This window comes from Dactylosporangium maewongense, from assembly GCF_039531485.1.
Lineage (GTDB): Bacteria > Actinomycetota > Actinomycetes > Mycobacteriales > Micromonosporaceae > Dactylosporangium > Dactylosporangium maewongense.
This window is the reverse complement of sequence record NZ_BAAAQD010000031.1, coordinates 1-55,457: the sequence shown is the minus strand read 5'-3', so window position 1 is coordinate 55,457 and position 55,457 is coordinate 1. Positions and strand designations below refer to the sequence as shown.

The 55,457-nt window shown below is 71.8% G+C and carries 57 protein-coding genes and 2 pseudogenes (1 of these 59 running past the window's edge); 26 read left to right on the top strand and 33 right to left on the bottom strand.

Annotated elements, in window-relative coordinates; genetic code table 11:
- The 9 genes from ABD332_RS49350 to ABD332_RS49310 all read right to left on the bottom strand — a co-directional run.
- Positions 1-229 carry the beginning of a PHP domain-containing protein gene (locus ABD332_RS49350; protein ID WP_344512180.1) on the bottom strand. Its footprint begins 620 nt before the window's first position, so the window shows 229 of its 849 coding nt (coding positions 1-229); the start codon lies at positions 227-229; its stop codon lies beyond the left edge, outside the window.
- Between the two features lie 9 nt (positions 230-238).
- On the bottom strand, positions 239-1,429 hold the full coding sequence (locus ABD332_RS49345; protein WP_344512178.1) for a hypothetical protein: 1,191 nt from the start codon (positions 1,427-1,429) through the stop codon (positions 239-241).
- A 2-nt stretch (positions 1,430-1,431) separates the two neighbouring features.
- Positions 1,432-2,199, bottom strand: coding sequence for a SigE family RNA polymerase sigma factor (locus tag ABD332_RS49340; RefSeq protein ID WP_344512176.1), 768 nt, complete (start codon positions 2,197-2,199; stop codon positions 1,432-1,434).
- An 81-nt stretch (positions 2,200-2,280) separates the two neighbouring features.
- Positions 2,281-3,123 carry a PH domain-containing protein gene (locus tag ABD332_RS49335; RefSeq protein WP_344512174.1) on the bottom strand — a complete coding sequence of 281 codons (843 nt, stop codon included), beginning with the start codon at positions 3,121-3,123 and terminating at the stop codon, positions 2,281-2,283.
- Positions 3,124-3,128: 5 nt separating this feature from the next.
- The gene (locus ABD332_RS49330) at positions 3,129-3,326 is read right to left on the bottom strand and encodes a hypothetical protein (RefSeq protein ID WP_344512265.1); all 198 of its coding nucleotides are present in this window, start codon (positions 3,324-3,326) and stop codon (positions 3,129-3,131) included.
- 98 nt (positions 3,327-3,424) lie between these two features.
- Positions 3,425-4,105: a DUF6758 family protein gene (locus tag ABD332_RS49325; protein WP_344512172.1), complete on the bottom strand. Its 681-nt coding sequence runs from the start codon at positions 4,103-4,105 to the stop codon at positions 3,425-3,427.
- Between the two features lie 19 nt (positions 4,106-4,124).
- Positions 4,125-4,742 (bottom strand): TrmH family RNA methyltransferase, encoded by a 618-nt coding sequence (locus ABD332_RS49320; protein WP_344512171.1) that lies wholly within the window; start codon positions 4,740-4,742, stop codon positions 4,125-4,127.
- 166 nt (positions 4,743-4,908) lie between these two features.
- Positions 4,909-5,859 carry an MFS transporter permease gene (locus ABD332_RS49315; protein WP_344512170.1) on the bottom strand — a complete coding sequence of 317 codons (951 nt, stop codon included), beginning with the start codon at positions 5,857-5,859 and terminating at the stop codon, positions 4,909-4,911.
- The gene (locus tag ABD332_RS49310; RefSeq protein WP_344512168.1) at positions 5,856-6,290 is read right to left on the bottom strand and encodes a hypothetical protein; all 435 of its coding nucleotides are present in this window, start codon (positions 6,288-6,290) and stop codon (positions 5,856-5,858) included. Before ABD332_RS49310 ends, ABD332_RS49315 begins: the two co-directional genes overlap by 4 nt.
- Before the next feature lie 292 nt (positions 6,291-6,582).
- On the opposite strand from ABD332_RS49310, the gene ABD332_RS49305 reads away from it, so the two are divergent.
- Positions 6,583-7,077, top strand: a complete 495-nt coding sequence (locus ABD332_RS49305; RefSeq protein WP_344512166.1) for a MaoC family dehydratase — start codon at positions 6,583-6,585, stop codon at positions 7,075-7,077.
- 21 nt (positions 7,078-7,098) lie between these two features.
- A complete protein-coding gene (locus tag ABD332_RS49300; protein WP_344512164.1) occupies positions 7,099-7,857 on the top strand; it encodes a DUF695 domain-containing protein in 759 nt (252 codons plus the stop codon).
- Positions 7,858-7,997: 140 nt separating this feature from the next.
- Here ABD332_RS49300 and ABD332_RS49295 read toward each other — a convergent pair whose 3' ends face one another.
- Positions 7,998-8,486, bottom strand: a complete 489-nt coding sequence (locus ABD332_RS49295) for a hypothetical protein (RefSeq protein WP_344512162.1) — start codon at positions 8,484-8,486, stop codon at positions 7,998-8,000.
- Between the two features lie 113 nt (positions 8,487-8,599).
- The gene (locus ABD332_RS49290) at positions 8,600-9,007 is read right to left on the bottom strand and encodes a thiol-disulfide oxidoreductase DCC family protein (RefSeq protein WP_344512160.1); all 408 of its coding nucleotides are present in this window, start codon (positions 9,005-9,007) and stop codon (positions 8,600-8,602) included.
- Between the two features lie 124 nt (positions 9,008-9,131).
- Between ABD332_RS49290 and trxA the strand changes: the two are divergent.
- The 6 genes and pseudogenes from trxA to ABD332_RS49260 all read left to right on the top strand — a co-directional run.
- Positions 9,132-9,485 (top strand): annotated as a pseudogene (gene trxA / locus ABD332_RS49285) (thioredoxin); the annotation flags it as partial.
- A 270-nt stretch (positions 9,486-9,755) separates the two neighbouring features.
- Positions 9,756-12,236 carry an intein-containing Rv2578c family radical SAM protein gene (locus ABD332_RS49280; protein WP_344512158.1) on the top strand — a complete coding sequence of 827 codons (2,481 nt, stop codon included), beginning with the start codon at positions 9,756-9,758 and terminating at the stop codon, positions 12,234-12,236.
- A 45-nt stretch (positions 12,237-12,281) separates the two neighbouring features.
- Complete coding sequence (locus tag ABD332_RS49275) at positions 12,282-12,992, top strand: hypothetical protein (RefSeq protein ID WP_344512156.1); 711 nt, start codon at positions 12,282-12,284, stop codon at positions 12,990-12,992.
- A gap of 31 nt (positions 12,993-13,023) precedes the next feature.
- A complete protein-coding gene (locus ABD332_RS49270) occupies positions 13,024-13,566 on the top strand; it encodes a potassium channel family protein (RefSeq protein ID WP_344512154.1) in 543 nt (180 codons plus the stop codon).
- Between the two features lie 10 nt (positions 13,567-13,576).
- The gene (locus tag ABD332_RS49265) at positions 13,577-14,311 is read left to right on the top strand and encodes a hypothetical protein (protein WP_344512152.1); all 735 of its coding nucleotides are present in this window, start codon (positions 13,577-13,579) and stop codon (positions 14,309-14,311) included.
- Between the two features lie 115 nt (positions 14,312-14,426).
- Entirely contained in the window at positions 14,427-14,840 is a 414-nt protein-coding gene (locus ABD332_RS49260) for a CoA-binding protein (RefSeq protein ID WP_344512150.1), read from the top strand.
- Here the strand turns inward: ABD332_RS49260 and ABD332_RS49255 are convergent.
- Entirely contained in the window at positions 14,818-16,023 is a 1,206-nt protein-coding gene (locus tag ABD332_RS49255; protein WP_344512149.1) for an acyl-CoA dehydrogenase family protein, read from the bottom strand. The two genes, ABD332_RS49260 and ABD332_RS49255, sit on opposite strands and share 23 nt — an antisense overlap.
- Positions 16,024-16,143: 120 nt before the next feature.
- Here ABD332_RS49255 and ABD332_RS49250 point away from each other — a divergent pair, with 120 nt between their 5' ends.
- Positions 16,144-16,347 (top strand): DUF4190 domain-containing protein, encoded by a 204-nt coding sequence (locus tag ABD332_RS49250; protein ID WP_344512147.1) that lies wholly within the window; start codon positions 16,144-16,146, stop codon positions 16,345-16,347.
- Positions 16,348-16,375: 28 nt separating this feature from the next.
- On the opposite strand, the gene ABD332_RS49245 is transcribed toward ABD332_RS49250, so the two are convergent.
- Positions 16,376-17,287 (bottom strand): SDR family NAD(P)-dependent oxidoreductase, encoded by a 912-nt coding sequence (locus tag ABD332_RS49245; RefSeq protein WP_344512145.1) that lies wholly within the window; start codon positions 17,285-17,287, stop codon positions 16,376-16,378.
- A 105-nt stretch (positions 17,288-17,392) separates the two neighbouring features.
- Positions 17,393-18,334 (bottom strand): HpcH/HpaI aldolase/citrate lyase family protein, encoded by a 942-nt coding sequence (locus tag ABD332_RS49240; protein ID WP_344512143.1) that lies wholly within the window; start codon positions 18,332-18,334, stop codon positions 17,393-17,395.
- Between the two features lie 75 nt (positions 18,335-18,409).
- On the opposite strand from ABD332_RS49240, the gene ABD332_RS49235 reads away from it, so the two are divergent.
- Positions 18,410-19,228, top strand: a complete 819-nt coding sequence (locus ABD332_RS49235) for an SDR family NAD(P)-dependent oxidoreductase (RefSeq protein WP_344512141.1) — start codon at positions 18,410-18,412, stop codon at positions 19,226-19,228.
- A 14-nt stretch (positions 19,229-19,242) separates the two neighbouring features.
- Here the strand turns inward: ABD332_RS49235 and ABD332_RS49230 are convergent, their stop codons facing one another.
- From ABD332_RS49230 to ABD332_RS49220, 3 genes are read right to left on the bottom strand one after another with little or no spacing between them, the layout of a single operon-like run.
- Positions 19,243-19,731: a hypothetical protein gene (locus tag ABD332_RS49230; protein WP_344512139.1), complete on the bottom strand. Its 489-nt coding sequence runs from the start codon at positions 19,729-19,731 to the stop codon at positions 19,243-19,245.
- A gap of 20 nt (positions 19,732-19,751) precedes the next feature.
- Complete coding sequence (gene amrA, locus ABD332_RS49225) at positions 19,752-20,357, bottom strand: AmmeMemoRadiSam system protein A (protein ID WP_344512137.1); 606 nt, start codon at positions 20,355-20,357, stop codon at positions 19,752-19,754.
- The gene (locus ABD332_RS49220; RefSeq protein WP_344512135.1) at positions 20,354-21,076 is read right to left on the bottom strand and encodes an HAD family hydrolase; all 723 of its coding nucleotides are present in this window, start codon (positions 21,074-21,076) and stop codon (positions 20,354-20,356) included. Before ABD332_RS49220 ends, amrA begins: the two co-directional genes overlap by 4 nt.
- A 118-nt stretch (positions 21,077-21,194) precedes the next feature.
- Between ABD332_RS49220 and ABD332_RS49215 the strand changes: the two are divergent.
- Positions 21,195-22,085, top strand: a pseudogene (locus tag ABD332_RS49215) (DMT family transporter); the annotation flags it as partial.
- A 23-nt stretch (positions 22,086-22,108) separates the two neighbouring features.
- Here the strand turns inward: ABD332_RS49215 and ABD332_RS49210 are convergent.
- Entirely contained in the window at positions 22,109-22,966 is an 858-nt protein-coding gene (locus tag ABD332_RS49210; RefSeq protein WP_344512133.1) for a PhzF family phenazine biosynthesis protein, read from the bottom strand.
- Positions 22,967-23,048: 82 nt separating this feature from the next.
- Here ABD332_RS49210 and ABD332_RS49205 point away from each other — a divergent pair, with 82 nt between their 5' ends.
- Both ABD332_RS49205 and ABD332_RS49200 read left to right on the top strand, forming a co-directional pair.
- Positions 23,049-24,344, top strand: coding sequence for a magnesium transporter MgtE N-terminal domain-containing protein (locus ABD332_RS49205; protein WP_344512131.1), 1,296 nt, complete (start codon positions 23,049-23,051; stop codon positions 24,342-24,344).
- Positions 24,337-24,924 (top strand): DUF1003 domain-containing protein, encoded by a 588-nt coding sequence (locus tag ABD332_RS49200; RefSeq protein WP_344512129.1) that lies wholly within the window; start codon positions 24,337-24,339, stop codon positions 24,922-24,924. The genes ABD332_RS49205 and ABD332_RS49200 overlap by 8 nt, the downstream gene beginning before the upstream one ends.
- A gap of 43 nt (positions 24,925-24,967) precedes the next feature.
- Here the strand turns inward: ABD332_RS49200 and ABD332_RS49195 are convergent, their stop codons facing one another.
- On the bottom strand, positions 24,968-25,558 hold the full coding sequence (locus tag ABD332_RS49195; RefSeq protein ID WP_344512128.1) for an O-methyltransferase: 591 nt from the start codon (positions 25,556-25,558) through the stop codon (positions 24,968-24,970).
- 163 nt (positions 25,559-25,721) lie between these two features.
- On the opposite strand from ABD332_RS49195, the gene ABD332_RS49190 reads away from it, so the two are divergent.
- Positions 25,722-27,023, top strand: coding sequence for a S1C family serine protease (locus tag ABD332_RS49190; protein WP_344512127.1), 1,302 nt, complete (start codon positions 25,722-25,724; stop codon positions 27,021-27,023).
- Positions 27,024-27,089: 66 nt separating this feature from the next.
- Positions 27,090-27,536: a twin-arginine translocase TatA/TatE family subunit gene (locus ABD332_RS49185; protein ID WP_344512126.1), complete on the top strand. Its 447-nt coding sequence runs from the start codon at positions 27,090-27,092 to the stop codon at positions 27,534-27,536.
- Positions 27,537-27,650: 114 nt separating this feature from the next.
- Here the strand turns inward: ABD332_RS49185 and ABD332_RS49180 are convergent, their stop codons facing one another.
- A complete protein-coding gene (locus ABD332_RS49180) occupies positions 27,651-28,793 on the bottom strand; it encodes an Mrp/NBP35 family ATP-binding protein (protein ID WP_344512125.1) in 1,143 nt (380 codons plus the stop codon).
- Between the two features lie 200 nt (positions 28,794-28,993).
- On the opposite strand from ABD332_RS49180, the gene ABD332_RS49175 reads away from it, so the two are divergent.
- Positions 28,994-30,097, top strand: a complete 1,104-nt coding sequence (locus tag ABD332_RS49175; protein ID WP_344512124.1) for a DNA glycosylase family protein — start codon at positions 28,994-28,996, stop codon at positions 30,095-30,097.
- Positions 30,098-31,200: 1,103 nt separating this feature from the next.
- On the opposite strand, the gene ABD332_RS49170 is transcribed toward ABD332_RS49175, so the two are convergent.
- The 3 genes from ABD332_RS49170 to ABD332_RS49160 form a co-directional block, all read right to left on the bottom strand.
- Complete coding sequence (locus ABD332_RS49170; protein ID WP_344512123.1) at positions 31,201-31,380, bottom strand: hypothetical protein; 180 nt, start codon at positions 31,378-31,380, stop codon at positions 31,201-31,203.
- Positions 31,381-31,894: 514 nt separating this feature from the next.
- Complete coding sequence (locus ABD332_RS49165; RefSeq protein ID WP_344512121.1) at positions 31,895-33,379, bottom strand: leucyl aminopeptidase family protein; 1,485 nt, start codon at positions 33,377-33,379, stop codon at positions 31,895-31,897.
- Positions 33,380-33,485: 106 nt separating this feature from the next.
- Entirely contained in the window at positions 33,486-33,653 is a 168-nt protein-coding gene (locus ABD332_RS49160) for a DUF3117 domain-containing protein (RefSeq protein WP_081971220.1), read from the bottom strand.
- Positions 33,654-33,886: 233 nt separating this feature from the next.
- On the opposite strand from ABD332_RS49160, the gene ABD332_RS49155 reads away from it, so the two are divergent.
- Genes ABD332_RS49155 through ABD332_RS49140 form a run of 4 tightly spaced genes read left to right on the top strand, consistent with a single transcriptional unit; the run spans position 33,887 to position 38,011 of the window.
- Complete coding sequence (locus ABD332_RS49155; RefSeq protein ID WP_344512119.1) at positions 33,887-34,672, top strand: PaaX family transcriptional regulator; 786 nt, start codon at positions 33,887-33,889, stop codon at positions 34,670-34,672.
- A gap of 14 nt (positions 34,673-34,686) precedes the next feature.
- The gene (locus ABD332_RS49150; RefSeq protein WP_344512117.1) at positions 34,687-35,472 is read left to right on the top strand and encodes an enoyl-CoA hydratase-related protein; all 786 of its coding nucleotides are present in this window, start codon (positions 34,687-34,689) and stop codon (positions 35,470-35,472) included.
- Between the two features lie 46 nt (positions 35,473-35,518).
- Complete coding sequence (locus ABD332_RS49145) at positions 35,519-36,775, top strand: DUF1800 domain-containing protein (RefSeq protein WP_344512115.1); 1,257 nt, start codon at positions 35,519-35,521, stop codon at positions 36,773-36,775.
- Positions 36,776-36,784: 9 nt separating this feature from the next.
- Positions 36,785-38,011, top strand: a complete 1,227-nt coding sequence (locus ABD332_RS49140) for a DUF1501 domain-containing protein (protein ID WP_344512114.1) — start codon at positions 36,785-36,787, stop codon at positions 38,009-38,011.
- Here ABD332_RS49140 and ABD332_RS49135 read toward each other — a convergent pair.
- From ABD332_RS49135 to ABD332_RS49115, 5 genes are all read right to left on the bottom strand, one after another.
- Entirely contained in the window at positions 38,008-38,514 is a 507-nt protein-coding gene (locus ABD332_RS49135; RefSeq protein WP_344512112.1) for a hypothetical protein, read from the bottom strand. The two genes, ABD332_RS49140 and ABD332_RS49135, sit on opposite strands and share 4 nt — an antisense overlap.
- An 89-nt stretch (positions 38,515-38,603) precedes the next feature.
- The gene (locus ABD332_RS49130; protein ID WP_344512110.1) at positions 38,604-39,167 is read right to left on the bottom strand and encodes a GrpB family protein; all 564 of its coding nucleotides are present in this window, start codon (positions 39,165-39,167) and stop codon (positions 38,604-38,606) included.
- Positions 39,168-39,210: 43 nt separating this feature from the next.
- Positions 39,211-39,789, bottom strand: coding sequence for a DNA-3-methyladenine glycosylase I (locus tag ABD332_RS49125; protein ID WP_344512108.1), 579 nt, complete (start codon positions 39,787-39,789; stop codon positions 39,211-39,213).
- 21 nt (positions 39,790-39,810) lie between these two features.
- Positions 39,811-40,299, bottom strand: a complete 489-nt coding sequence (locus tag ABD332_RS49120; RefSeq protein ID WP_344512106.1) for an SRPBCC family protein — start codon at positions 40,297-40,299, stop codon at positions 39,811-39,813.
- Entirely contained in the window at positions 40,296-40,826 is a 531-nt protein-coding gene (locus tag ABD332_RS49115) for a DivIVA domain-containing protein (RefSeq protein ID WP_344512104.1), read from the bottom strand. The genes ABD332_RS49120 and ABD332_RS49115 overlap by 4 nt, the downstream gene beginning before the upstream one ends.
- A 73-nt stretch (positions 40,827-40,899) precedes the next feature.
- On the opposite strand from ABD332_RS49115, the gene folP reads away from it, so the two are divergent.
- Complete coding sequence (gene folP / locus ABD332_RS49110) at positions 40,900-41,763, top strand: dihydropteroate synthase (protein WP_344512102.1); 864 nt, start codon at positions 40,900-40,902, stop codon at positions 41,761-41,763.
- Positions 41,764-41,804: 41 nt separating this feature from the next.
- Here folP and ABD332_RS49105 read toward each other — a convergent pair whose 3' ends face one another.
- Positions 41,805-42,191, bottom strand: coding sequence for an NADH-quinone oxidoreductase subunit A (locus ABD332_RS49105; RefSeq protein ID WP_344512101.1), 387 nt, complete (start codon positions 42,189-42,191; stop codon positions 41,805-41,807).
- A 130-nt stretch (positions 42,192-42,321) separates the two neighbouring features.
- On the opposite strand from ABD332_RS49105, the gene ABD332_RS49100 reads away from it, so the two are divergent.
- From ABD332_RS49100 to ABD332_RS49090, 3 genes are all read left to right on the top strand, one after another.
- A complete protein-coding gene (locus tag ABD332_RS49100) occupies positions 42,322-43,701 on the top strand; it encodes a hypothetical protein (protein WP_344512100.1) in 1,380 nt (459 codons plus the stop codon).
- Between the two features lie 195 nt (positions 43,702-43,896).
- Entirely contained in the window at positions 43,897-45,744 is a 1,848-nt protein-coding gene (locus ABD332_RS49095; RefSeq protein WP_344512098.1) for a 2-oxoacid:acceptor oxidoreductase subunit alpha, read from the top strand.
- Positions 45,737-46,765 (top strand): 2-oxoacid:ferredoxin oxidoreductase subunit beta, encoded by a 1,029-nt coding sequence (locus ABD332_RS49090; protein WP_344512097.1) that lies wholly within the window; start codon positions 45,737-45,739, stop codon positions 46,763-46,765. The genes ABD332_RS49095 and ABD332_RS49090 overlap by 8 nt, the downstream gene beginning before the upstream one ends.
- A 135-nt stretch (positions 46,766-46,900) precedes the next feature.
- Here the strand turns inward: ABD332_RS49090 and ABD332_RS49085 are convergent, their stop codons facing one another.
- Together ABD332_RS49085 and ABD332_RS49080 are read right to left on the bottom strand one after the other, a co-directional pair.
- Positions 46,901-49,597: a winged helix-turn-helix domain-containing protein gene (locus ABD332_RS49085; RefSeq protein ID WP_344512096.1), complete on the bottom strand. Its 2,697-nt coding sequence runs from the start codon at positions 49,595-49,597 to the stop codon at positions 46,901-46,903.
- Between the two features lie 269 nt (positions 49,598-49,866).
- Positions 49,867-50,079, bottom strand: coding sequence for an FmdB family zinc ribbon protein (locus ABD332_RS49080; protein ID WP_344512094.1), 213 nt, complete (start codon positions 50,077-50,079; stop codon positions 49,867-49,869).
- 247 nt (positions 50,080-50,326) lie between these two features.
- On the opposite strand from ABD332_RS49080, the gene ABD332_RS49075 reads away from it, so the two are divergent.
- The gene (locus ABD332_RS49075) at positions 50,327-51,289 is read left to right on the top strand and encodes a lytic transglycosylase domain-containing protein (protein WP_344512092.1); all 963 of its coding nucleotides are present in this window, start codon (positions 50,327-50,329) and stop codon (positions 51,287-51,289) included.
- A gap of 78 nt (positions 51,290-51,367) precedes the next feature.
- Complete coding sequence (locus ABD332_RS49070; protein ID WP_344512261.1) at positions 51,368-52,363, top strand: GNAT family N-acetyltransferase; 996 nt, start codon at positions 51,368-51,370, stop codon at positions 52,361-52,363.
- Between the two features lie 153 nt (positions 52,364-52,516).
- Here ABD332_RS49070 and ABD332_RS49065 read toward each other — a convergent pair whose 3' ends face one another.
- Positions 52,517-54,613, bottom strand: a complete 2,097-nt coding sequence (locus ABD332_RS49065) for a ThuA domain-containing protein (protein ID WP_425552412.1) — start codon at positions 54,611-54,613, stop codon at positions 52,517-52,519.
- 69 nt (positions 54,614-54,682) lie between these two features.
- On the bottom strand, positions 54,683-55,457 hold a 775-nt coding region (locus tag ABD332_RS49060; protein WP_344512088.1), incomplete at its 5' end, for a carbohydrate-binding protein.

Below are 55,457 nucleotides of genomic sequence, written 5' to 3'. Positions count from 1 at the left end.
GCAGCGAGATCGGCCACGGCCCGCCGTGCCACCGGCACGACAGCTCGGCGCCCGGCACGAGCGTGAGCCCTGGCGGACGGGCGGCGATCGCGGCGGCCCACCCGGAGGTCGTGTCGTGGTCGGTCAGCGCGACGACGTCGAGCCCGGCGGCGGCCGCCTCGGCGACCAGCCCGGCCGGGCTCGACGTGCCGTCACTGGCGGTCGAGTGACAGTGAAGATCGATCCGCACCCAACAAGGTTAGAGCAGTTCGATCAGGACGACGCCGTCGCTTTCGACGTTGAGCGGCTCGGAGAAGCCGGCCGCCCCGGTCGGGGTGATCACGCGGAACTTGCCCCCGCTGTCGACCACGAACGTCGTGGCGTTCATCCACACCGTCTTCGTGGTGACGGTCAGGGGCCAGGTCTTCACCGCTGCCGCCACCGTCGCCGCGTCGAAGACCTTCGTCAGGTCCAGCATCGCGACCTGCTTGAGGCCGTCGACCGGGTACGCGAGCCAGTGCCCGTCCGGGGAGACCCGGCCGCCGGCCTTCGCCGCCACCGGCAGCCCGCACCGCCGCTGCGCGACCGTGAACGGCTGGTCCAGGGTCAGCATCGCCAGGCACATGCGCTCGTCCTTGTCGCCGGTCTTCACTTCGGCGTAGACGCTCTTCGTCCCGGGGTCGACGCCGAAGATCCGCACGACGTTGTCGTCCCACGACTGGGTGTAGGCGCGGCCCGAGAACCAGACGTCGTAGCCGGCGCCCTCCTCGCGGCCGAGGAGCAGGTCGGAGCCGACGAACCCGACCGCGACCGCGGTCTCCGGCACGTCCGCCGTCACCTGCTCGGTCAGCTGCTGCTTCTTGGTCTTGTCGTCGGTGGTGGTACGCGTGGCGACGGTGACCTTGCCCTCCTGCGCCCACGCGACCTTGTCGCCGCCCTTCGCGACGGCGATGTTCGACGCCTTCTTCACCAGGACCTGCTGCTTGTCGTGGTCGTCCTGGAGCACCAACTGCTTGTCGCCGTCGGCCTCGGTGTTGACGACCAGGTAGCCGTCCTTCGCCTTGTACGCGGCGGCGACGGTGCCGTTGTCGGGCAGCTTGAGCCGCACCGTGGTGGACGGCTGCGCGTCCCCGTCGATCGCGGGGACCTCCTTGCCCACGGCCGGCGGCGCCGTCTGCGTGGTGAGGGTGGCCTGCGGCTGCGAGCTCTGCGGGTCGTGGTCGCCCTGCGCGACCGGCGCCGAGGGCGAGCCCTGGCCGACGATGTGGAACGTGGCGATGGCGGCGACCGCCATGACGACGAACGCGGCGAACCCGGACGCGGCGACGCGCCGGCGCCGGCGGACCCGCCCGGCGTTGCGGATGGCGACGTCGGCGATGCCGTTCAGCGGCGTCGGCGGCGCGGTGCCCGCCTTCGCCTTGAACGCCTCGCGGAGCGCATCTTCGATCATGGTCACGTCACCAGTCCCACTTCCACCGGCCCGGAGGTCTCCACCAGGACGGCCTCGCGTCCGGACATGTCGCACTCGTCTTCGGGTGCGGGCTGCTCCTTCGGCACGTCTTTCTCTGCCTGTGCGGTTTTCGCCACGTTCGCCGTCAGGGCGGACATCTTGGCGTTCGCCGTGGATCTTGCCGTCGCGGACACCGCCGCGTTCGCCGTGGCGGGCGTCGCCGGCCTGAGCCGCACCGTCGGCGGTCTCGCCGGCCTTGCGGCGGGCTCGATGCCCTCCGCGCTGAGCCGCTGGCGCAGCGTGGCGAGCGCCCGGGACGCCTGGCTCTTCACCGTGCCGACCGACACGCCGAGCAGACGGGCCGTCTCGGCCTCCGACTGGTCCTCGTAGAAGCGCAGGACCAGCACGGCGCGCTGCCGGTTCGGCAGCTCCCGGACGTGCCGCCACAGGGCGTCACGCTCGAGGCTCTCCTCGACCCGGTCCGCGGCGACGGACTCCGGCAGGATCTCGGTGGGGCGTTCGCCGTGCCACCGGCGCCGCCACCAGCTCGTGGAGGTGTTGACCAGGACCCGGCGGGCGTAGGGCTCGACGGCCTCGATGTGGCCGAGCCGCTTCCACGCCAGGTAGGTCTTGGTCAATGCGATCTGCAGCAGGTCCTCGGCGGTCGCCCAGTCCCCGGCGAGCAGGTACGCGGTGCGCAGCAGCGCACTGGACCTGGTCTCGACGAAATCACGGAAGTCTTCCTCACGGAACCCCGCCTCGTCCGGCACCGCCGCTCCCTCCCCCGCTCCGCCCACCAGGCAAGACGCGATGGAGGGGCGGCACGGTTGCAAACCCCGGAGAAAAAGTTTCTAGGTTCCGTCGTCCTCGACGCCGGCGGCACGGCCCAGGCGGGCCTCGACGGCCTCCGGCTCGTACATCTCCTCGACGATGCGCAGGTAGAGCTCATTCGGGTTGGGCAGGTTGCGGATGTTTCGCAGCGCCTGGTCCTGACCGGCGGACTCCAGCTCGAAGTGCCCGTAGCCGAACATGCGGCCGGTCAGCGACTGCACGTATTTCATGTCGGTGACCCGCAGCAACGGCATCATGGCGACATTGCGGGTGAAGATCCCGGAGACCACCATCACCCGCTTGTTGGTGAGGATGAATCGGTCATACCACCAGTCGGCGACCCGCCAAGCGCAGTAGAGGATCACGACGGCCCAGATGACCAGGACGACGGTGCGCAGCTGCGTCTGGTTGTGCTTGGTCAGCCAGCCCGCGATGTAGCCCATCGCGATAGTGGCGGCCACGGCGATCCCGCCCTCTTTGGCGAGCTGGATCCAGTGCCGCTTCCACTCGCCGCGGAACTTCTCGGTCGGGAAGAGATAGCGGGCCGCGTGCCGGCTGGCCTCCTCGTCGAGGGGCGCCATGCGGCTGCCGGGCGGCACGGAAGGGCCGGCGTCGCCACCGCCGCCGCGCAGACCGGAGAACTCGTCCTCGGTGAAGGTCGGCGGGCCTTCCTCGACGTAGTAGTCGCCGCGGTCGTAACCGCCGAGGGTGGCCGACTGGGCGCCGTCGCTGTAGGGGTCGTGGTCGGCATAGTCGGCGGGGCCGGGATTCGCGGGACGGGCCCGCGGGATCGGCTCGGTGTCGCGATCTTCCCAGCGACGTGCACCCGGTTCTTCGGCGGAAGGCTCAGGCCCGGTGGACATCGCAGTCAGGCAACCAAACTGGAGAAGAAGTCCCCGAAACCGGTGGCGATGTCCATGATGCCGCCGCCGATGGACTTGAAGACCTCGGCCGCGGACTGCGGCCGATATGCCACAAAGAAGATGAGGAAAGCAATGCTTCCCCAGGTGAGGACCTTTTTGACCATTGCCGTCAATCCCCTCCCCACGGCGTCGTGCACGTGCACCGCGGCGAACTCAGCGTATCAGTTGCGCGGCACACGGTGAATGTATGGCGCGCCGACATCGACCCCATCGACTAAGGGTCGATCCTAGTCGTGAACTTCTACGCCTTGCCGTGAAGATACGGCGACGGCGCGCCGTAGACGAGATGGGTTGGCACATCGTCGGCGAGATCGTGCAGGTCGAGCTCCTCCTCCAGGAGGTAGCCCGCGGCGGCCGGCCACGTGACGACGTAGAGCCACACGCCCATCGCCTCACCGACGTAGGCGCAACGGTCCTCGGGTGACTTCGCCATCCACAGCGGCGTCGGCCAGCCGGCGGCGCGGACCTTGGCGTGCGCGGTGGTGGTGGCGATGTCGCCGTCGAAGAAGGTGCCGGGGTCGGTGCCGGGGATGCCGGCGAAGCGGGTGCCCAGGCCGATGCCGGGCTCCTCCGCGATGATCACGCAGTCGGCGGGCCCGTGCTCGACCGGGCCGGGGCCGCTGCACGCGACGGCGGTGGCGCGCACGCCGGAGCGCTCGTCGCCGACCCAGCCGACGCCGGTCACGGTCCAGCCGGTCGGCAGCGGCCACGGGCACCACATCGGGGTGGGCCGCCGCTCACCGGCGCGCTGCGCCGCGGCGATCAGCCTGGCCTTCGCCGCCTCGACGATCTCCGGTCCGATGTGCTGCGCGACGTGCAGCGGGAGCACTTCGCCGTCCTCATCGCACCTCCACTCGGAGTGCATGAGGTCCGGTGACCGCACCGGGCCGCCACAACGGGGACAGCTGACTGCGACGCCCATGTACCCACGGTAATGGGTCCTATGGGCTGTTGTCGCCGTACGCCCGGATCCAGGTGTGCATCGCGATCCCGCTGGCGACTCCGGCGTTGATCGACCGGGTCGAGCCGTACTGCGCGATGGAGTACACGGCGGCACATGCCTTCCGGGCAGGTTCCGAGAGGCCAGGGCCCTCCTGGCCGAACAGCAGCACGCACCGGCGGGGCAGCTCGGCCCGCTCCAGCGGCAGCGCGCCCGGCAGGTTGTCGATCCCGATCACCGGCAGGTCCTGCGCGACCGCCCAGTCGAGGAACTCCTCGACCGTCGGATGGTGCCGGACATGTTGATAGCGGTCAGTGACCATCGCGCCGCGCTTGTTCCACCGGCGGCGGCCCACGATGTGCACCTCGGCGGCGAGGAACGCGTTGGCGTTGCGCACGACCGTGCCGATGTTGAGGTCGTGCTGCCAGTTCTCGATGGCGACGTGGAATGTGTGCCGGCGGCGGTCGAGGTCGGCGACGATCGCGTCGAGCCGCCAGTACCGGTAACGGTCCACGACATTGCGCCGGTCACCGGCCGCGAGCAGCTCAGGGTCGTAGTGGGGACCGGCCGGCCAGTCGCCGTCCCACGGCCCCACGCCGATGTCGTCGTCGTTGTGCATCTACCGTGAATCCCCGGGCCGACACTCATTCACCCTGTGGCGCTCACCCGATACGCTACGTTCCTTGCAATCGCAGACCCGGAGGGGATTGCCGAAAATGGTCAAGAAGGTCCTCACCTGGGGAGGCATTGCCTTCCTCATCTTCTTCGTCGCGTATCGGCCGCAGTCAGCGGCCGAGGTGGTCAAGTCCATCGGCGGCGCCCTGATGGACATCGCCGGCGGCTTCGGTGACTTCTTCGCGAGCCTGTTCGGCTGAGCCGTCCGGCTTCGGCCGCCGCAGCAGCCGGCGGGTCCAGCGCACCGGCGTGACCTTCTCCAGGGGCAGGAAGCACGCCATCGCCACCTGGTGCGGGACGAACGAGATCGTGATCAGGCAGAAGGTCACGAGGTGGAAGGCGTAGAAGCCGGCGACGACCGCGGCGCGCACCTTCGGCTTCACCACGAACACCAGTGGGCTGAGCAGCTCGAAGCCCACGATGCCGATCTGGCTGACCGTGGTGAAGCCGGGGATGCCGAGCAGCCAGTGCGCGAGCACGGTGCCGCGGCGGATGAACGCCCTGGTCAGGGTGGCGCCGGTCAACCATTCCAGCCCGCCGAAGCGCAGCTTGGCGAGCGAGGACAGGAAGTACGTGCACACGACGCCGATCTGGGTGAGCCGCAGCGCCCAGCCGCCGGCCTCGGTGAGCTCCTTGTCGCCGTGCCTGGCGCGGCCCGCGGCCGGCAGCACGGCGAGCGCGACCAGCAGGCCGAACCTGTCGTGGTCGATCTTGCCGTAGCTCATCGCGACGATCATGTACTCGAGGTACAGGACGAACACGCTCCAGCCGAGGAGCCGGTGCGCGCGGCCGGTCGCGGCGGCGAGGCTCAACGGGATCAGCGCCCAGTAGATCGTGCCGACCACCAACGGGGTGGGCGTGGGCAGCGGCAGCACCTCGCCGACGACGAGCGGCTGGTACAGGTTGCCGGGCAGGTCGCCGTGGCTCTTGATCCAGGCGCTGAAGAAGACCACGTCGAGGGCGACGAAGACGTAGACCAGGGTGCGGAAGGCGGCGATGCGCCCCTTCGGCACCGGCTCGAAGAGCCAGTCGCGCAGCTTGGTCACGGCCTTGTGGCTCATGATTTCCACCTGGCGAGCACGACCTCGGTGATCACGCCGGTCGGCTGCGCGTTGCGCAGGTGGTGCTGGACCTCGACGATGTCGACCTCCACGAGGGGCGGCTTGCCCGGGTTGCGGGCGGCGTAGGCGTCCTGGACCGAGCGCAGCAGGCTGGGGTCCGCCTTGAACCGGTCGATCTGCGCCTCGATCTCGGCCCGGCGCACCCCGGCGTTGCGCTCGTCGAGCACGATCCGCTTGCCGGTGGTGTCGACCCCGTCGGTGCGCAGCACCAGGACCGGCTCATTGGGCTTGTCGGCGATCGCGAACATCTGGAACGGCGCGAACGGGAACCAGAAGTCGTTGCCGACGAGCGTGCCGGCGAAGGTCAGCACGACGACCACCAGCGTGACCGCCACCCGCGTCACGCGCCCCCGCGTGCTCAACCGTTCCATCGGCGCCAGACTTTACCGTCCGCCGTCTCGTACCCCAGACGCCCACTACGCTGTGTAGTGAGACCATCGGCACACTCCGTAGTGCTTGCGCTCAATTTTCGTCTCATTTCTATAACTGTGATCTGCGTCTCTATACGGAGCGTGGCCTTCGCGACCAAGATACTGATCACACAGCGTGGGCGGCGGGCGCCAGGGAGGGCCCCGCCGCTCACTGCGTTTTTGTCACACTCGGCTGAATTTCCCGTCCGTACCCGGCATGCTTGCAGACCCCACAACGACGAGGGAGTCGCTGATGCAGTTCGGCCGGTATTTCGAGGAGTTCGAGGTCGGCGCCGTCTACCGGCACTGGCCCGGCAAGACGGTCACCGAGTCGGACGACCACCTGTTCTGCCTGCTGACGATGAACCATCATCCGCTGCACCTCGACGTCCACTACGCGGAGACGTCGACGCATTTCCAGCGCAACGTGGTCGTCGGCAACTACGTCTATTCGATTCTGCTCGGCATGTCGGTGCCCGACGTGTCCGGTAAGGCGATCGCCAATCTCGAGGTCGAGTCCCTGCGGCATACCGCGCCGACCTTCCACGGTGACACCATCTACGGCGAGACCACGGTGCTCGACAAGCGCGAGTCGGAGTCCAAGGACGACCGCGGCGTGGTCACGGTGCAGACCAAGGGCTACAAGCAGGACGGCACGCTGATCTGCGTCTTCCGGCGCAAGGTCATGGTGCCGAAGAAGTCCCACGCGGGGCCGGAGATGCCGAGCTTCCCGGAGCCGCGCGAATGACGCTCGTTTAGGAGGACGGCAGTGGGGTTGCTGCGCAGGCTGCTGGGGCGCGAGCCGGCATGGGTCGAGCGCTGGGCCGTGTATCCCGGCGAGATCGGCGCCGGGCTGGCGATGTACAACATCGACCTCGGCGCCGTCGAGGCGGCTCCCGTGGCGCGGCTGCCGCAGCGCTTCGACGTCGAGTTCACCTACACCGGTGACGGCGCCAGCGGCATGCCCGCCGATTCCGAGCTGGGCGCCATCCACGCGCTCGACGAGGCCGTGCGGCAGGCGCTGCGCGGCGTCCGCGGGGCGATGGTCGGCCGGGTGGTGACCGCCAACACCGGGCGCATCACCGGCTACCTGCCCGAGGGCGCGGCCGCACCGGCGCTGCCGGACATCCCCGAGCTGTCCGCCACCGGCAGGCTCGAGCCGGACCCGGGCTGGAGCAGGGTCCGCGAGGAGCTCACCCCCAACGGCTGGCAGCGCAACATCATGGAGGACAACCAGGTCGTCCAGGAGCTGGAGGGCCACGGCGACCGGCTCAGCCAGCCGCGGCCGGTCGAGTTCCTCGCGTACTTCCCCGACACCGACCGCGCCGAGGCGGCCGCGCAGGAGCTGCGCGACCTCGGGTTCGCGGTGACCGTCGAGCGCGGCGACGAGGCCGATTTCGTGCTGCAGGCGATCCGGCGGGACGCGGTCGAGCCGCCGGCGCTGCACGAGGTCACCTGGGAGGTGCGCGGCGTCGTCGAGCGCCACGACGGCGCCTATGACGGCTGGGGCTGCATGGTGCAGGCCTGACCTGCCGGCGTTTGCGGCTCTTGTACTGATTTGCAGCTCTTCGCGCATTCGCGGCTTTGTACGGCGGCCGGGTGTGTTGGAGGCCAGCCGGATGAGAAGGTTTGCCCAGCCCACCCGACCGGCGACCGCCGGCGCGTCCTCTACTGGCGGTGCAGAGCCAGCGCCAATTCCCTGCCGATCTCGTTGACGAACTCCCGCTCGGCGAGCAGGATCTCCACCCCGCCGAGCCGGATCACGCCGGGCCGCCACGCGGTGCGGCCGACGCTGGCCGCGACGTCCATCAGCCACTCGCCGTAGGCGAGCGCGACGTCCGCGCCCAGCCGGGCGGCCAGCATCCGCACGGCCGCGCCACACTCCGCGAGGACACCCTCGCGGTCCAGCGGCTCGGTGCCCGTGACCTGCTCGTGCTCGGCGAAGATCGCCGCGACGACGCCCCGGACGAGCAGCGCCCGGGAGCGCTGGCCCGCCGCGATGGCCTCGACCCCGGCGACGGCGTCGACATTGGCGTCCCCGGCGCTGGCGACGACGAGGACGTGGCGGGGCAGCCGGACGAGCCGGTCCCACTCGTGCCTGTGCAGCGGCAGATCGACCCCGGCGCTGGGCTGGCTCGGTGTGGGCTGGCTCGACATGGCGTACCTCCCACTCGCGAGCGTATGCCGAAAAGCCCGGCTCAGCCGCAAATCTCCGGGTTTGCCCCCTTACTTGCCGCGCTCCCGGCTCAGCCGTCAGGCGGGCTTCTGGGTCAGCGTCCCGCTCGGGCGGGGTGGTTCGGCGGCAGCGCGCAGGCGGCGGTCCCGCCGGGCATGCGGTGCCGGTTGCGGGCGACCCACCGGTACACCGGCCACGCCGACGCCGAAACGAGTCGCAACCCCAACAGTGCGCCCAGCGGGCGCCACAGGAACCGCCCGGCCGCTCCGGGCACCGAGCGCAGCATGTCGGCGATCGCGACCGGGCCCGCGGTGGGCGCGCGGCCGGCGGTCACCCACTGCACGGCGGCGCCCGCCTCGTCCTCGGTGACGCCGAGCTCGTCGAGGTCGGCGAACTGCCACGCCACGACATGCGCGGCCGGCCTGATGCGCCGCTCGATGAACCGGGCGCATGATGAGCAGAACGCGCAGTCACCGTCGAAGACGAACGTCGGCCGATCCATGTCCTCCATCATGGATCACGCGCCGGCCCACGCCATCGTGAGCCCTGCCACCGGTTGGGAATGCCCGTAAGGGGTACGTGGTTATGACGGTGCGTACCCGACCGCCCGAAAGGATCGGACAGACATGGCAACCGTTGAACTGACCGCCGAAAACTTCGCCGAGAAGGTCGGCGGCGAGGGCATCACCCTCGTCGACTTCTGGGCCGAGTGGTGCGGGCCGTGTCGTGCCTTCGCCCCCACGTTCGAGAAGGTCTCGGAGAACAACCCGGACCTGATCTTCGGCAAGGTGGACACGGAGGCACAGCAGGAGCTCGCGATGGAGTTCCAGATCCGCTCCATCCCCACGCTGATGATCGTGCGTGACGGCGTCGCGGTGTTCTCCCAGCCGGGCATGCTGCGCGAGCAGCAGCTCGAGTCGCTGATCCAGCAGGTCCGCGACCTCGACATGGACGAGGTGCGGGCGCAGATCGCCGAGCACGCCACCAAGCACGACGCACCCGCCAAGGCGGCGCCGGCGGCCAAGGCCGAGAGCAGCAAGGCCGAGGCGGCCAAGGCGGAGACCAGCGAGCCCGAGACGAGCAAGACCGAGGCGGCGAAGGCCGACACGAGCAAGACCGAGACCGCCGAGGCGGAGACCGCGAAGGACCCTGAGGCCAAGCCTGCGGGCGTCACGGAGCGCGAGAACGCTGTGGGCGAAACCGTCGAGGCGTAGCTTGCGATTCGTTCGTACACGTGTTCGAATTGGCGTGTGCGATGGGACAACCTGAAGGCGACTGGCGGTCCCGGCACCGGTGACGCCGGGCCAGTGCGAGCGCTTCCGCTCGCACTGGCCGGGGCCGTCGCCCGCACCTTCGACACCCCCGAGTTCCGCGGTGTCACGTTCTATGAGGTGCAGGCAAAGTCCCTGATCAACCAGGTGCCGGGCCAGTCACGTGTGCCGTTCGAGTGGACGATCAACCCCTACCGCGGGTGCTCGCACGCGTGTGTCTACTGCCTCGCCGGCGACACCGCGATCCTCATGGCCGACGGCACCACCCGGCCCCTCGCCGACCTGCGCCCCGGCGACGACATCATCGGCACGGTCCGTGACGGACGGTTGCGACGCTATGTCACGACGAAGGTCCTCGCGCACTGGTCGACCGTCAAGCCCGCGCACCGCGTCACCCTCCACGACGGCACCACCCTCGTCGCGTCCGGCGACCACCGGTTCCTATCCGACCGCGGCTGGAAGCACGTCACCGGCGCCCGGCACGGCCGCGCCCGCCGGCCGCACCTGACCACCGCCAACCGGCTCACCGGCTTCGGCGCCCTCCCCGAGCGTCCCCGGGTGACCCCGGGTTACCGGCGGGGGTATCTGTGCGGGTTCGTCCACGGCGACGGGCACGTCGGCCCGGTCGCGCCCGCCGCGCTGCGCCGGGCCAGGGCCTATGCCACCGCTTGCGGCGGGCTGCACGCGATGGCCGCCGACGACCGGGAGTTCGCCGGCGCCAGCGTCCGCGACACGAGCGCCGTCATCGACTGGCCCGAGGTCCCCACCCGCGCGTGGCGGCAGGGGTTCGTCGCCGGGCTGTTCGACGCCGCCGGCGACATGTCCGGCGAGCTGCCCGCCTTCGACCTGGTCGACAAGGTGGTCGTCGACTGGCTCGTCGAGTGCCTGACCGTCCTCGGCTTCGCCACCGTCACCGACGGCACGCTGACCAGGGTCCTCGGCGGGGTGCGGGAGCGGCTGCGCTTCGGGCTGATGTTCGCCCCGGCCACCCCCACCGGCACCGTCGCCGGCGAGCTCGTCCGCGGCGACGAGAGCCTGCGGGTGACCGCGATCGAGCCGCTCGGCGTCGACGTGCCCATGTTCGACATCACGACCGGCACGGGCGACTTCATCGCGGGCGGCGTGGTCAGCCACAACTGCTTCGCCCGCAACACCCACACCTATCTCGACCTCGACGCCGGCCACGACTTCGACTCGCAGATCGTGGTCAAGGTCAACGCCGGCGAGGTGCTGCGCCGCGAGCTCTCCGCCCCCTCGTGGACCCCCAGGCACCTGGCGATGGGCTCCAACGTCGACTGTTACCAGCGCGCCGAGGGCCGCTACCAGCTGATGCGCGACATCCTCGCCGCGCTCCGCGACCACGCCAACCCGTTCTCCATCCTCACCAAGGGCACGCTCATCGCCCGCGACCTCGACCTGCTGACCCAGGCCGCGCAGGTGACGACCGTCGGCGTCTCGATGTCGATCGGCTTCGTCGACGAGCCGCTGTGGCGCTCCGTCGAGCCCGGCACCCCCAGCCCCCGCCGCCGCCTCGACGTGGTGCGCCGCCTCGCCGACGCGGGCTTCGCCGTCGGCGTCCTCATGGCCCCGATCCTGCCCGGCCTCACCGACACCGCCGAGTCGATCGACACCACCGTCGCCGCCCTCGCGGCCGCGGGCGCCGCCAGCGTCGTCCCCCTGGCCCTGCACCTGCGCCCGGGCGCCCGCGAGTGGTACCAGGCCTGGCTCGCCCGCGAGCACCCCCACCTCGCCCCCCGCTACCGCCAGCTCTACGGCGACGGCGCCTACGCCGGCCAGGCCTACCAGCGCGAGGTCGCCGCCCGCGTCCGCCTCGCCTGCCGCCGCCACGGCCTGCCCACCGGCGACACCAGCACCACCCGCCAACTCTCCGCCGCCCCACCCCCACCCGCCGCCGACACCTTGCCGCTGCCCTTCCCCCCGACCACCACCGGCGCCCCGCCCATCGCCGGTGGCTCGGCACCCGGATCCACCAGCGCCCCGCCCGACAACTCCACCAGCGGCCCGGCGACCAGCCCCACCACCGCCCCACCGAACAGTCCCACCGGCAGCCCGGCGACCACCGACACGCCGCCGCGGCCCACCACTCGCACCCCGCCCAACAGGTCCGCCAGCGGGCCGGCGACCGCCACCACGCCCTTACCGCTGCCCATCAGTCCAACCGCTGCCGGGACGCAGGCGAAGAGCACCACGCCACAGTCAGCAGCTTCGGTCGACCCGGCCCCGGCGGACAGAGCCCCCGGCACGCCGGGGACCACCGCCGAGCCCTTGCCGCTGTCCATCAGCCCCGCTTCGGTCGAAACGCCGGAGAAGAGTCTCACGGGACAGCCAACGGCACCGGGGGCGCTCAGCAGAGGCTCTGCCGGGGCGTCGGCGGCACCGGTCGTGGAAGGGGGCCGGGCGGGGGTGGTGGAGGTGGGTGAGCAGCTGTCGTTGCTGTGATCGGCGGTCAGGAAACGGTCAGCTAGCGTGCATAAGCTCGGTTGCATGCGTGCTCGTGCCGGTGACTTCCTGGTGCTCCTCGCGCCGACCCTCGTGGTCGGCGTGTTGGTGCCGGTGGTGACCAGAGACGACCCGGCCGCGTACGTGCCGGTGCTCCTGGTGTTGCTGATCGTCGCGACGATCGGGATCGCGTTCGGGTTGATTCTTCTGGCGCACACGACGCGGGGGCCGTCGACGTTCGCGATCGTGGTGTGGCAGGAGCAGGCGGCGTTCAGGGTGCAGCCGAACTTCCGGCGGCAGTGCGTGTTCTACGGGGTGCTGGGCGCGGCGCTGGTGCTGATGGCGTTCAACGGGTTCCGGGTCGGGCACCTGTCGGTGCTGCGCGCCATGTCGTACGGGATCGTCGTCCTGACCACGCTGTTCCTGCTGGTGTTGTCGGTCAGGATGCTGCGCAGCGGCCCGCTCGTGCTGACCTCGGAGGGGCTGGCGATCGACGGGGGGCGCTCGTTCGTGCCGTGGGACGCCCTGGGCGTCAGGTCGGAGTCCGGCGCGTGGGCGGTCGGCAGCCCCGAGCTGGTGCGCGGGCGGCGGGTGCGGGAGTTCCGGCCCGGCGAGGACGTGCCGCTCGAGGTGTCGCTGTACTTCCTGACCAGGGTCATCGACCTGTACGCCCGGCAGCCTGAGCGGCGCGCGGCGATCGGCACGCCCGAGGAGCTGGAGCGGCTCCGGGGCGCGCTCACCCGGCAGGTCACCTGACCGCAGGGCCGCCGTGGGGCACGGTGGAGCTGTGCGGAGACCGGTCCGGCGCGTCGCGTGCACGCTCGCGGCCGCCGGGTTCCTGTATTACCTGGTCCCGCTGCGCCTGATGCGCACCGCGGGCGACTGGGCGCAGGCCGGCGGTGCCGTGGTCCTGCTCGCGGTGCTGGTCGTGGTGTTCAGGCGGCAGCTGCTCCGGCAGGTCCGCACCGGCGGGCGGACCGCCGCGCACCTGGAGGCGCTGGTCAATCTGCTGGTCGTCACCGTGTTGTCGTTCTCGCTGGTGTACGTGCTGCTCGCCGGCCACGAGGGGCAGTTCACCGGGCTGGCCACGAGGACCGACGCGCTGTACTTCACGCTGTCGACGCTCGCGACGGTCGGCTACGGCGACGTGCACGCGGTGGGGCAGACGGCCCGGATCGTGGTCATCGCGCAGATCCTGTTCAACCTCGTCTACGTCGGCGCCGCCGTCACCGTCCTCGGCGGTGCGGTCCGCCGCAGGGTCGGCGACGCAGGCGCGGGCACCGGCGGCGAGGCCGATCGGGTGACGCCGGGCGGGGACGGGAGTGGCTAGCGTTCTGGCCATGAGCGCGCCACGTCGCAATCCGTCGAACTGGTTGTGGGTCGCGGTCCCGCCCGGGGTGACGCTGCTCGCGGGCGCGTTGCTGCTGGCGCTCGCGGCGCCGGAGGGCAGCCCGGTGCTGGCGCCGTTCGTGCTGGCCAACGCGGTCGTGCACGGCACCAACTTCGCCGTCAACGAGCTGCGCCGGCGGGACGAGGCGCCGGCGCGGCCGGGGTGGGAGCTCCACCGGCCGTTCCGCGAGGCGTGCGCGCGGGTCGGGCGGGTGTTCGCGGTCGGGTCGGTGGTGCTCGTCTGGGCGCTGCTCGCGGACGCCGGGCCGGTCGTCGCCGTGCTCGCGCTCGGCGGTGCCGCGGCCATGTACGTGTCCGGCGCAAGGGGCCTCCTGCGGCTGGTGCGCGGCACGCCCTCGGTGCGGCTCACGGGCGACGGCGTGTGGGTCGGCGGCCGCTCGTACACCTGGAGCAGCATCGAACGGGTCGAGCTCAACGGCGACCGGGCGCATCCCAGGGTCGACCTGCTCGTCGCGGGGCGGTCGCGACCGGTGACGGTGCGGCCGGAGGACGTGGACGGCAGCCTGCTGTTCCTGATGGACCTGATCGGCTACTACGTGGCGCATCCGGAGCGCCGGGCGGCCGTCGGCGAGCCGGGTGAGGCGGTGCGGGTGCACGCGCTGCTGCTCGGCGCGCGACTGTCGGCAGGACTGACCGGCGGACCGACGCCCATCGCCGCGGCGTGAGCCGCCCGGCAGGGGCCGGTGGCCGACGCCCGTCGCCGCGGCGGGAGCTGCCAGCGGGGGCAGGGCGGCCGACGCCCATCGCCGCGCGTGCATCTCCGCGCGCTACGGTCGAGGCATGCGCAGCGCTGAGCAGATCCTGCGGGAGTCGGCCACGATCGCCGTCGTCGGGGCGTCGCGGGACCCGCGGAAGACCGCCCACTCGGTGCCGCTGGCGATCCAGCGGCGCGGCTGGCGGATCATCCCCGTGAACCCGTTCGCGGACCAGATCTTCGGGGTCCGCGTGTACCGCAGCCTCGCCGACATCCCTGAGCCGGTCGACTTCGTGAACGTCTTCCGGCCGTCCGCCGACGCGACGCAGGTCGTGAAGGACGCGATCGCGATCGGCGCGCCGGCGGTCTGGCTGCAGCAGGACATCGTCTCGCCCGAGGGGCGTGCCCTGGCCGAGGCCGCCGGCGTCGACTACGTCGAGGACACGTGCATCGCCGTGGTGCGCGCCGTGCACGCGATCAGCGGACCCCGTACTCCTTGAGCAGCCCCCGGCTGATGATCGTCTTCTGGATCTCGCTGGTGCCCTCGCCGATGAGCAGGAAGGGCGCCTCGCGCATGAGGCGCTCGATCTCGTACTCCTTGGAGTAGCCGTAGCCGCCGTGGATGCGGAAGGACTCCTGCACGACCTCGGCGCAGTACTCGCTGGCCAGGAGCTTCGCCATGCCGGCCTCGACGTCGTTGCGCTGGCCGGCGTCCTTGAGCCGGGCAGCGTTGACCATCAGCGCGTGCGCCGCCTCGATCTTCGTGGCCATCTCGGCGAGCTTGAACGCGATCGCCTGGTGCTTGACCAGCTGCGCGCCGAACGTCTGGCGCTGCTGCGCGTAGGCGATGGCCAGCTCGAACGCGCGGATCGAGATACCGCACGCGCGGGCCGCGACGTTGACCCGGCCGACCTCGATGCCGTCCATCATCTGGTAGAAGCCGCGGCCTGCCTTGTCGGCGCCGCCGAGCACCGCGCTGCCGGGCACCCGGACGTTGTCGAGGACCATCTCGGTCGTCTCGACGCCCTTGTACCCCATCTTCTCGATCTTGCCGGGGATGGTGAGGCCGGGCAGCGCCTCGTTCTCGCCGAAGCCGGGCGTCTTCTCCAGCAGGAACGTGGTCATGTTCCCGTAGACCGAGTCGGCGCCCAGGTCGGTCTTGACCAGGGTGGCGACGACGGAGGAGTACGCGCCGTTGGTCAGCCACATCTTCTGGCCGTTGATGACGTAGTCGTCGCCGTCCGGGACGGCCTTGGTGCGGATGGCGGCGACGTCGGACCCGCAGCCGGGCTCAGACATCGAGAACGCGCCGCGGACCTCGCCGGCGGCCATCCGTGGCAGGAGGCTCGCCTTCTGCTCCGCCGAGCCGTGCTGCGCCACCAGGTAGGCGACGATGAAGTGCGTGTTGACGATGCCCGACACCGACATCCAGCCGCGCGAGAGCTGCTCCACGACCAGGGCGTACGTCAGCAGCGACTCGCCGAGACCGCCGTGCTCCTCGGGGATGGTGAGGCCGAACAGGCCCATCTCGCGCATGCCGTCGACGATGTCCGCCGGGTAGACGTCGTCGTGCTCCAGGTGCTGGGCGTGCGGGATGATCTCCTTGTCGACGAACTCCCGCACCGTCTCCAGAATCGACTGCTGCACATCGGTCAGACCGGGCGTCTGGGCGAGGCGGGCCATTGATCGACCTCCATTGGTCAGCGTCCTGCTTGTTACCGGCAGGTATGGAGGAAGTATTCCGGCTCGGCCTGGCCCAGGCCAACGTGAGCAGCCCACACACCCCTGTGAAATGGTTCTCAGGTGGCCTACAACAAGATGGCGATCGCTGCCCTGGTCTGCGCGGTCCTGGTGCCGCCCTTCGGGATCCTGATGGGGCACATCGCGTGGGCGCAGACGGGCCGCACCGGCCAGCGCGGGCACGGGCTCGCGCTGGCGGCGCTGGTGATCGGCTATGTGGAGCTGCTGGTGCTCTGCGGCATCCCGATCGTGGCGCTCGGCTTCTGACGCCGGCGTGACGCCTCCGGCGCCCGGGTCACCGGTACTGGGCCTCGCGGACGCTGTTGCCGCCGTCGATCACGAGCATCTGTCCGGTGATGTACGAGGCGCCGGGCGAGCACAGGAAGGCGATCGTCGCGGCCACCTCCTCGGGGGTCCCGGGGCGGCCCATCGGCGTGCCGAAGCCCTGCTTGAGCTCGACCAGCGTCGACGCGCCGGTGTGGATGATGCCGGGGGCGACCGCGTTGACGGTGATGCCGTCGGCGACGAGCTCCATGGCGAGGGCGCGGGTGAGACCGACGACGCCGGCCTTCGCGGCCGCGTAGCCCGCCTCGGCGGGCAGGGCGTTGACCGGGCCGGCGGTGGCGGCGAGGTTCACGATGCGGCCCCAGCCGTGCTCGGCCATGCCGCCGACGAATGCCCGGCTGACCAGGAACGCGGTGGTGAGATTGCGGTCGATCTCGGCGCGCCACTCCTCGTAGGTGAGCTGCGCGACGGGGCGCAGCACCTCGGGGCTGGCCTTGCTGGCCAGGCCGGCGTTGTTGACGAGGATGTCGACGGTGCCGACCTGGTCGACGATCGCGTCGGCCAGCGCGCCGACCTCGGCCTCGACGGTGAGGTCGGCGACGAAGCCGGTGACGCCGAGCTCGGTGGCCCGGTCGTGGATGCGCCGGGTGGTGGAGACGATGGCGACGGCCGCGCCCATCGCCTTCAGCCGGCGGGCGGTGGCGTAGCCGATGCCGTCCGGGCTGCCGGCGCCGGTGACCAGCGCGACACGGCCGTCGAGGCGGTCGATCGCCGTGCCCTCGTCATCCGCAACCGGCTCCTCGGCGAGCTCAGGCCCGGACGACGGGACGGCCCGCAGGGTGCGGCGGGCCGAGGAAGGGCGGCTCGCGTCGCGCCGGTTGCCTTTGCCCGCGGGGCCGGTGGAACGTAGGTCGGGTGCCATAGGGCAAATCCTGCCTGCCCGAGCCGCTCCCGGGCAATGCGACACGGATTTCTCAGGCCGCCGGGTTGTCCGGGGCACGCCCGACCACCCGGGCGCGCGGGTCGCTCAGGCGGGCGGCGTGAACGACGTCGTGCGGGACATGCCGGCGGCGCGGCCCTTCGCGGAGATGACCAGGGCCATCTTGCGGGACGCCTCGTCGATCATCTCGTCGCCGAGCATGACGGCGCCGAGCTTGCCGCCGGCCTCCGAGGTGTAGTGCTCGTAGGCGTCGAGGATGAGCTCGGCGTGGTCGTAGTCGTCCTGGGCGGGCGAGTAGACCTCGTTGGCCGCGTCGATCTGCCCGGGGTGCAGCACCCACTTGCCGTCGAAGCCGAGCGCCGCGCTGCGGGTCGCCACCTCGCGGAACGCGTCGACGTCCCTGATCTGGAGGAACGGGCCGTCGATCGCCTGGAGGTCGTGCATCCGCGCGGCCATCAGGATGCGCATGAGGATGTAGTGGTACGGGTCGCCCGGGTACCCGGGGATGAGGCCGCCGACGACGAGCGACTTCATGTTGATCGACGCCATGAAGTCGGCCGGGCCGAAGATGATCGTCTCGATCCGCGGGGAGGCGGCCGCGATCGCGTCGACGTTGACGAGGCCGGCCGCGTTCTCGATCTGCGCCTCGATGCCGATCCTGCCGACCTCGAGCCCCATCGTCTTCTCGATCTGGGTGAGCGTCAGGTCCAGCCACTCGACCTGCCCCGCCGACTGGACCTTCGGCAGCATGATGCAGTCCAGGTTTTCGCCGGCGCCCTCGACGACCTCGATGACGTCGCGGTACGTCCACGGCGTGGTCAGGTCGTTGACCCGCACGACCCTGGTCTTGCCACCCCAGTCGCCGTCGTTGAGCGCGGCCACGATGTTCTTGCGCGCGTCGGGCTTCGCCAGCGGCGCGACAGCGTCCTCGAGATCGAGGAACACCTGGTCGGCGGGGAGCCCCTGGGCCTTGTCGAGCATCTTGACGCTCGAGCCGGGGACGGCGAGGCAGGACCGGCGTGGGCGCATGGCGGTGCTCCTTAGGCTTCATTAAGGGGACCTTCGCCACGGTAGCCTCGTCGCGTGATGGCACAGAATGCACCTGTGGGAGATCTCACCGGCCGCACGGTGGTGATCACCGGTGCCAGCTCCGGGATCGGCCTGGCGGCCGCGGTCGACATGGCCCGGCGCGGCGCGCACGTCGTCCTCGTCGGCCGCGACCCGGACCGGCTGAACGCGGCGGTCGCCCAGGTGGCCGCCGCCGGTGGGCGCACTCCCCCGGCGTACCGGGCCGACTTCAGCCGCCTCGACGACGTGCACGTGCTGGTGGATCAGCTGCGCCAGCGGTACCAGCGGATCGACGCCCTCGCGAACAACGCCGGCGGTGTGGTGGCCGGGCACGCCCGCACCGTCGACGGCTTCGAGCCGACCATCCAGTCCAACCACCTGGCCGGGTTCCTGCTGAGCCACCTCCTGCGCGAGCAGCTGCGCAGCGGCCGGATCGTCAACACCGCCTCCGCCGCCCACTCGATGGGCGCGATCGACCCCGCCGACCTGCGGGGGGACCGCAAGGCGGGGATGTGGAAGCGGTACGGCGCGGCGAAGCAGGCCAACATCCTCTTCGCCGCGGAGGCGGCCCGGCGGTGGCCCGACATCATGTCGGCGAGCTACCACCCCGGCTTCGTGCGCAGCCGCTTCGGCGCCGGCGTCGGGGTGAACCTGATGTCGAAGGTGACACCGTTCGCGAAGACGCCCGAGCAGGGCGCGGACACGCTCGTCTGGCTGGTGGCGACGCCCCGGCCGCAGCTCGTGTCGGGCGGCTACTACGAGAAGCGCAAGCTGATCAGGCCCAACGCGGCCACCGAGGACCCCCGGCTGGCGGCGCAGCTGTGGGACGCGAGCCTGGCCGCGGTCGGCTTCTGACGCCGCTCTTTTCGTTACTTGGCGCCGCGGACCCTGTGCAGGCGGAAGGGGCGCTTCGGCAGGCGGGTCGCCGGGGAGGGCTTCGGCGGTGCGGCCTGCGAGTCGTCGGGCATCGGGACGAGCGGGGCGTCCTCGACCGGGGTGAGGCGGCTGACCACGCAGTCCGTGGCCCACCTGGTCGCGAGGTCGGCGCCGCCGTTGAGCCGCTTCCCGGCCAGCTGCGGCACGAGCTCAGCCCAGGCTTCCCCGGCCGGGTCCATGCGCTCCACCGCCGCGGTCCAGGTGACGATCCGGCCGCCGTGGTCGCCGCGGAGGGAGACCTCGACGGTGCCGGCCCCGGCCAGGCCGGGGGCGGACTGCTCGCCGGGGCCGCTCACGACCAGCAGCGACCCACCGAGCCACGCGCACCAGACCAGGTAGGCCGGGCCGGCGCCGGGCACGGCGAGCCAGGCGACGGCGGCCTTCTTGGCGGCCTCTTCGACCAGCGGTTCCACGCCTGCCATCCAATCACAACGGTGGCCCGTCAGGTCGCCGTCGCCGCCCCGTTCAGCGGCGGGCGCGGGGAGCGGTCCTCGAACTCGGCCGAGGTGTAGGCCAGGGCCCGCAGGCCCGGCGGCCAGGAGGCCCAGCCACCCTTGCGGAGCAGGGCGTCGAGGAACTGGGCGGCGGTCGGCAGATTGGCCCAGACCGCCGGCAGGAAGGTGGCGCGGCGGGCGCCGTCGGTCAGGATCAGGCCGTGCACCCCGGGCTCCAGGACCGCCAGCAGGGCCTCCCGGCTGCCGGCGGCGGGCAGGTCGGCGGGCTCGGTGAGGACGGAGACCTTGATGTCGAGCTCGGGCCAGTCGGCGGCGGTGACCGGCGGCACCCGCGGGTCGCGCATGGACCGCACCGCGTTGTCCACGACGTCGTGGTGCAGCGGGCGGGCCGGCTCGAGGCTGCCGACGCAGCCGCGGAGGGCGCCGGCCCGCTCGAGCGTCACGAAGGAGGCGCCGGGGTCGTGCAGGGCGCCCGTCGACGGGATGCGGAACATGAGGCGCTCGCCGGTGAGGCGGGCGCGGACGGCGGCCGCCGCGAGTCCGGCCAGCAGCCGTCCGTCCTTCGGCGACAGAGGCCCAGACGGCGCCGTCACCAGTCCAGCATAGGCGCGCCGATCGTCGCGGGCAGCGGCATACGGCCGGCGACCAGGTCGGGGATCTGGTCGAGGCTGGTGATGCGGGCGCCGTCCCAGTCGAGGTCGGCGTGGAAGGTGAGGTGCCCGCCGAGGTCGGGCGCGTCGAGCTGGACGGCGGTGAGGCCGAAGCGACGGGCGCCGGTGAGCTCGTGGCCGCCGCCGTCGCCCACGTACAGGCAGGCCTCGGGGTGGACGCCGAGGCGTTCGCAGGCCGTGCGGTACATCGCCGGATGTGGCTTGGCGTGGCCGACCTGCGACGAGTAGACGCCGGCGTCGAAGAGGCGGCCGATGGGGGTGCCGGGCAGGACGGTCGGGAGCTCGAACCAGCAGTCGCTGACGACGGCGGTGCGGATGCCCTGGTCGCGCAGCCAGCGCAGGACGGGCTCGGTCTCGGGGCGGGGTGACGCGTCCTGCTGGAGCGAGGCGATGCGCAGCTCGGCGGCCTCGCGCAGCTGGGCCGGCGTGGGCTCGACGCCGAGCTCGACGCACAGCGCGCGGAGACCCGCTAAGACGCTGCCGTAGGCGCCCTTGGCCCGCGCGTCGAAGGTGCGGTCGAGGAGGCTGAGCCACGCTCCGGGGTCGACGCCGAGCACCTCGGCGGTCCTGCGGTGGCCGTCACCGCGGACGACTGCGGTGGTGCACGTATTGAAGTAGTCGAAAAGGACAGCGTTAAACACCGTTCGGCCCTCCTGGCATCGTCCGAAAGTACGAGTGCAGACCGCTCCGGTCTACTGCCTAAGAGCGCTACCAAGTGTCGGATCGCTGACAATTTTCACCTAGTGACAACATCGGCGCATGCGCCAGATCGGGATAGCCGCAATTGTCGCCCTCACGGTCGCGATCATCGCGGTCTCGGCGTCGGCGCCGTTGATCGCCTACGCGGCCGCGCCTGCACTCGCGATCGCTTTCTGGCGCAACGCGCTCGGGGTCGCCGCGATCGCCCCGGTGGCCCTCACGGCGCGCCGCGAGGAGTTCCGGTCGCGGGCGATGCGCGTCAGCGCCGCGTCCGGCGTGCTGCTCGCGGTGCACTTCGCCACGTGGGTGCCCAGCGCCAAGCTGACGAGTGTCGCCATGTCGGTGGCGCTGGTGAGTACGACACCCATCTGGACATCGCTGATCTCCGTCGTGCGGGGAGTGCGGGTCCCGGCCAGCACGTGGGCCGGGGTGGGCGTCGCCGTCGTGGGCGTGGCCCTGGCGACGGGCGCCGACCCGGACCTGTCGGACCGCGCGCTGCTCGGTGACGCGCTCGCGCTGGCCGGCGGGATCGCGGCGGCCGGGTACACGATGCTCGGCGCCCACGCGCGGGGGACGATCTCGACCAGCACCTATGCGACCGTCTGCTACTCGGTCTGCGCGGCGCTGCTCGGGCTGGCGTGCCTGCTCGGCGGGCAGGAGCTGGGCGGCTACACCACGCGGACGTGGCTGGCGATCGTGGCGATGACCGCCGGCCCCCAGCTGCTCGGCCACACCCTGATCAACTACGCGCTGCGCCGGGTGCCGCCGACGACGGTCGCCGTGCTGCTCCTGCTGGAGGTGCCGGGCGCGCTGCTGCTGGCGTGGCTGATGCTCGACCAGCTGCCGGCGGCGCAGACGCTGCCCGGCATCGCGCTGCTGCTCGCCGGCGTGACGATCGTGGTGGTCGGCGGCCGGCGCGCCTCGACGCCGGCTGAGGCGCCGGCTGAGGCGCCGGCCGCTTCACCCGGATCGGGTCAGCCCACGAACGGCGGCACGATCATCTCGCCGGAGGCGATCTGCACGACGTGGCCGGAGACGGTCGCGGACACCGCCTCGCCGCCGGTGGCGGTGATCGAGCAGCTCAGCAGCGAGGGCCGGCGCATCTCCGAGCCCTGACGGATCTGGTACCGGCTGAGCCCGTCACCCGGCAGCAGCCCCGACGCGACCAGCCACACCCCGAGCCCCATCGCCGCCGAGCCGGTCGCGGGATCCTCGGCGACGCCGGCGTCGGGGACGAGGACCCGTACATGAGCCTCGTGCCGCCCGGCGTCCCAGTGCAGGACGCTCAGGTTGTCGACGAGCCCGGCGGGCCGCAGCCGCCCCACCGCCTCGTCGGTCACGGACAGGAACGTGAACGGAAGCCCGCACCCGGCCTTGCGGGGCGCCGGCCCGACGAAGTCGGCCTCCGTCAGGCCGACGGCGGCGAGCAGCGGCGCCGGGTCGAGGGCCGGCTCGACGGTCGGGGTGCCGCCGGTGACGGTGGCGGTGCCGTGCACGTCGTCGATGGTGATCGGCAGCAGGCCCGCGCCGCACTCCATGATCACGTCGGTGGTCTTGACCAGGCCGTCGCGGTGCAGGGTGACGGCGCAACCGACGCTGGGGTGCCCGGCGAACGGCAGCTCGGTGCCGGGGGTGAAGATCCGCACCCGGTAGGTCGCCTCGGGCGTCGTCGGGCGCAGCACGAAGATCGTCTCGGACAGGTTGAACTCGAGGGCGATCGCCTGCATCTGCTCGCCGGCGAGGTGATCCGCGTCGAACACGATGGCGAGTGGGTTGCCGGTGAACGGCCGGTCGGTGAAGACGTCGACCACCTTGTACCGCAGCATGCTCATGCACAGAAGCCTAGGCGAGCGGGCAGGTGCGGGAGGCGGTCCAACGGCGAGCCGGTGGTCTTCTTCAGTAGTCTTGAACCTCGTGAGCACCGCGCCCAGGGTCTATGTCGCGCGCCTCGCCGGCCTGAGTGTGTTCGACCCGAACGGCGACCAGGTCGGGCGGGTGCGTGACGCGGTCGCGCGGGCCCGCACCGACGACCAGCCGCCGAGGGTCGTGGGGCTCGTCGCGGAGATGCCGATGCGGCGGCGGATCTTCCTGCCGATCGGCCGGATCACGGCGATGGAGCCCGACGCGGTGGTGCTCAACACCGGCACGCTCAACCTGCGCCGGTTCGAGAAGCGGCAGGGTGAGCTGCTGGTCCTGGAGGACTTCATCGACCGGCACGTGAGCATCCCGGCGACCGGCCGCACCGGCACGGTCGTGGACGTCGCGATGGAGGCCGACCGGACGGGGACCTGGGCGTTGAGCCGGGTCGCGGTCCGGGAGTTCAGCGGCCGGCTGACCCGCCGCGGTCACCTGAACCAGCTCGAGTGGGGTGAGGTCGTCGGGCTCGCCGGCACCCCGCACGCGCAGGGCACGGCCGGCATCCTCGCGGTGCTGGACAACATGCGCCCCGCCGACCTCGCGAACGTGCTGCAGGACCTGTCCGAGACCCGCCGCGTCGAGGTCGCGACCGCCCTGGACGACGAGCGGCTCGCCGACGTGCTGGAGGAGCTCCCCGAGCACGACCAGCTGGAGATCATGGCGGCGCTGGAGCCGGAGCGGGCCGCGGACGTGCTGGAGGAGATGGACCCCGACGACGCCGCCGACCTGCTCGCGGAGATGCCGAAGGGCGAGCAGGAGGTCCTGCTGGACCTCATGCAGCCCGACGAGGCGTCGCCGGTGCGGGCGCTGCTGGACTACCTGCCCGGCACCGCCGGGTCGGTGATGACGTCGGAGCCGATCGTCATGGCGCCGCACGAGACCGTCGCGGAGGCTCTCGCCCGCATCCGGGAGCCGCAGCTGTCACCCGCGGTGGCGGCCGGCGTCTTCGTGACCAGGCCGCCGATGGCGACGCCGACCGGGCGGTACCTCGGCGTCGTGCACTTCCAGCGGCTGCTGCGCGAACCGCCGTCGGCGCTGCTCGGCGGCGTCGTGGACAACGACATCAAACCGCTCGCGCCGCAGGCCACGCTCGGCGAGATCACCCGGCGGATGGCGACGTACAACCTGGTGGTCATGCCGGTCATCGACGACAATGACCGGCTCCTCGGCGCCGTCACCGTCGACGACGTGCTGGACCATCTGCTGCCCGAGGACTGGCGCGACCGGGAGCACGCCGCCTCCATGTCGTCGGGCTCCTCCGGCCCCGCCGGACGGGCGCTCGATCATGGCTGACCGGCGGCGGCTCGACCAGCCGCGGGAGCCGGGGCGCCTGAAGCTGCCCCGCTTCGACCCGGAGGCGTTCGGGCAGTGGTCCGAGGGGATCGCGCGGTTCATGGGGACCGCGAAGTTCCTCGTGTACATGACGGTCTTCATCCTCGTGTGGGTCGTGTGGAACACGCTCGCGCCGAGGACGTGGCAGTTCGACCCGTACACATTCACGTTCCTGACCCTGATCCTGTCGCTGCAGGCGTCCTACGCGGCGCCGCTGATCCTGCTCGCGCAGAACCGGCAGGCGGACCGGGACCGGCTCGCCTCCGAGGAGGACCGCCGGCGGGCCGCGGCGCAGAAGGCGGACACCGAGTACCTGGCGCGGGAGATCGCGTCGCTGCGGATCGCCGTCGGTGAGATCGCCACCCGGGACTTCCTGCGCTCGGAGCTGGCGCGGATGAGCGAGGAGCTGGACGAGGCCGCGGTGCGCCGGGCGAAGCTGGAGCGGAAGAAGGCGAAGAAGACGTTGGACGAGCCGGTGGAGGAGGACACCTTCGACCCCGGCGACGACCCGCCCCGCCGGCGCGCCCGCTCCACCCGCTGACCCTATGTGCCGCTTTTGCCGTTTTTGTCGCTTGTACTGCGTGTCAGTGCGCTCTCGCCGCCACGAGAAGACCCTCTCCGAGGGGCAGGATCGCCGGCACCCACGCGTCGCTGTCCCTGATGGCCTTGACGGCCTCCCTGAGCAGGACGGTCTCCGCGTCGCGGATCGTGGGGTCGCTGACCCGGCCGCCGCCGAGCGCGCCGGCGAGCACCAGGGTCCCTCCAGGGCGCAGGAGCCGCTCCGCCGCCGCGGTCACGGCCGCGTACTCGCTCGGGTCGTGGTCGACGAACACCAGGTCATAGGCGCGGTCGGCGAGCCGGGGCAGGACGTCCAGGGCGCGGCCGCTGATGATCCGGGTCCGCGACGGCGGGTTGCCGGCGGCGGCGAACACCCGCCTCGCGACCCGCTGGTGCTCCGGCTCGAGGTCGATCGTGGTGAGGACCCCGTCGCGGCGCATGCCGCGCAGCAGCCACCCGCCGCTCACCCCCGTGCCGGTGCCCACGTCGACGACGGCCTTCGCGTTGCTGACCGCGGCGACGACCCGCAGCGCCGCGCCCTCACCCCGGCTGACGCTGGAGATGCCCAGCTCGGCGGCCTGCTCGCGGGCCGCGGTGAGCACGGGGTCCTCCAGCACGTAGCCGTCGACGAAGTCGGCGAACTGCTGCGCTGCTCTGACGGACGGGGGGATGTCGCACCTCCATGAGACGTCGATCCCCGCAAGCCTAGGAGACCTCGCCCTCACGTGTGGGACGCCGGCCCGTGTAATGCTGGATGCGAAACGGACGGAGGAGCCGATCGTGACAGACGGTTCGGCCTGGCGTCAGCCTGGCCACGGCGCATCGACCAGCCCCGCTGGCTGGCCGATGCCGCCCGCGCAGCCACGACCGCAGCCCGCCCCGGGCAGCTGGTGGTCCGACGCCCTCGCCGACCCGTGGCGGGACCCTGACGCGCAGGTCGTCGTGGTCAAGACGCCGGCGGACGAGCCGCCGGCGCTGGAGAAGGTCCCGCCGCCCGGCCCCGCACCGCGGGCCGGCCTCGGGCTGGTCCTGATGGTGTCGATCATCACCGCCCTGCTCGCCGGCGCGCTCGGCGGCACCCTCGGCTACGTGTTCGCCGGCGGTGGCGGTGGCGTCCTGGGTGGATCCACGCTCGGCGGCAACCCGCCGCTGAACGGCCGCCCGCCGGACACCGTCGCCGCCCTCGCGAAGAAGGTCCTCCCCAGCGTCGTCACGATCAGCATGCGGGTGGGCGCCGGCACGTCCCTGGGCTCCGGCTTCGTGGTGTCCAACGACGGCTACGTCATCACCAACAACCACGTGGTGCAGGGTGGCAACGGCTCCGCCACGGTCCGCTTCACCGACGCCTCGGTCGCCCCGGCCTCCGTCGTCGGCAGCGACGACGAGTCCGACATCGCCGTGCTGAAGATCGACACCGCCGGCCTGCCCGACGACCAGCTGAAACCCGTCGAGTTCGGCGACTCCGACCGGCTGCAGGTCGGCGACCCGGTCGTCGCGGTCGGCGCCCCGCTCGGCCTGACCAGCACGGTCACGTATGGCGTGGTCAGCTACCTCGACCGTCCCATCCGCACCAGCGAGGGCGGCACCGCCCGCTACTACTCGGCGATCCAGACCGACGCGGCCGTCAACCAGGGCAACTCCGGCGGCCCGCTCTTCGACGGCGCCGGCCGTGTCGTCGGCATCAACTCCGTGATCGGCACCCTCTCCGAGGACCAGGCGACGGCCGGCAACGTGGGCCTCGCGTTCGCCATCCCGATCAACCACGCCCGCCGCGTGGCCCAGGACGTCATCAACACCGGCAAGGCCCGGCGCACTGTGATGGGTGTCTCACCCGACCCGAGCTACCGCAACCCCGCGGGCGGCGCCCGCCTCGCCTCCGTCGAAGCCAACGGCCCGGCCGCCGGCGGCGGTCTGCACGCCGGCGACGTCATCCTCGCCGTCAACGGCAAGCCCGTGGAGGAGTTCTGGGACCTGACGGCCCTCATCCGCAAGTACGCTCCCGGCGCGGTCGTCGAGATCCAGTACCTGCGCGGCACCACCAAGGAGAAGACCTCGGTGACCCTGGTCGCCGACGCGAAGTGACCGGTGGGCCCTCCCCGCGGGGGCCACGGGTGCGTAGGCTGGCGGGCGAGAGCAAGGAGGCCGGCAATGGGCTTGGAAAACCTCGGTGGCTGGGAGTTCATCGTCATCATCCTGGTGGGGCTGTTCATCTTCGGCCCCGACCGGCTGCCGAAGGCGATCAGCGACGGCATGCGCATGCTCCGCAACGTCCGCCAGATGGCCCGCAACGCCACCGGTGACCTGAGCCGCGAGCTCGGCACCGACATCCAGCTCGAGGACCTCCACCCGAAGGCCTTCCTGCGCAAGCACCTGCTGAGCGAGGCCGACGAGGCCGCCCTGCGCCGTCCTCTCCAGGACATCGTCGGCGAGGTCCGCGGCGTCGCCGACTCGGTCAAGCGCGACGCGGAGGCGGCCGCCAAGGGCATCAACGCCACGGCGACCCCTGCGGCGACCCCCACGGCGGCGCCCACGTCGCTCACCAAGTCGGCCGCGACCCCCGCCCCGGCCCGCCCCTCCTGGGACGACGTCACCTGACGCCTGCCGGCCGTTCTTCGCGAGGCTTCGGCCTTACCTGCGGACAGACCGCCTGCGACCAGTTATCGGCGCAGGCGGTCTCTCGTACAGTGGCCGCGGTTGTCGCTCTTGAGATCAGCGACCGGCGGGCTTGAGACCGAGCGGTTTGCCGGCGAGGCTCTCCCGCCGCACGGCGAGGCGGTCGGCGACGGTGATCAGCGCGGCCGCGGCGGGTGCCGACGGGTCGGACAGCACGAGCGGGAGACCGGCGTCGCCGCCCTCGCGCAGGCGCGTGTCGAGCGGGATCTGGCCCAGCACCGGGACCTTCGCGCCGACGGCCCGGCTCAGCGACTCCGCGACCTGCGCGCCGCCGCCGCTGCCGAACACCTCCATGCGCTGGCCGTCGGGCAGCTCCAGCCAGGACATGTTCTCCACGACGCCGACGATGCGCTGGTGCGTCTGCAGGGCGATGGAGCCCGCACGCTCCGCGACCTCGGCCGCGGCGGCCTGCGGGGTCGTCACGACCAGGATCTCCGCCGACGGCAGTAGCTGCGCCAGGGAGATCGCCACGTCACCGGTGCCCGGCGGGAGGTCCAGCAGGAGGACGTCCAGGTCGCCCCAGTAGACGTCGGCGAGGAACTGCTGCAGCGCCCGGTGCAGCATCGGCCCGCGCCACACCACCGCCGCGTTGCCGGGCGTGAACATCCCGATCGAGATGACCTTCACCCCGTGCGCCGACGGCGGCATGATCATCGACTCGACCTGCGTGGGCCGGCCGTCCGCGCCGAGCATCCGCGGCACCGAGTGGCCGTAGATGTCCGCGTCGACGACGCCGACCTTGAGCCCCTTCGCGGCGAGCGCCGCCGCCAGGTTGACCGTCACGCTCGACTTGCCGACGCCGCCCTTGCCGCTGGCGACCGCGTAGACCCTGGTCCGCGAGCCCGGCTGGGCGAACGGGATGACCGGCTCCTGCACGTCACCGCGCAGGCTGCTCTGCAGCTCCTTGCGCTGCTCGGGCGTCATGACCCCGAAGTCGACCTCGACCCCGGTGACCCCTTCGACCGCGCCGACCGCGGCGGTGATGTCGGTCCGCAGCTTGTCCTTCAGCGGGCAGCCGGCCACCGTGAGCAGCAGCCCGATCACCGCGACGCCGCCAGGGCGCAGCACGACCTCACGCACCATACCGAGCTCGGTGATCGGTCGGCGGATCTCGGGGTCGTCGACGGTCGACAGGGCGGCGGCGATCGCGGCTTCGACGGTGGTGGCCGGGGCTGACATGCCGCCATCGTACGTCGGCCACCGCCGCTGTTCAGGCGCCCAGCCCGTGGGTCGTAACGCATCACACTCACCCGAACGGTGACGGGGTTGTCCCGCGTCCGCGGCGGTGGGAACATCGTTGTTAGCCGCGCGCCTCGCCCCTTGAGGCGCGCGGCTTTTCCGTCCCCGGAATTGTCGTACCCCTGTTCGAAAATGGGGGCATGACAGCACTCGGCACGACCACCAGCACCGTCCTGTCCGCCACGGCACCGTTCGACCTCGCCTGCTCGCTGCGCGCCATGGAGTCCTTCGCCCCCTGCAGCGGCGACCAGCTCGTCACCGCCGGCCGCGCCCGCCGCGCGTTCCTGCACCCGTCCGACCCGACCCGCGCCGTCGTCGCCGAGGTCACCGCCCGCGACGACGGGCTCCCGGGCGTCGCGCTCACCGTGTTCAGCGACGGCGAGCTGAGACCCGGGGAGACCGAGGCGGTCGGCGACCGGGTCAGCGACTGGCTGAGCCTCCGCGACGACCGCGCCACATTCCTGCGCATGGCCCGCGCCGACCCGGCCATGACCACGATCCTCGCCACCACTGAAGGCCTGCACCAGGTCCGTTTCGCCTCGTTCACCGAGGCCGCCGTCTTCTACACGCTCGTGCACCACTCCGCCCACTGGTTCGCCAAGGCGTACAAGCGCCGCCTCCTCACCGACCACGGCCCCCACGGCATCGTCGACGGCGTCCGCTATGCCGCGTTCCCGCCGATGTCCACGCTGGTGGCGCTCGGCGTCAAGGGCCTCACGCCCTATGCCAGCAACACGCTGAGCGCCCGCCGCGTCCACGCCGTGCTGACCGCCCTGAGCAGCCTCGACGAGCACCGGCTGCGCACCGCCCCGGCCGACGAGGTCTATGACACGCTGCTGTCCGTGCGCGGCATCGGTCCCTTCACCGCCCACGCCCTGCTCCTGCGCGCCCTCGGCCACCCCGACCGCGCTCCCCTCGAGATGCGCCAGCACCTCACCTCCGCCGAGTCGGTCTACGGCACCCCCGCTCCTTCCCCGGCCGAGCTCCGCGAGTGGTATGGCGCCACGATCGGCTGGTGGGCCTACACCGTCCGCACCGCCTTGGACTGGCTCGACCAGGACCGCCGCGCCGCAGCCCGCTCCGCCCGCTCCCCCGGCCGGGCGCCCCGCACGCCGTATCTCCTGCGCCAGACCAAGGGCGAGCTGAGCGCCTCCCTCACCGCGGCTGCGCGACCCGCACCACCGGCGCCCGCCCTGCACGCCGCCGCACCCCACGACGACCACCCAGCCGCCCACGCCTCCTGACCCGCCAGCGCCCGGCACCCTGCCTTTGTCCGGCCGGCCCGGACACTTCCCCCCACCGCTCATGCCGGTGGCCGGCACTCCGGTGCCCGGCCACCGGCGACGGCCGTCTGCGGGTGTTCCGGTCGTCCGCGCTCGCCTCGCTGTTCCCGCCTCACGCCCATCATCGCGGCGCTGGGTCATCACGCGTCCCGACTCCCTAACGCGCCAACCTTCCCGACTTCCCGCCTGACTCCCGACTCGCCGACTTCCCGATCTCTGGGCTCCCCGACGCGCTGACTCTTCGTGATTCCCGACGCCGCGCCTTCCCGATTTCCTGAAGACGATCCGTCGCCTTGCCCAGCCACTTTGACTGCCTCGGCGCGATCGCGTTGTCGGGCCCTCAGATCGCTGCCCGCCTGCTCGATTTTGTCGAGTTCTCAGGTCGCCACCCCGCGCCCGCAAGCACCCGGAGCCGAGCCCCCACCCGGCACCACTCAGTCCTCCTCCCGCCGCAACTCCCCGACCCACCCAACCCACGACCCGGCACCCGACGTCCACCGACCACCCGACCGGCCCCTCGGCCCTCGGAGCTGCCCCGGTTGCCGAATTCCTGGGGCATGCCCGCTTCGCCGGATTCTCAGATCGCTCCACCACTGCACGCCGACAAGCGGAGCCGAGTCACCCACCAGCACCGTCCAGCCGTCGTCAGTCACAGCTCGGCGGCCACCCAACCCACAGGCTCGCGCCCCGACGCCCCGGCCGTCCTGCCCGCGCTCCAGCCTCACGGGCCTGCCCTGGTTGCCTGACCGCTACGGACGACCGTTTTGCCGGGCTCTCAGCCTGCATCGCCTCGCGGGATCACAGCCACTATCGCGGTGCTGCACGGACCTCGCACCTCGGGTTCCGACATGTCCCGACCTGCTGTCGGCGCTCGCCGCCCGGTTGGCGCCACACGATCGACGTCTCGGCCCGGGTAGCAGCCGGCAGGTCGTGCGCAGCGCCTCCGTTCCGGAGTTGGTTCGCGGAAGCAAGATCCGTCTCGGCCTCAGAATCGGCAGGCCCCATGCCGACAACGCGGCCCTCTCCACACCATCCACTTGATCAAAGGACAGCACCGGCCGCCATCACGACCAGAACCAGCCTTCGATCACCACACCGACCATGCCCGCACCACAGCCAGCACGAACAGCAACCGTCAGGCGCCCGGACCAACGCACCACGCGCGCGACGGACGCCGCGCCGACCGGCACCCCCACCCGCAACGCCGACCCCTCCACACCGGCCGCTTGATCGAAGGACAGCACCGGCCGCCCGCACGACCAGACTCAGCCTTCGATCACCACGCCGGCCACGCCCCCGGCGGATCGGGGTGCACCACTCGGCGCCACGGCTGCCCACACCGCAGCCGGCACGACCAGCAAACCGTCAGACGCCCGGACCAATGCACAACGCGCGCGACGGACGCCGCGCCGACGGGCAGGCCCACCCGCAACACCGGCCCCTCCACGCCATCCACTTGATCCAAGGACAGCAGCGGCCGCCAGCACGACCAGAACCAGCCTTCGATCACCACACCGACCACGGCTACGCCGCAGCCGTTACGGCCAGCAAACCGTCAGACGCCGGACCAATGCGCCACGCGCGCGACGGGCGCCGCGCCGACGGGCAGCCCATCCACACGCCGGCCCATCCGCGTCATCCGCTTGATCGAAGGACGGCGCTGGCCGTCAGCACGGCCAGAATCAGGCTTCGATCACCGCGCTGGCCGTGGCCACGGCTACAGGGGTCGGTGGGGTGATGGCTGGGGGACGCGGAGCGTCAGGTTGTTGTCTCTAGCCAGCGCAGCAGGGTGCGGACGCCCCAGCCGGTGGCGCCCTTGGTGAGGTCGGCGTCGGGGGAGTCGGACCAGGCGGAGGATGACATGTCGATGTGGGCCCACTGGTCGCGGAGGGGGCCGGTGAACTCGCGGAGGTAGAGCGCGGCCATCACGGAGCCGGCGCCGACGTCGGTGGAGTTGACGATGTCGGCGACGTCGCTGTCGAGGGCGTCGGCGTAGTCGTCGTGCAGGGGCATGCGCCAGACCGACTCGCCCGCGGTGTCGGCGGCGGTGGTGAGCTCCTTGGCGAGGGTGTCGTTGTAGCTGTAGAGGGCGGCGGTGCGCTTGCCGAGGGCGACGCCCTGCGCGCCGGTGAGGGTGGCCAGGTCGACGATCGTGTCGGGGCGCAGGCGCCGGACGGCGTAGGCCATGGCGTCGCCGAGGACGAGGCGGCCCTCGGCGTCGGTGTTGTGGATCTCGGAGGTGGTGCCGCCGTAGTGGCGGATCACGTCGCCGGGGCGGAAGGAGTCGGCGCCGATCGCGTTCTCCGCGAGGGGGGCGAGGGCGGTGATGCGCACGGGGAGGCGCAGCGCCGCGGCGGCGAGGGTCGCGCCGATCACGGCCGCCGCGCCGCCCATGTCCTTGCGCATGAGCTTCATGCCGGACAGGGGCTTGATGCAGATGCCGCCGGTGTCGAACGTGATGCCCTTGCCGACCAGGACCACGTGCCGCCGGGCGCCGCGCGGGCGCCAGGACAGCTCGACCAGGCGCGGGCCGCGGGTGGAGCCGCCGCCGACGGCGAGGATCGCGTTGAACCCCTGCTCGGCGAGGGCCTTCGGGTCGCGGACGGTCACCGTCAGCCCGGGCACGCCGGCGGCGGCCTTCTCGACCCGCTTCGCGAACCAGGCGGGGGTCTTCTCGTCGCTGGGCATGTTGGTGAGGTCGCGGGCGAGGCGGGTCGACTCGGCGACCACCTTCGCGGCGGCGAGGCCCGCCTCGAGATCGGCCGACGGGGCGGCGGCGAGGTTGACCCGGCGCAGCGATGGGGGCTCGTCGGCGCCGAGGCGGAAGCGGTACGACGCGAGCCACAGCCCCTCCCCGAGGCCCCGCACCGCGGCCGGCGTGACGTCGTCGGGCAGGAGGAGGGTGAGCGTCGGCTCGTCGCCGGCGGACCTGGCGAGCTTCGCGCCCGCGGCCCGCCAGCCGGCCTCGTCGCCGGACCCGACGCCGACGAAGAAGAGCAGGTCGGGGCGGTGCCCGGCGCGCGGCAGCTTGTGCAGGGTGCCGGCCGACCCGGAGTGCTCGACATCCAGCAGGAACGCGGTGATGTCGTCCAGGTCGGCCGGGCCGAGCTTCAATCTCGCCAGCGACGCCCGCACGGCGGCCAGCCGTGTCGCCGCGGGGTCGTCGGAAGAATCGGCGGCCGGCACGACAGCGGCGACCGCACCGGAGACGTTGCGGGCCGTGGCGAACCGGATGTCCAGCAAGAGCTTGCCTCCACTCGAAACTCACATGTTTCCGCGCACGCCTCGGGGAGCGACCGCCTCAGGGCCACTCGGTTGCGCGGGGTCGTGCCGGATGAGCGAGAAGACCTCAGCCGGTGGCGGTCTTCAGTGCCTCGCTGAGCTCGTTGGCCTCATCCTTGGTCATCTCGACGACGAGCCGCCCACCACCTTCCAGCGGGACCCGCATGACGATGCCCCGGCCCTCCTTGGTGACCTCCAGCGGACCGTCGCCTGTCCGCGGCTTCATGGCCGCCATGTTGTCTCCCTTCGCTCCCTGATGTCCCAGACATCAGGTGGCACAGCCGTCCCCGCATGCCCGCGCGGTCACCCACCAGCGTCGGCCGGAACCTGCCTCCCCGGCCTTCGGACTCGTGATGAACGCGCCAACAGATGATTTTCCCTGATGATGGCCCCAAGACCCAAACTGGGACGCGAACCATGTGACAACTCCTGGCGGTGAACGCCGGTCAACTGTCACAATAAGCGGCCATGCAGGCCCGGTCCGCCCTCTTTGATCTCTATGGCGACCATCTCCGTCCCCGCGGTGGACGGGCCGCCATAGCGGCCCTCGTGCGCCTGCTCGCACCCCTCGGCATCGCGCCGCCCGCCGTCCGGACCGCGGTGTCACGGATGGTACGGCAGGGTTGGCTGCACCCTTTACGGTTGCCGACCGGCCCCGGCTACGGCATCACCCCGAAGGCGGCACGGCGGCTCGACGCGGCGGGTGCCCGCATCTACCGCACCCCCACGGGCGACGCCGGCTGGGACGGCCGCTTCGATCTCATCACGCTGGACCCGCCGCAGCACCGAGGCGCGCGGGCGAAACTCGTCGCCAACCTGGGATTTCTCGGTTACGGGGCGATCGACGCGTCCACCTGGATCGCACCGCGGCCCGGCGAGGGGGTCGACGCGCTGCTCGTCGAGGCCGGCGTCCGGTACGACCGGTTCAGCGCGGCGCACGTCGCCGGCGGCGAGCAGCTCGTGACGCGCGCCTGGGACCTGCGGGCGATCGGCGAGGCGTACGAGCAGTTCGTGACCGACCTGACGCCGCTGGTGTCGGCGCTCGGTCCCGGCACCGACGACGAGCGCGCGTACGCGGCGAGATTCACGCTGGTGCACGCGTGGCGGGCGTTCCTGTTCCGCGACCCGCAGCTGCCGCCCGAGCTGCTGCCGCAGCAATGGCCGGGGACGGCGGCGGCGGCGTTCTTCGACCGGCACGCGGGTCGCCTGCGCCCCGCCGCCGACCGCTACGTTGACCAGTGTCTGCGAACGTAGAAGGAGTTCATCGCATGAGTCTGCAGGTCGAGCGCAATGAAGCGGTCGCCGTCGTCACGTTCAACCGTCCCGAGGCGCTCAACGCGCTGGACACCGCCACCAAGGTGGCCCTGCGCGACACCCTCAAGGAGCTCGCCGAGGACACCGCGGTCAGGGCCGTCGTCCTCGCCGGCACCGGCCGGGCGTTCTGCGTCGGGCAGGATCTCCGCGAGCACGTGGCGCTCCTGGAGTCCGGCAGCGACGCGCCGTTGTCGACGGTCCGGGAGCACTACAACCCGATCGCCGAGCTGGTCCTGACCATGCCGAAGCCGGTCGTCGCGGCCGTCCGGGGCATGGCGGCGGGCGCCGGGGCGTCCCTGGCGCTGCTCGCCGACTTCCGGATCGGCGGGCCGGGCACCGGGTTCCTGATGGCGTTCGCCAACGTGGGCCTCGCCGGCGACACCGGCGTGTCGTGGACGCTGCCCCGGCTCGTCGGGCACGCGAAGGCGACCGAGCTGCTGCTGCTCGCCGAGCCGGTCGACGCCCCGGCCGCGGACCGTCTCGGCCTGCTGACCCGCCTGGTCGACGACGACGAGCAGGTGCTGCCGGTCGCCCTCGAGCTCGCGGCCCGCCTCGCCGCCGGCCCCACCGTCGCGTATGCGCAGATCAAGCGCCAGCTCGCCGCCGGCTCCTCCGGCACGCTGCGGGAGGCCCTGGAGGTCGAGGCGCAGGTCCAGGCGGTCTGCGGGCAGACGGCGGACCACAAGGCATCGACGGCCGCATTCGTGCAGAAGCAGAAGCCGGTCTTCGCCGGAGCCTGACCGCCGATTTACGTGGCTCGAACACGCGGGGCCTACCGTTGGCCGCATGGCCGATCGGAAAGCACTCGCGCACCTGCTGCGCCGCGCGACCTTCGGGCCGACCGCCGAGGAGGTCGACGCGGCGGAGCGGGCCGGCCCGTCCGTGACCCTCGACGCCCTGATCAGCCCCGCCGGGGACGACGCGGGCGCCGCCCGGACACCCGTGCCGAAGCTCCCCCCGGTGGTCAACGAGAAGACCGACCGGGCCGCGCAGATCCGCACCGTCGGGTACTGGTGGCTGGACCGGATGGTCCAGGCCGAGCACCAGCTGCACGAGAAGCTGACGTTCTTCTGGCACGGGCACTGGGCGACGTCGGCCGACAAGGTGAAGTACGGGCCGCTGATGCTCGGCCACCAGCAGACCCTCGCCCGCACCGCGCTCGGCGACTTCGGCACGATGGTCCGCGCGATGGTCCACGACCCGGCGCTGATCATCTGGCTGGACGGGCAGAGGAACACCGTCAAGGCGCCCAACGAGAATCTCGCCCGCGAGCTGATGGAGCTGTTCACGCTCGGCGTGGGTCACTACACCGAGCAGGACGTGCGGGAGGGCGCCAGGGCGCTGACCGGCTGGGTCGTGGACCCGAAGTCCGGCACCGCGAGCCTCAACCCGAAGCGGCACGACGCCAAGCCCAAGACCATCCTCGGCACGACCGCCGACTTCGACGCCGACGGTTTCGCCGCGCTGCTGCTGGGGCAGCCCGCGTGCCCGGAGTTCATCGCGCGGCGGTTGTGGCTGCGGTACTGCGGCGACAACCCGATCCCGGAGGCGGTGCTCGCCGAGGCGAAGCGGCAGTCCACGACGGCGGCGATGCTCCGCGTGCTGCTGCTCGCCGACGGCCACGCCGAGCTGGTCAAGCAGCCGGTGGAGTGGCTCGTCGGCGCGCTGCGCCAGCTCGGGCTGCGCCCCGGTGACATGCCGGAGCAGCAGCGCAAGCAGCTGCAGGGCGGCCTCAACCAGCTCGGCCAGGTCCCGCTGCGCCCGCCGAGCGTCGGCGGCTGGCCCGCCGGTGCCGCCTGGCTCACCACGTCGGCGACCCAGGCCCGGCTGAAGATGGCGCAGCTGCTGGCCGGCAAGGCCCCGCAGCCGGTCCTCGACCGGATCGGCGCGGCGCCGAAGGGCCAGCGGGCGGTCGCCCTCGCCCGGCTGCTCGTCGTCGACGCGTTCACCGACCGGACCCGCGCCGCGCTCGACGCCGTCGCCGGCGACCCCCGCAAGCTCCTGGCCCTCGGTCTGGCGAGCCCCGAGTACGCGATTGCCTAGGTGGTTCTCATGGATACCGTCACCCGGCGCAAGTTCCTGATCACCAGCGGTGTCGTCGGCGCCTCCGCGCTCGCCGCCGGTGGCGCGTGGACCCTGCGGGACATCTTCGACACCGCGACCTGGGACGACCGGCCCGGCGACGCGAAGACGCTCGTGCTGGTCACCCTGTACGGGGGAAACGACGGCCTCGCGAATGTCATCCCGTTCGCGGAGAAGGGCTACCGGGAGGCGCGCAACGAGCTCGCCTACACCGCCGAGGAGGTCATCCGCCTCAATGACACGGTCGGGCTGAACCCCGCCCTGACCGGGTTCAAGCAGATGTACGACGCGGGGAAGCTCGCCGTCGTCCGCGGGGTCGGCTACCCGAAACCCGACCACAGCCACTTCCGGTCCATGGACATCTGGCAGACCGCGCAGCCGGACCGGCCCGGCAACACCGGCTGGCTCGGCCGCTGGCTGGACACGTTCGGCGGCGACCCGCGGCACGCCGTGTCCTTCGAGCCCGTCCTGCCGCCGCTGCTCGCCGGGGCCAACAGCGCCGGCGCGGCCGTGCCGGTCACCGGTCTCGCCCTGCCCAACGGGGTGCGGGCCGAGACCCTGTCGCAGCTCGGCGCGGCCGCCGAGGGCGAGCCGCCGCTGCAGGCGCGGGCCGCCCGCGCGTTCGCCGACCTGGTCAGCGTCGACGCCCTCGTCCGCACCGCCGCCGACGGCGACCACGACGACACCGGCGAGGAGACCACAGGCACCGGCACCGGCGGCCGCTCCGACCTGAAGGCGCAGCTCGACCTCGTCGCCCGCTGCGTCGAGGCGAACGTCGCCACCCGGGTGTTCTCGGTCTCGCTGGGCGGCTTCGACCTGCACGCCGAGGAGCGGGACTCGCAGGAGAACCTGCTGCGCCGGCTCGACGAGGCGCTGACCGGCTTCGCCGCGCGGATGGCGAAGACCGAGGCGGGCCGCCGGGTCGTGGTGGCCGTCTACTCCGAGTTCGGCCGGCGGGTCGCCGCGAACGGCTCCGACGGCACCGACCACGGCACCGCCTCGAACATGTTCCTGCTCGGCAGCCCCGTGCGCGGCGGCCTGTACGGCGAGCAGCCCAGCCTGTCCGACCTGGACAACGGCGACCTGAAGTTCACGACCGACTTCCGCGCCGTGTACGCCTCGCTGCTGTCGAACGTCCTGGACGCCGATCCGCAGCGGATCCTGGGGTACTCGTCGGCGCTGCCCGGGCTGTTCTAGTCCTCTTCAGGATCCTGGTTGGCCTCGGCGCCGAGCACGAACGCCTGCATGGCGAGCTCGTCGCCGGCCGGCCAGACGAACGCGGGCAGCTCGGCCGGGCCGAGGTCGCGCACGTAGGTCCAGAACTCCCGCACCGCCTCGCCCGGCGACGCAGCCTCGATCGGCAGGTCGACGCTCACCAGCCAGGTCCGCTTCGCCTCGGGCCGCTTCGTCGCGCTCGTGACCTCCTGCGCGACCGCGACGAACGCCGCCTCGTCCAGGCGGTGCTCGCCCTGCTCCAGACTCCCGCCGAACGGCACCGGCGCCGCGATCAGGTCCACGGTGTAGCGCAGGTGCCCCTCACTGTCGGCCCGGGCGACGCCGAACACCACGGGCGGCTCGACCGCCGCCACCAGCAGCGCCTCGTCCCCGGCGGGAAGCGTGGTCCCCGGCACGACCGGCGAGGCGTAGAGCCGCTCCTGCTCGTACCGCTCCCCGGAGACAACCACCGCCCACTTCGCCATGCCCCCATTCCACCATCCGGCCGTGATCGACAGCAGCCGGGCCTGCGGGGAGCCGGGCGGGACGGGGGCGCCGGCGGCGCGAATGGCGACTACCGCTCGTCGACGGTCCAGCCGGTCTGGTCGGCCCACTGCTCGGCGCGGTCGAGCATGTCGAAGATGAAGTCGGTCTTGGCGCGGGTGTAGCCCTCGCGGTCGTCGGCGAAGCGGACGGCGAGGCGGCGCTTCACCTGGGCATAGGCGTCGGTGGCCAGGTCGTGGTTGCGCAGGAAGTCGACGAAGAGCAGCTGGACCCGCTCGTGCGAGGAGCCGCGCGACGTGACGTGGACGTGTCGGGTGCGCGGCGGGGTGGCCGGGCGGTAGAACGACCAGGAGGCGGCCGGGTCGCGGTGGGCCAGGGCCATGCCGGTCGACTCGACCGCGGGGCGGTAGCCGTCGCGGTCGTGCTCGTCGGCGACGACGACCAGGATGTCGATGACGTTCTTCGCGGCGAGGCCCGGAACGGCCGTGGAGCCGATGTGCTCGATGCGGAGCGCCACCGGGCCGAGTGCGTCGGCCAGCTCGTCGCGGTAATAGGCGAACTTCGCGGGCCAGTTCGGGTCATATTCGACCAGTTCGAGTGGACCCCCGTAGTCGGCGGCGAACTCGGCGGTCATCAGTCCACACTCCAGTCACTCACCGGGCGGTCGTCAGTCCGGATCATGGTCGGTCGAGCTGCACAAAACAAGAGGCGAGATGATCGTCGACCATGCCGGTGGCCTGCATGAGGGCATAAGCCGTCGTCGGGCCGACGAACCTGAAACCGTGCCGCTTCAGGGCCTTGGCCAGCGCTTTGGACTCGACGGTCGAGGCCGGCACCTCGGCGAAGCTGGCGGGGCGGGCGGCTCGCGGCTCGGGTGCGAAGGACCACAACAGCGCGGCGATCCCGCCGGGGAGGTCGGCGGCGGCGCGGGCATTGGCGACGGCGGCCTCGATCTTCGCCCGGTTGCGCACGATGCCGGCGTCGCCGAGGAGCCGCTCGACGTCGGCCTCGCCGAACTCGGCGAGCTTGGCGATGTCGAAGTCCGCGAACGCGGCACGGAACGCGGGCCGCTTGCGCAGGATCGTGATCCACGACAGGCCGGACTGGAAGGCCTCCAGGGTGAGCCGCTCGAAGAGCCCGTTGTCGTCGCGGACGGGCCGGCCCCACTCGGTGTCGTGATAGACCGCGTAGTCGGGCGTCGAGGCGCCCCACGCACACCTGGCGAGCCCGTCGTCGCCCACCACCACATCAACCACGCCCCGCAATGTACTGCAGGCCTACGACAGTTTCCCCGTCTCGACGAGCCGGGCGAAGCGTCGCAGGGCGCCGGTGAGGCTGACCTTGGAGCCGGGCCAGAGGACCGGCCAGGCCGCCTTCCCGGCGGCCCCGGCCGGCAGGTGGAACCACTCGTGCCAGACGACCTGGGTGCGGTTGCTGCCCAGCGGCGTGCAGCGCAGCACCCCGGGGCCGCGCAGCACCTTGCCGTGGTGCACGACGCGGACCTCGTACGGGGGATCGACCTTCACCACCCGCATGAGGTCGCGCAGCGCGGCCGGGCCGACGCGCGTGACGGCCTCGATCGAGCTGCCCTCGCCGCCGTCCCCGGACAGGACGCGGACCGTGGTGAACGGGATCCAGTCGCTCTGCCGGGGCCAGTCGATGAGCGCGGCGAAGACCCGCTCGGCGGGCGCCCGGACGATCACCGTCGCGGTCACCTCGCCGATGCCGGGCCGGGCGACCTCGTCGTCGAAGGACGAATCGGTCACTTCACCACCGGGGAGGGCGCGCCCCAGGTGTGCGCGGCGCTGTCGTCGTCGGTGGCCCGCTTGTCCAGGTCGACGACGGCGGGCTCGGCCGCGGACTCCGACTCGGACTCGGACTCGGCCGAGGGCGAGCCGGACGGCGAGGACAGCACGACGTTGCCGCCGGCACCGGTGACCGCCGCCTCGCGGGCGTCGCGCAGCGCGTCGGCGTCCTCGGTGCGCCCGTCGCGCAGCGCCTTGACCTCGGCCTCGAGGACCTGGATCAGCTCCTCCTTGTAGCCGATGTCATAGCCGGCGCGGCGCAGCGCCGCGTCGACCTGCGCCATCCGGTACCCACGGAGGGTGGTGTCGAAGCGGACCTGCCCGACGTCGCCCTCGACCAGGGGGCGGGAGGACGGCAGGGGCACCGCGCGCCCGTCGGGCTCGTGACCTTCGATCCCCGGGTCGTCGCCGGTGATCAACAAGGACACGCCGAACCCGATGGCCCCGACGACCACGGCGGCGATCAACACCAGGAGGAACTCAGCCATAGGGGGAATCGTGGCACGCTGACTGAGCGCGGGCGACCCCGGCACACCCATCTGAAGGAAAGACGGAGGATCCATGATGTTTCGGCTGGGCGGCCGGCAGTTCACCGACAGTGACTACGCGGTGATGGCGATCGTGAACCGGACGCCGGACTCGTTCTTCGACAAGGGCGCGACGTTCGCCGAGGACGCGGCGCTGCGGGCGGTCGAGGCGGCGGTCGGCGAGGGCGCGGACATCATCGACATCGGCGGGGTGAAGGCCGGTCCGGGCAGCACCGTGGACGCGGCGGAGGAGCTGCGCCGGACGCTGCCGACGGTCGCGAAGGTCCGGGAGCGCTTCCCTGACGTGGTCATCTCCATCGACACGTGGCGGGCGGAGGTGGCCCGGGAGGTGATCGCGGCCGGCGCGGACCTGATCAACGACACGTGGGCGGGCGCCGACCCGGACCTCGCCGTCGTCGCCGCGGAGACCGGCGCGGGCCTGGTCTGCTCCCACGCCGGCGGGCTCACCCCGAGGACCCGCCCGCATCGGGTGGCGTTCGCGGATCCCGTCGAGGATGTCGTACGGACAGTCACGGCCCTCGCCGAGCGGGCGGTCGCCCTGGGGGTCCGCAGGGACGGCATCCTCATCGATCCGGCGCACGACTTCGGGAAAAACACACGGCACTCGCTCGCGATCACCAACCGGCTCGGCGAGATGACCGCGACCGGCTGGCCCGTGCTGGTGGCGCTGTCGAACAAGGACTTCATCGGCGAGACCCTCGACCTGCCGGTCGGCGAGCGCCTGGAGGGCACCCTGGCGGCCACGGCGGTGTCGGCGTGGCTGGGCGCGCGGGTCTTCCGGGCCCACCAGGTGCGGGCGACCCGCCGGGTCCTGGACACGGTGGCGGCGATCAGGGGCGACCGGCAGCCCGCGGTCGCCCGGCGCGGCCTGGCCTGAACCGGGCCTGGACCCGGACCCGGACCACGCAAGGACCCGCGTCAGGTCCAGCGCAGGATGCGCTTGCGCCACGCGTAGAGGATCCCCAGGGCGAGGACCGCCACGAAGATCGCCATCTCGACGACCGCGGCGGTCCCGAACCCGGGCCGGTCGAAGATCACGGCCCAGGGGAAGAGGAACACGCTCTCCACCGCGAACAGCGCGTACAGGAACGCGTACACGTAGTACCGGATCTGTGCCTGCGCCCAGTCGCCGCCCACCGGGTCGAGCCCGCACTCGTAGGTGTCGAACTTCGCGGCGGTCGCCCCACTGTCCGCCGATCGGCGCGGTCCCAGCAGCCGAGCGGTCGTAAAGGCGGCCACAAAAACGCCGGCACCGACCAGAAGCAGGAGGCCGAGCGTCGCATAACTACCTAGATAGCCACTCACGCCACGCACCGTACTCGCACAACCACGAACTCCGACATGCCGAAACCAGAACTTGTCTAGATAATGGGCTTCCTTGCCGCATGGCAATCAAGCAGCAAGCGGACCGCCGCCAGGATACGAGGACGCCCCCATGGAAGCACCCGCGCGCCGCCGCGCCCGGCTTCGTGCTGCCTTCGTCGCGCTGAGCACCTCCTGCGCGTTGCTCTTCACGCTCACCCCGGCCGCGTACGCGGAGCCGGACCCGGAGGAGTCGACCACGGCGCCGACGGATCCGCCGGTCACCACGGAGCCGCCGACACCGCCGGCCTCGCCGACCGAGAAGCCGACGACACAGTCCCCGACGCCGCGCCCGACGACCAAGGCGCCGCCGCCACCGGCGCAGAAGGTGCGCAAGTTCACGGTGTCGGTGAGCGACGTGGTCCTCGGCGACGCGTACTGGCAGGGCAACGGCGCCTCGAAGCTGGTCGTCTCGGTCCAGAACCTCGGCGAGACCCCGGAGACCATCACCGGCTTCTACACCTTCCCCAGCGGGACCCGCGCCACCGGCGGCTACGGCATCGACGGCTGCCGGACCAGCAACGGCACCCTGAGCTTCTCCTGCCCGCTCGCGCCGGGGAAGATCGGCCGGATCGTGGTCGACGTCGACGTCGCGCCGGACGCCTGGCGGCTGTCCGGGTCCGGCAACGTGACGGCCGTGATGGAGAACTTCCCGGAGAAAGTGCGGAACTTCTCAATCACGTTCAGCACGAAGCCCCCGGTGCCCGGCATCGAGTTGACAGCCGACCCCTTGACCCTCCCGTCGCAGGCGACGCCGCGCACCGAAACCGCCACGCTCCAGGTCAAGCTGCGCAATACCGGCTCGGCGAAGGCTGTCGGCGCGGTCGAGGTGGTCACCCCGCCCGGGGTCGACGTGGTGTCGTTCCCGAGCGTCTGCCGGGCACAGCGGAAGCTGTCGCCCGAGCGGTCACGCTGTGAGCTGGGCGACGTCGCCGCGGGCAAGGAGGTGCCGGCCGGTTTCGTGCTGTCGATCAGCGCCTCCGCCCGGGCCGAGGTGCCGCTGACGGGCGCGGTGCACGGCTACCTGGCGCCGATCGGCCTGGATCCGGTCGAGACCCGCACCGACTACAAGATCACCGGTCCGCCGCTCGCCGGCGAGGTGGAGCTCCCCACCGACGCCCCGGCGTCGCCGGTGGCCGTGACCGGCAGCCAGCTGTCCAGCCTGCCGTTCATCGGCGGGATCATCGGGCTGGTCGCGCTGGTGGGGTTCCTGGTCGTGTTCTCGCTGCGGCGACGCCTGCGGGACGAGTCCGCGACCCCCGATGAGCCCGGCATGCGAGACGATTCCGGTCCACGGGACGATGCGTCCCAGAGATTGGTACCAGAGCCGCGAAGAAGTGACGAAGATCTACCGCCGCTGCCCCAGCGCACGCCGATGCCCAGGTCATTGACGCTGCCGAGGCTGCCGAAGGGCCCCGTCGCGGGCTCCAGCTTCCGGCAGCCGGAGGAGTAAGCGCAGAATAGTGGTGTTTGCGCGGTTCGACGTCAGCCGCACAAATCCGGGATCCGACGCACAGCGGCACCTGCGAAGGCGGCAGGCGCGGACCTTCGACGTACCCTCTGAGTGACAGAAGGATCGGGCCGGCTCGACGATGTCGTCGCACCACCGCATCCCCGCTCCGCCGGCTTAAACAGGAGGTCAGCTCACGTGACCAAGCAGGTCCGCCAGCTGGATCGAGTGGTCATCAGGTTCGCTGGCGACTCCGGCGACGGCATGCAGCTCACCGGTGACCGTTTCACGTCGGAAACCGCGCAGCTCGGCAACGACATCTCGACCTTGCCTAACTTCCCCGCGGAGATCCGCGCGCCCGCCGGCACCCTGCCGGGCGTGTCGAGCTTCCAGGTCCACTTCGCCGACTTCGACATCCTGACGCCGGGCGACGCACCCAACGTCCTGGTGGCGATGAACCCGGCGGCGCTGAAGGCCAACCTCGCCGACCTGCCCAAGGGCGCCTCGATCATCGTCAACACCGACGAGTTCACGAAGCGCAACCTGGCGAAGGTCGGCTACGCCAGCAACCCGCTCGAGGACGGCTCGCTCGAGGGCTGGGCCGTCGCGCCGGTCGGCCTCACGTCGATGACCGTGAAGGCGCTGGAGTCGCACGGCGTGTCCAAGAAGGACGCCGAGCGGGCCAAGAACATGTTCGCCCTCGGCCTGCTGTCGTGGATGTACTCCCGCCCGCACGAGTCGACGCTGCGCTTCCTGGAGCGCAAGTTCGCCGCCCGGCCGGAGCTCGTCGCCGCCAACATCGCCGCCTTCAACGCGGGGTGGAACTTCGGCGAGACGACCGAGGCGTTCGCGGTCCGCTACGAGGTCAAGCCCGCCAAGATGACCGCGGGCAACTACCGCAACATCACCGGCAACGCCGCGCTCGCTCTCGGTGTCGTCGCGGCAGGTGTACGGGCGGAGCTGCCCGTCTTCCTGGGCGCGTACCCGATCACGCCCGCGTCGGACATCCTGCACGAGCTGAGCAAGCACAAGAAGTTCGGCGTGACGACGGTGCAGGCCGAGGACGAGATCGCCGCGATCGGCGTGGCCCTCGGCGCGTCCTACGGCGGCGCGCTGGGCGTGACGACCACGTCGGGCCCGGGTGTCGCCCTCAAGGGCGAGACCATCTCCCTCGCGGTGGCCCTGGAGCTGCCGCTGCTCATCATCGACGTGCAGCGGGCCGGCCCGTCCACCGGCCTGCCGACCAAGACCGAGCAGGCTGACCTCAACATGGCGCTGTTCGGCCGGCACGGCGAGGCCCCGGTGGCGGTCATCGCGCCGCGCTCCCCCGCCGACTGCTTCAACGCCGCGATCGAGGCGGCCCGGATCGCACTGACCTACCGCACCCCGGTGATCCTGCTCTCCGACGGGTACATCGCCAACGGCTCCGAGCCGTGGCGGCTGCCGGAGGTCGCGGACCTGCCGGACCTGCGGACCGAGTTCGCGACCGAGCCCAACAGCGAGGACGGCACGACGTTCCTGCCGTACCTGCGCGACCCGGTGACCCTCGCCCGCCCGTGGGCGGTCCCCGGCACGCCCGGCCTGGAGCACCGCATCGGCGGCCTGGAGAAGGCCGACAAGACCGGCGACATCTCCTACGACCCGGCCAACCACGACTTCATGGTGCGCACCCGCGCCGCCCGGATCGAGGGCATCGAGGTGCCCGACGTCGAGGTCGAGGACCCCGACGGCACCGCCCGCGTGCTGGTGCTCGGCTGGGGCTCCACCTACGGCCCGATCGGCGCCGCCGCGCGGGCCCTGCGCCAGCGCGGGCTGCCGATCGCGCAGGCGCACCTGCGGCACCTGTCGCCGATGCCGAAGAACCTCGGCGCGGCGCTCGCGGCCTACGACAAGGTCGTCATCCCCGAGATGAACCTCGGCCAGCTGGCCGGCGTCATCCGTTCGAAGTTCCTGATCGACGCGATCGCGTACAACCAGGTCCGCGGCCTGCCCTTCACCGCCGCGGAGCTGGAGTCCGTGCTGGAGGAAGTGGTCAAGAATGCCTGAGGCACTCAAGCTGACGACGAAGGACTTCAAGTCCGACCAGGAGGTGCGCTGGTGCCCCGGCTGCGGGGACTACGCGATCCTGGCCGCGGTCCAGTCGTTCATGCCGGAGCTCGGCATCCCGCGCGAGCGGATCGTGTTCGTCTCCGGCATCGGCTGCTCGTCGCGCTTCCCGTACTACATGAACACCTACGGCATGCACTCGATCCACGGCCGCGCGCCGGCGATCGCGAGCGGCCTGTCGGTGTCCCGCCCCGACCTGTCGGTGTGGGTGGTGACCGGCGACGGGGACGCGCTGTCGATCGGCGGCAACCACCTGATCCACGCGCTGCGCCGCAACGTCAACCTGAAGATCCTGCTGTTCAACAACAAGATCTACGGCCTGACGAAGGGTCAGTACTCGCCCACGTCGGAGATCGGCAAGATCACGAAGTCGACGCCGGCGGGCTCGGCGGACTCGCCGTTCAACCCGATCTCCCTGGCCCTGGGCGCGGAGGCGAGCTTCGTCGCCCGCACCATCGACTCCGACCGCAAGCACCTGCAGTCGGTGCTGCGGGCCGCGGCCGATCACCGCGGGTCGGCGTTCGTGGAGATCTACCAGAACTGCAACATCTTCAACGACGGCGCGTTCGACGCGTTGAAGGAGCCCGCCACCCGGGACGACTTCACGATCCGCCTGGAGCACGGCCAGCCGATCACGTTCGGCAAGGACGGCGAGTGGGCGGTGACGCACCCGCCGGGCGGCTTCGGCCTGTCCGTGGTGCCGACGGCGTCGGCGGCGCCGGAGGAGATCGTCGTGCACGACGAGTCGGTCGCCGAGCCGGCATACGCGTTCGCGCTGTCCCGGCTGCCGGGCCTCGACCTGCGCAACACCCCGATCGGGGTGTTCCGCAATGTGGAGCGGCCCGCCTACGACGACCTGGTCCGCGACCAGCTCACCACGGCGAAGGCCAAGGCGAAGGGCACCCCCGAGGAGGAGCTCGGCGCCCTGCTCAACAGCGGCGACACCTGGACGATCCTGTAGGCAACCTGTACAGCAGCCGATGCGTCTGAAGAGGTAGCGCACCGACACGTCGGTGAGCCCTCCCTGAGGTGGGGTGGCAGTGCAACGGGGTAATCCCCCGGCGGGCTGTCACCCCATCTGGCTGTCCGGCTCCGGCTATTCGGCGGCGGAGAAGCGGATCGAGCCGGCCACCAGGTCCGGGTGCTCGATCGTCAGGGCCAGGGCCACCGACTCCTCCAGGCTCAGCGCGCCACCGGCGGCGTAGGCCTCGTCGAAGTCCGCGTCGCCCATCGCGGTGCGCAGCGCGGCCTGCTGCTCCGTCCAGTACGCGCCGAACCCGCCGGCGGAGCAGCGCAGCCGCACCATGGCCGCCTGGGCGGCGCCGAAGAGCCGCGCCGCGGTGCCGGTCTCGCCGGCGAGGGAGCAGCGCACCGCGATCGCCATCAGCGCCTCGCACACCCGCAGGTGGAAGCCGAAGCTCATCCGCGACCGCAGCGCCACGATCAGGTGGTCGTGCGCCGCGACCAGGTCGCCGCGGGACAGCGCGACCATGCCGAGCAGCATGTCGACGGTGCGCCGGCCGCGCTCCGTCGGGCGGGAGTTCTCCAGCGTGCGGGCGGACGCCAGCAGGTCGGCGGCCTCGTCGAGCGCGCCGCGGCGCCACAGCAGCTGCGCGAGGGCGTAGACGGCGAAGAGCGTCTCCCCCGCGACGCCCTGCTCCTCGGCGAGGGCGATCACCTCCCGGCAGCCACGCTCGGCCTCGTCGAAGCGGCCCATGTCCAGCAGCGGCGCGCCCCGCCCGGCGAGCACCCGCGCGAGCAGCCCAGGGTCGCCGGCCCGGCGCGCCGCGGCCTCGGCCCGCTGCGAGAAGCGCAGCTCCTCGACCGTCTCACCGTCGGCGCCCGCGTGCAGGGAGTGCATGTGGTAGGCCGCCGCGAGCTCCGCGTCGGGGACGGGCTCACCGGTCGCGCTGATCCGCTCGTACAGGCGGAACAGCCACATGCGACCCTCACGGACCAGGCCGCGCTCCCGCCACCACTGGTCGAGCGCACCGGCGACGGCGAGGCCCTGCCGGGCGCTGCCGCGGGTCACGGTCCAGTGCAGGGCCGCCCGCAGCTCGTCGGCGAGCGGGTCGAGGGTGTAAAGCGACAGCGTGACGGGCCGCCCCTCGGCGTCGACGTGGGCGTCGTGCGCGGCCTGGAGGCACCAGGCGACGTGCCGCTCCCGGGCCGGCTCCTCCTCGCCGGCCTCGACGAGGCGCCGGGCGGCGTAGGCGCGGATCGGGTCGAGCATGCGGTAGGTCGCGTTCGTCGCGCCGGCCTCCGCCTGCAGCAGCGACTTGTCGACGAGGGTCGCGAGCGGGTCGAGGGGGTCGCCGTCGTGCAGCCACTCGATCGCGGGCAGGTCGACGGGGCTGGCGAAGACCGACAGCCGGCGCAGCAGCCGGGCGGCGCGGTCGTCGAGCGTCCGGTACGACCAGTCCACGGCGGCCTGCATCGTGCGGTGCCGGTTGCCGGGGACGTCGGCGTCGGACGAGGCGCCACGGCCGGCGTCCAGGGTGCCGAGGACGTCGTCGATGCGGGCCGCGAGCTGCGCGGCGGACAGCAGCCGCAGCCGCGCCGCGGCGAGCTCCAGCGCGAGCGGCAGCCCTTCCAGGGCCTCGGCGACCCGGGTGAGCTGGGCGATGTCGCCGGGCTCGGCGGGCCGGCCGCCCCGCGCGGCGGAGGCCCGGTCGACCAGCAGCGCGACGGCGTCGCTGAACCCGCCGCCGCTGGCCGCCTCGACCGACAGCGGCGGGATCCGCCAGACGACCTCGCCGGCGAGGCCGAGCGGCTCGCGGCTGGTCGCCAGGACGGTCACCTCCGGTCCGGTGGACAGCAGCCGCGACACGAGCCGGCGGGCCGCGGGCAGCTGCGCGTCGGACGTGTCGAGCAGGAACAGCATCCGCCGGTCGCGGACGTGATCGGCGAGGGTCTGGATGACGGGCCGGCCCGGCTCGGGGCGCAGCCCGGCGGCGGCCGCGACGGCGACGTCGACGAGGTCGCTGGTCGCGACGGCGCTGAGGTCGGCGAACCAGACCCCGTCGCGGAACTGCTCGACGAGCTCACCGGCGGCCTCGACGGCGAGGCGGGTCTTGCCGGCGCCGCCGGCGCCGACCACGGTGACGAGGCGGTGGGCACCGACGAGGTCGCGCACGGCGGCGCGTTCGGCGGCGCGGCCGATGAACCGGGTCGTCTGCACCGGCAGGTTGTGGGCGGGCGCGTCGATGGTGCGCGGCCGGGGGAACTGGCGGTCCAGGCCCGGGGCGACCAGCTGGAAGATCCGCTCGCAGCCGTCGAAGCCGCGCAGCCGGTGCAGGCCCAGGTCGAGCAGGTAGGCGTCGTCGCCGAGGGCGCCGTCGAGCCCGCCGACGCGGCCGGCGGTGGCCGCGGAGCACAGGACCTGCCCGCCGTGGGCGGCGGCGGCGACGCGGGCCGCGCGGTGCACCTCCGGCGACGTGTACTCCCCGCCGTAGGGCTCGGCGAACCCGGTGTGCAGGCCCATGCGGACCCTCGGCCGGGCGTCGGACCCGTCGGGCGCGGCCGGCCAGTCGTGGGCGGCGAGCTCGCGCTGCGCCTCGATGCAGGCGGTGAGCGCGGCGGCGGCGTCGGCGAACGCGACGAAGAGCGAGTCACCCTCGGTGAAGAGTTCAACACCGTCCGCTTTTGACAGTGCGCGACGGATCACCTGCCGGTGCTCCTGGAGCACCGGCCGGTATCCCGTGCCGAGCATCTGGGCAAGTCGAGTCGAGCCCTCGATGTCGGTGAACAGGAATGTCACCAGCCCGCTGGGCAGATGCGTCCGCGCCGACACGTGAAACCCCCGCCTCCCTTTTCAGGCGTGACCCATGTTTCCCCACCCCTGGGTCGCACGCATCGTAGAAACGGTCCCCAACCAGTCGTCCTCAAGGTCGGACAGACGTTGGTCTGCACTCTTCCAAGCAGGTCAGCAAGCATACGGGGGTGAAGCTCGAGTGGGTTTCGCGTGACGTAACGACAACCTGACCGGCCGAGTTGTGGCACGCTAGGCCACAACATCAAAGCCGTCCGGCGGTTATTGCGAAACCGGCCCGTAACAATGCATCAACAACCGCACGAGCCGCCGCAACATCCGCCACCGGAAGGACGCTGCGAGATGCCCGCGGCGTTGACACCATTGACGGCGACCGTCGACAGCAGCTTCACCGTGTCGTCGTGGCCCGCCGGACACGCGGCGTTCGCATTGGCTTCAGCCATCGGCCGCTGGACTTCGAACGTGTCGCCGCAGGCCCTGCACCGGTACTCGTAACGAGGCATCCCCACAGGTTAGGCGACGGTGACACGTGCGCGGCAAGTACGGAATACTCGACGGGTGGCACAGAACCGCGGTCCCCGGCCCGACGAGCACAAACCCACCACAGTGGACACACTCTCGGTGACCGCGATCCGCTCACCCGCGCCGGATGAGGACCCCGTCCCGGGGAATCCTCCGTCGAAACACGGTAAAAGAGCGGCGAAAAACGACAAATCCACCACCGACAATGCCGCGGCAGCATCACCGAGCGTGCCGTCGCAGCGCCACGTCCCGAAGCACGCCGCGAAGGAGCCCGGCGACCCGGCGACCACGACACCGGCACCCGCGACACCGGCGACCAACGGGAAGCCGGACGCGCCCGCCGACGTCCTGCAGAGCCGGCCGGCCCGCTTCGAGGGGCTGCGGGTGTGGCTGCGCCGGCCCGGCGGCCGGATGCTCGTCGTCGGCCTCGCGCTCGCCCTGGTGCTCGGCGCCGCCTACGCGTCCGGCAAGTACCTCGTCCCGGCCGTGTCCGAGCAGCGGGCCGGCAGCTCTGCCCCGCCGCCGACCGCGACCCCGGGCGGGATCGAGACCGGCGACGCGCCCGTGCCGCAGACGCCGCCGACGACGTTCAGCCCGCCCGCCGGCACGAAGGAGCGCCCGTCGGACGTCCTGGCCGCGTGGGCCGGCCCGCGCGCGGTGAAGCTCAACATCCCGCCGGTGTCGCTGCAGGCGTACGGGTACGCGGAGCTGATCACCGCCCGCACCACCCCGGGCTGCAAGCTGACCTGGACCACCCTCGCCGGCATCGCGAAGATCGAGTCGGACCACGGCCGGACGGGCGGCGCGCTGGTGCAGGACGACGGCAAGTCGGTGCCGGCGATCATCGGCCCGCCGCTGGACGGGCAGAGCAACCGGCAGGCGATCAAGGACACCGACGGCGGCGCGATCGACACCGACAAGACCTGGGACCGGGCGGTCGGGCCGATGCAGTTCCTGCCGAGCACCTGGAAGCAGTACGGGATCGACGCCGACGCCGACGGGGTGACCGACGTCAACGACATCGACGACGCGGCCCTGACCGCGGCCGCGTACCTGTGCTCCGGCGGCCGCGACCTGTCCACGGTGGAGGGCTGGAACGCCGCCATCCACTCGTACAACATCCCCGAGGAGTACCGCACGGCGGTCTTCAACGCGACGAACGACTACGGCCGCCGGGACCGCACGGCGTAGATTCGCGTACATGAAAGGCCACGCTCTGCGGCGCGGTACTTCCGCTGAGCCACAAAGGTAGGCAAGCTTGACTCCGTGATGGTGCGCGAGTGGGACCCGGGGACCGCGACCGCGGCTGAGATCGAGGCGGTGCTGCGGTCGCTCAACGAGATCGTGGCGTTCGACGTGCCCGAGGATCCGCCGTGGCGTGACGTCAAGTTCCGGGAGTATCTCGCGGTCACGATGCCGGGCGAGCGGCGCACGTCGTGGCTGGCCGTCGACGAGTCCGGTGACGTGCTCGGCCACGCGAGCCTGCTCGCGCTGGAGGAGATCGGCGTGCTGGAGCTGTCGGTGCGCCCCGCGGCCCGCCGCGGGCACGTCGACACGGCGCTGCTCGCCGCGGTGGCCCGCCGGGCCGCCGAGGAGGGCTTCGAGTCCGTCGGCGTCGAGGTGATCGGCGGCACCCCGAGCGTCAAGTTCTTCGAGTCGTTCGGCTTCGAGTGCGCGTTCATCGAGCAGCGCAACCTGCTGGACCTGGGCGGGGTCGACTGGCTGCGGCTGGGCGAGATGGCGGCCGGCATCGGCGCGGGCTACCGGGTCGAGTACCACCCGGGCGGCCCGCCGGAGCAGCACTACGCGGCCTACGCGGCGGCGAAGGAAGCGGCGCGGGCGTCCGTCGTGGCGGACCTGGAGCTGCGGCCCAGCTCCTACGACGCGGAGCGGCTGCGGGCCAGCCTGGCGACGCTGCACGCGCGCGGCCTCAAGCCGTACATCGTCCTCGCGGTGCACGAGGCGTCCGACACGATCGCGGGGCTCACCGAGGTCGTCGTCCCGGCGCAGCGGCCGACCCGTGCCGACCAGTACGACACCATCGAGGTGCCGACGCACCGCGGTTACGGCATCAGCCGGGCGATCAAGGCGCGGATGCTCTTCGAGTTGCGGGCCGCCGAGCCGCACCTGCTGGACGTGCAGACGTGGAACGCGACGGAGAACGAGCCGCTGCTGAAGGTCAACGCCGAGCTGGGCTTCAAGCCGGACCGCGAGTGGCGCGAGTACGACGCCGACGTCATCGACCTGCTCCGCCGGCTGAAGTAGACGAATCAGCCAGGTGCTCAGCCGGCCCGGCCGGCCGGATCAACGCCGGTGTGAAGCCACTCGGGTCCCCCGCACCCGGCCACGCTGACCCTCGCCACCAAGCGGAAGGGGCCCCGGGCATGCGCCCGGGGCCCCTTCGTGGAGCGGGGTTCGTTACGGCAGGGTCCACTTCTGGTTCGCCGGCACCGGCGAGACGCAGGTCCACAGGTGCACGACGGTGCTGTCCGCGGAGTTGTTGCCGGACACGTCGAGGCACTTGCCGGACTGCGGGTTGCGCAGCGTGCCATCGGCGTTCGGCGCCCAGTTCTGCGCCGCCGAGCCGTTGCACGTCCACAACTGGATCTTCGTGCCGTCGGCGCTGCCGCCACCGGACACGTCCAGGCACTTGCCGAGGGCCCGCAGGGTCTGGCCGTTGCGGGTCCAGGTCTGCGCGCCGGAGCCGTTGCAGGTGTACAGCTGGATCTGCGTACCGTCCGCGGTGCCGCTGCTGCGGACGTCGAGGCACTTGCCGGCCAGGCCCTTGATCGGCCCGACCCCGGTCGGCGGCGTCGATCCCTTCACGAACGTGATGTCATCGACGTCGAAGAGGCCGGTGCCCGTGCCGGTGAACGTGAGGAAGATGTTCGCGTTGCCCGACGGGACGCCGGTCAGCGTGGTGGTGACGTTGGCGTAGGTGTCCCAGCTGCCGGTGTTCGGCACGTTGACGGTGCCGAGGACCGTGCCGGTCTGCGAGCCGTTGCGGATCTGGATCTGGCCGCCGGGCCCGCCGGACACGACCCGCGCCCGGAAGGACGTGGCGCCGCCGACGTTCACGTTGTTGTAGCCGGCCCAGTCGCCCGGGTCGATGTAGCCGAGGGTCTGGCCGTTGTTGGCGCCGGCCTTGGTGAAGGCCTGCGCGCCGTTGACCGAGCTGAAGGACTCGGCCTGCACGGTCACGTCCGTCGACGGGTTCCCACCGAGGTCCTTGATCCGGACGTTGCGGAACGAGGCCGTGTCGCCGCTGCCGTGGTTCTGGATGCCGATGTACCCGTCGAGGTTGCGGGCCGGGTCGGTGTTGGTGAAGTCGTTGATCAGGCTGCCGTTGAGGTACACCCGGATCCGCTGACCCTCGACGAGCAGCTCGTAGGTGTTCCACTCACCGGCCGGGTTGAGCGCCGCGTCGCGGGCCGCGATGTCCGCGGACTTGAACGTGTAGATGGCGCCCGTGGTGCGGTCCGCGGCGTCGGTCGCGTCGATCTGGATCTCGTACCCCTGGTTGACGGCGACCCACGGGTCGGTGCCCGGGTTCGGGAAGCCGACGAAGATGCCGGAGTTGCTGTCACCGGTGAGCCGCCAGTCCGCCTTCAGCGAGTACGACGTGTACTGCTTCGCGCTGTACCAGAACAGGCCCATGCCGCCGGTGGAGGTCAGCGTCGCGTCGCTGTTGGTGAAGCTGCCGGGGCCGGCCTGCGACCAGCCGGTCGTGGCGCCGTTGTAGATCGCGGTGTAGCCGCTCTCGGGACGGCAGTCCGCCTTGGCGCGCTTGGCGGCGTACCGGATGCCACCGAGGAGCTCGTTGCGGAAGTTGCCGTCGGAGTACGACTCCTGCGTGTGCCCGAAGCCGGTGTAGAACGACCGCCCGCTGTCGATCGTTTTGCACCAGGTGATCGGGTGGTCGGCGCCCATCGACCCACCGGAGTAGGACGACTCGTCCAGCGTCGCCAGGACGCGGGCGCTGCTGCGCGGGTTGGTCTGGTAGTTGTACAGCTCGTCGGTGCGGGTCCAGGTCTGCGGCAGGTGCGCCGTGGCCGGGTGGGCCCGGTTCTCGGTCTTCGAGTTGACCTGCTGGATCGCCGGGTGCGAGGCGAACCACGCGCCGACGAGGTTGCCGTAGAACGGCCAGCTGTACTCGGTGTCGGCGGCCGCGTGGACACCGACGTATCCGCCGCCGCCGCGCACGTACGACTCGAACGCCGTCTGCTGGGCGTCGTTGAGCACGTCACCGGTGGTGTTGAGGAAGACGACCGCCTCGTACTGCGCGAGGTTGGCGGTGGTGAAGCGGGTCGCGTCCTCGGTGGCGGTCACGGTGAAGTTGTTGGCCGCGCCCAGCTGCTGGATCGCGGTGATGCCCGCCGGGATCGCGTCGTGGCGGAAGCCGGCGGTCTTGGAGAACACGAGCACGTCGTAGGGCGCGTCGGCGGCGACGGCCGGGCTGGCGGTGTACAGCGAGCATGCGGCGAGGGCGATGGCGGCGCCCGCTCCGGCGAGGATTCTGCGCACTGAATCTCCTTAGCAGGGAGGGAGGCGCCCGTGTGGCGGCACGGGCGCCCGATCACCTCGTTAGGGCAGGGTCCACTTCTGGTTCGCCGGCACCGGCGAGACGCAGGTCCACAGGTGCACGACGGTGCTGTCCGCGGAGTTGTTGCCGGACACGTCGAGGCACTTGCCGGACTGCGGGTTGCGCAGCGTGCCGTCGGCGTTCGGCGCCCAGTTCTGCGCCGCCGAGCCGTTGCACGTCCACAGCTGGATCTTCGTGCCGTCGGCGCTGCCGCCACCGGACACGTCCAGACACTTGCCGAGCGACTGGAGCGTCTGACCGGAGCGGGTCCAGGTCTGCGCGTTGGTGCCGTTGCAGGTGTACAGCTGGATCTGTGTACCGTCGGCCGTGGCTGCGCTGCGCACGTCGAGGCACTTGCCGGCGAGCCCCTTGACCGGGCCGATGCCGCTGCTGCTGGTCGTGAAGGTGAAGCTGTCCACGTCGAACAGTGCGGCGGTGCCGGTGCCGGCGAACGTCACGAACAGCGACGTGGTGCCGGCCGGCGCGCCGGAGATCGGCGCGGTCACCGTCGTGAACGTCTCCCACGAGCCCGTCACCGGGATCGTGGCGGAGCCGATGATCGGGCCCGTCGCCGAGCCCGTGCGGAACTGCACGGTGCCACCGGTGCCGCCGGACGACGCCCGGACGGAGACACTCGTGGCATTGTTCAGCTTGTACGGGTCGAACTGGATCCAGTCGCCGTTGTTGATGTCGCCGACGGTCTTGCCGCCCTCGGCGGTCGTCTTGGTGAACGTGTTGATGCCCGACGACGTCTTGAAGTGCTCCGCCTGCCGCTTG

Excerpts from the sequence above, each read along its gene's own strand:
- ABD332_RS49185 (WP_344512126.1), top strand. The coding sequence starts at position 27,090 with ATGGGCTTGGAAAACCTCGGTGGCTGGGAGTTCATCGTCATCATCCTG.
- ABD332_RS49245 (WP_344512145.1), bottom strand. The coding sequence starts at position 17,287 with ATGGCACCCGACCTACGTTCCACCGGCCCCGCGGGCAAAGGCAACCGG.
- ABD332_RS49100 (WP_344512100.1), top strand. The coding sequence starts at position 42,322 with ATGGAAGCACCCGCGCGCCGCCGCGCCCGGCTTCGTGCTGCCTTCGTC.
- ABD332_RS49240 (WP_344512143.1), bottom strand. The coding sequence starts at position 18,334 with ATGCGCCCACGCCGGTCCTGCCTCGCCGTCCCCGGCTCGAGCGTCAAG.
- ABD332_RS49155 (WP_344512119.1), top strand. The coding sequence starts at position 33,887 with ATGCAGGCCCGGTCCGCCCTCTTTGATCTCTATGGCGACCATCTCCGT.
- ABD332_RS49115 (WP_344512104.1), bottom strand. The coding sequence starts at position 40,826 with ATGGCTGAGTTCCTCCTGGTGTTGATCGCCGCCGTGGTCGTCGGGGCC.
- ABD332_RS49265 (WP_344512152.1), top strand. The coding sequence starts at position 13,577 with ATGAGCGCGCCACGTCGCAATCCGTCGAACTGGTTGTGGGTCGCGGTC.
- ABD332_RS49200 (WP_344512129.1), top strand. The coding sequence starts at position 24,337 with ATGGCTGACCGGCGGCGGCTCGACCAGCCGCGGGAGCCGGGGCGCCTG.
- ABD332_RS49160 (WP_081971220.1), bottom strand. The coding sequence starts at position 33,653 with ATGGCGGCCATGAAGCCGCGGACAGGCGACGGTCCGCTGGAGGTCACC.
- ABD332_RS49210 (WP_344512133.1), bottom strand. The coding sequence starts at position 22,966 with ATGAGCATGCTGCGGTACAAGGTGGTCGACGTCTTCACCGACCGGCCG.
- ABD332_RS49335 (WP_344512174.1), bottom strand. The coding sequence starts at position 3,123 with ATGTCCACCGGGCCTGAGCCTTCCGCCGAAGAACCGGGTGCACGTCGC.
- ABD332_RS49320 (WP_344512171.1), bottom strand. The coding sequence starts at position 4,742 with ATGCACAACGACGACGACATCGGCGTGGGGCCGTGGGACGGCGACTGG.
- ABD332_RS49315 (WP_344512170.1), bottom strand. The coding sequence starts at position 5,859 with ATGAGCCACAAGGCCGTGACCAAGCTGCGCGACTGGCTCTTCGAGCCG.
- ABD332_RS49310 (WP_344512168.1), bottom strand. The coding sequence starts at position 6,290 with ATGGAACGGTTGAGCACGCGGGGGCGCGTGACGCGGGTGGCGGTCACG.
- ABD332_RS49130 (WP_344512110.1), bottom strand. The coding sequence starts at position 39,167 with ATGACCGCCGAGTTCGCCGCCGACTACGGGGGTCCACTCGAACTGGTC.
- ABD332_RS49135 (WP_344512112.1), bottom strand. The coding sequence starts at position 38,514 with ATGGCGAAGTGGGCGGTGGTTGTCTCCGGGGAGCGGTACGAGCAGGAG.
- ABD332_RS49090 (WP_344512097.1), top strand. The coding sequence starts at position 45,737 with ATGCCTGAGGCACTCAAGCTGACGACGAAGGACTTCAAGTCCGACCAG.
- ABD332_RS49175 (WP_344512124.1), top strand. The coding sequence starts at position 28,994 with ATGACAGCACTCGGCACGACCACCAGCACCGTCCTGTCCGCCACGGCA.
- ABD332_RS49145 (WP_344512115.1), top strand. The coding sequence starts at position 35,519 with ATGGCCGATCGGAAAGCACTCGCGCACCTGCTGCGCCGCGCGACCTTC.
- ABD332_RS49275 (WP_344512156.1), top strand. The coding sequence starts at position 12,282 with ATGCGTGCTCGTGCCGGTGACTTCCTGGTGCTCCTCGCGCCGACCCTC.
- ABD332_RS49180 (WP_344512125.1), bottom strand. The coding sequence starts at position 28,793 with ATGTCAGCCCCGGCCACCACCGTCGAAGCCGCGATCGCCGCCGCCCTG.
- ABD332_RS49140 (WP_344512114.1), top strand. The coding sequence starts at position 36,785 with ATGGATACCGTCACCCGGCGCAAGTTCCTGATCACCAGCGGTGTCGTC.
- ABD332_RS49295 (WP_344512162.1), bottom strand. The coding sequence starts at position 8,486 with ATGTCGAGCCAGCCCACACCGAGCCAGCCCAGCGCCGGGGTCGATCTG.
- ABD332_RS49325 (WP_344512172.1), bottom strand. The coding sequence starts at position 4,105 with ATGGGCGTCGCAGTCAGCTGTCCCCGTTGTGGCGGCCCGGTGCGGTCA.
- ABD332_RS49070 (WP_344512261.1), top strand. The coding sequence starts at position 51,368 with ATGGTGCGCGAGTGGGACCCGGGGACCGCGACCGCGGCTGAGATCGAG.
- ABD332_RS49255 (WP_344512149.1), bottom strand. The coding sequence starts at position 16,023 with ATGGCCCGCCTCGCCCAGACGCCCGGTCTGACCGATGTGCAGCAGTCG.
- ABD332_RS49305 (WP_344512166.1), top strand. The coding sequence starts at position 6,583 with ATGCAGTTCGGCCGGTATTTCGAGGAGTTCGAGGTCGGCGCCGTCTAC.
- ABD332_RS49290 (WP_344512160.1), bottom strand. The coding sequence starts at position 9,007 with ATGGATCGGCCGACGTTCGTCTTCGACGGTGACTGCGCGTTCTGCTCA.
- folP (WP_344512102.1), top strand. The coding sequence starts at position 40,900 with ATGATGTTTCGGCTGGGCGGCCGGCAGTTCACCGACAGTGACTACGCG.
- ABD332_RS49080 (WP_344512094.1), bottom strand. The coding sequence starts at position 50,079 with ATGCCTCGTTACGAGTACCGGTGCAGGGCCTGCGGCGACACGTTCGAA.
- ABD332_RS49260 (WP_344512150.1), top strand. The coding sequence starts at position 14,427 with ATGCGCAGCGCTGAGCAGATCCTGCGGGAGTCGGCCACGATCGCCGTC.
- ABD332_RS49345 (WP_344512178.1), bottom strand. The coding sequence starts at position 1,429 with ATGATCGAAGATGCGCTCCGCGAGGCGTTCAAGGCGAAGGCGGGCACC.
- ABD332_RS49230 (WP_344512139.1), bottom strand. The coding sequence starts at position 19,731 with ATGGCAGGCGTGGAACCGCTGGTCGAAGAGGCCGCCAAGAAGGCCGCC.
- ABD332_RS49150 (WP_344512117.1), top strand. The coding sequence starts at position 34,687 with ATGAGTCTGCAGGTCGAGCGCAATGAAGCGGTCGCCGTCGTCACGTTC.